The 54,329-nt window shown below is 63.8% G+C and carries 61 protein-coding genes and 1 pseudogene (2 of these 62 running past the window's edge); 34 read left to right on the forward strand and 28 right to left on the reverse strand.

The genetic code is table 11. The features are described from left to right. The 4 genes from ACFFJC_RS17290 to ACFFJC_RS17305 form a co-directional block, all read right to left on the reverse strand. Positions 1-227 carry the start of a PepSY domain-containing protein gene (locus ACFFJC_RS17290; RefSeq protein WP_004213137.1) on the reverse strand. The gene continues 508 nt to the left of window position 1, outside the view, so 227 of the gene's 735 nt are visible here — the first part of the coding sequence; it begins with the start codon at positions 225-227; its stop codon lies off the left edge, out of view. Beyond that, positions 224-928, reverse strand: coding sequence for a PepSY domain-containing protein (locus ACFFJC_RS17295; RefSeq protein ID WP_015449260.1), 705 nt, complete (start codon positions 926-928; stop codon positions 224-226). Before ACFFJC_RS17295 ends, ACFFJC_RS17290 begins: the two co-directional genes overlap by 4 nt. 10 nt (positions 929-938) lie before the next feature. Then, a complete protein-coding gene (locus tag ACFFJC_RS17300) occupies positions 939-3,641 on the reverse strand; it encodes a TonB-dependent receptor domain-containing protein (protein WP_379488694.1) in 2,703 nt (900 codons plus the stop codon). 738 nt (positions 3,642-4,379) lie between these two features. Then, positions 4,380-4,946, reverse strand: coding sequence for a TetR/AcrR family transcriptional regulator (locus tag ACFFJC_RS17305; RefSeq protein WP_015449258.1), 567 nt, complete (start codon positions 4,944-4,946; stop codon positions 4,380-4,382). Between the two features lie 69 nt (positions 4,947-5,015). On the opposite strand from ACFFJC_RS17305, the gene ACFFJC_RS17310 reads away from it, so the two are divergent. Next, the gene (locus ACFFJC_RS17310) at positions 5,016-5,846 is read left to right on the forward strand and encodes an SDR family oxidoreductase (RefSeq protein ID WP_037479754.1); all 831 of its coding nucleotides are present in this window, start codon (positions 5,016-5,018) and stop codon (positions 5,844-5,846) included. A 611-nt stretch (positions 5,847-6,457) separates the two neighbouring features. Continuing rightward, positions 6,458-6,760: pseudogene (locus tag ACFFJC_RS17315) on the forward strand (CorA family divalent cation transporter); the annotation flags it as partial. A 62-nt stretch (positions 6,761-6,822) separates the two neighbouring features. Here the strand turns inward: ACFFJC_RS17315 and ACFFJC_RS17320 are convergent. From ACFFJC_RS17320 to ACFFJC_RS17360, 9 genes are all read right to left on the reverse strand, one after another. Then, a complete protein-coding gene (locus ACFFJC_RS17320) occupies positions 6,823-7,230 on the reverse strand; it encodes a response regulator (RefSeq protein WP_016743851.1) in 408 nt (135 codons plus the stop codon). Between the two features lie 81 nt (positions 7,231-7,311). Next, complete coding sequence (locus ACFFJC_RS17325) at positions 7,312-7,935, reverse strand: response regulator transcription factor (protein WP_379488705.1); 624 nt, start codon at positions 7,933-7,935, stop codon at positions 7,312-7,314. Beyond that, positions 7,925-9,460, reverse strand: coding sequence for a PAS domain-containing sensor histidine kinase (locus ACFFJC_RS17330; RefSeq protein WP_379488695.1), 1,536 nt, complete (start codon positions 9,458-9,460; stop codon positions 7,925-7,927). The genes ACFFJC_RS17325 and ACFFJC_RS17330 overlap by 11 nt, the downstream gene beginning before the upstream one ends. A 59-nt stretch (positions 9,461-9,519) precedes the next feature. After that, the gene (locus ACFFJC_RS17335; protein WP_013039091.1) at positions 9,520-9,993 is read right to left on the reverse strand and encodes a DUF305 domain-containing protein; all 474 of its coding nucleotides are present in this window, start codon (positions 9,991-9,993) and stop codon (positions 9,520-9,522) included. 90 nt (positions 9,994-10,083) lie between these two features. After that, a complete protein-coding gene (locus ACFFJC_RS17340; protein WP_379488696.1) occupies positions 10,084-11,232 on the reverse strand; it encodes a copper resistance protein B in 1,149 nt (382 codons plus the stop codon). After that, entirely contained in the window at positions 11,232-13,157 is a 1,926-nt protein-coding gene (locus tag ACFFJC_RS17345) for a copper resistance system multicopper oxidase (RefSeq protein WP_007683365.1), read from the reverse strand. The genes ACFFJC_RS17340 and ACFFJC_RS17345 overlap by 1 nt, the downstream gene beginning before the upstream one ends. A gap of 66 nt (positions 13,158-13,223) precedes the next feature. Further along, positions 13,224-13,790 carry an RNA polymerase sigma factor gene (locus tag ACFFJC_RS17350; protein WP_007683367.1) on the reverse strand — a complete coding sequence of 189 codons (567 nt, stop codon included), beginning with the start codon at positions 13,788-13,790 and terminating at the stop codon, positions 13,224-13,226. Then, positions 13,787-14,227, reverse strand: a complete 441-nt coding sequence (locus ACFFJC_RS17355) for a periplasmic heavy metal sensor (protein WP_007683368.1) — start codon at positions 14,225-14,227, stop codon at positions 13,787-13,789. The genes ACFFJC_RS17350 and ACFFJC_RS17355 overlap by 4 nt, the downstream gene beginning before the upstream one ends. After that, positions 14,227-14,499, reverse strand: a complete 273-nt coding sequence (locus tag ACFFJC_RS17360) for a hypothetical protein (RefSeq protein ID WP_004212738.1) — start codon at positions 14,497-14,499, stop codon at positions 14,227-14,229. The genes ACFFJC_RS17355 and ACFFJC_RS17360 overlap by 1 nt, the downstream gene beginning before the upstream one ends. Positions 14,500-14,632: 133 nt before the next feature. Here ACFFJC_RS17360 and copC point away from each other — a divergent pair, with 133 nt between their 5' ends. The 4 genes from copC (at position 14,633) to cueR (ending at position 19,107) form a co-directional block, all read left to right on the forward strand. Further along, positions 14,633-15,010 carry a copper homeostasis periplasmic binding protein CopC gene (copC, locus tag ACFFJC_RS17365; RefSeq protein WP_007683372.1) on the forward strand — a complete coding sequence of 126 codons (378 nt, stop codon included), beginning with the start codon at positions 14,633-14,635 and terminating at the stop codon, positions 15,008-15,010. A 4-nt stretch (positions 15,011-15,014) separates the two neighbouring features. Further along, a complete protein-coding gene (copD, locus tag ACFFJC_RS17370) occupies positions 15,015-15,959 on the forward strand; it encodes a copper homeostasis membrane protein CopD (RefSeq protein WP_020820523.1) in 945 nt (314 codons plus the stop codon). 395 nt (positions 15,960-16,354) lie between these two features. After that, positions 16,355-18,712 carry a heavy metal translocating P-type ATPase gene (locus ACFFJC_RS17375; RefSeq protein WP_379488697.1) on the forward strand — a complete coding sequence of 786 codons (2,358 nt, stop codon included), beginning with the start codon at positions 16,355-16,357 and terminating at the stop codon, positions 18,710-18,712. Next, positions 18,709-19,107 carry a Cu(I)-responsive transcriptional regulator gene (gene cueR / locus ACFFJC_RS17380; protein WP_004212744.1) on the forward strand — a complete coding sequence of 133 codons (399 nt, stop codon included), beginning with the start codon at positions 18,709-18,711 and terminating at the stop codon, positions 19,105-19,107. The genes ACFFJC_RS17375 and cueR overlap by 4 nt, the downstream gene beginning before the upstream one ends. 26 nt (positions 19,108-19,133) lie before the next feature. Here cueR and ACFFJC_RS17385 read toward each other — a convergent pair whose 3' ends face one another. The 4 genes from ACFFJC_RS17385 to ACFFJC_RS17400 form a co-directional block, all read right to left on the reverse strand. Then, a complete protein-coding gene (locus ACFFJC_RS17385) occupies positions 19,134-19,769 on the reverse strand; it encodes a response regulator transcription factor (RefSeq protein ID WP_004212746.1) in 636 nt (211 codons plus the stop codon). Between the two features lie 562 nt (positions 19,770-20,331). Next, positions 20,332-21,240, reverse strand: coding sequence for a ribose-phosphate pyrophosphokinase (locus ACFFJC_RS17390; protein ID WP_004212748.1), 909 nt, complete (start codon positions 21,238-21,240; stop codon positions 20,332-20,334). Next, entirely contained in the window at positions 21,237-22,775 is a 1,539-nt protein-coding gene (locus ACFFJC_RS17395; RefSeq protein WP_004212749.1) for a thymidine phosphorylase family protein, read from the reverse strand. The genes ACFFJC_RS17390 and ACFFJC_RS17395 overlap by 4 nt, the downstream gene beginning before the upstream one ends. Then, complete coding sequence (locus tag ACFFJC_RS17400; RefSeq protein WP_031304554.1) at positions 22,772-24,220, reverse strand: MBL fold metallo-hydrolase RNA specificity domain-containing protein; 1,449 nt, start codon at positions 24,218-24,220, stop codon at positions 22,772-22,774. Before ACFFJC_RS17400 ends, ACFFJC_RS17395 begins: the two co-directional genes overlap by 4 nt. Positions 24,221-24,472: 252 nt before the next feature. Here ACFFJC_RS17400 and ACFFJC_RS17405 point away from each other — a divergent pair, with 252 nt between their 5' ends. Together ACFFJC_RS17405 and ACFFJC_RS17410 are read left to right on the forward strand one after the other, a co-directional pair. Next, entirely contained in the window at positions 24,473-24,736 is a 264-nt protein-coding gene (locus ACFFJC_RS17405) for a DUF2933 domain-containing protein (protein WP_004212752.1), read from the forward strand. After that, positions 24,733-25,413 (forward strand): methyltransferase family protein, encoded by a 681-nt coding sequence (locus ACFFJC_RS17410; RefSeq protein WP_004212753.1) that lies wholly within the window; start codon positions 24,733-24,735, stop codon positions 25,411-25,413. The genes ACFFJC_RS17405 and ACFFJC_RS17410 overlap by 4 nt, the downstream gene beginning before the upstream one ends. 109 nt (positions 25,414-25,522) lie before the next feature. On the opposite strand, the gene ACFFJC_RS17415 is transcribed toward ACFFJC_RS17410, so the two are convergent. After that, the gene (locus ACFFJC_RS17415) at positions 25,523-26,092 is read right to left on the reverse strand and encodes a hypothetical protein (RefSeq protein ID WP_379488698.1); all 570 of its coding nucleotides are present in this window, start codon (positions 26,090-26,092) and stop codon (positions 25,523-25,525) included. A 221-nt stretch (positions 26,093-26,313) separates the two neighbouring features. On the opposite strand from ACFFJC_RS17415, the gene ACFFJC_RS17420 reads away from it, so the two are divergent. The 24 genes from ACFFJC_RS17420 (at position 26,314) to ACFFJC_RS17540 (ending at position 47,479) form a co-directional block, all read left to right on the forward strand. After that, a complete protein-coding gene (locus tag ACFFJC_RS17420) occupies positions 26,314-27,075 on the forward strand; it encodes a helix-turn-helix transcriptional regulator (protein WP_004212755.1) in 762 nt (253 codons plus the stop codon). A 13-nt stretch (positions 27,076-27,088) separates the two neighbouring features. Further along, complete coding sequence (locus ACFFJC_RS17425; RefSeq protein ID WP_230588645.1) at positions 27,089-27,466, forward strand: autoinducer binding domain-containing protein; 378 nt, start codon at positions 27,089-27,091, stop codon at positions 27,464-27,466. 68 nt (positions 27,467-27,534) lie between these two features. Beyond that, complete coding sequence (locus ACFFJC_RS17435) at positions 27,535-28,770, forward strand: PQQ-binding-like beta-propeller repeat protein (protein ID WP_080727095.1); 1,236 nt, start codon at positions 27,535-27,537, stop codon at positions 28,768-28,770. Positions 28,771-29,118: 348 nt separating this feature from the next. Beyond that, positions 29,119-29,877 (forward strand): helix-turn-helix transcriptional regulator, encoded by a 759-nt coding sequence (locus ACFFJC_RS17440; protein WP_004212758.1) that lies wholly within the window; start codon positions 29,119-29,121, stop codon positions 29,875-29,877. Positions 29,878-30,251: 374 nt separating this feature from the next. Further along, on the forward strand, positions 30,252-30,614 hold the full coding sequence (locus tag ACFFJC_RS17445) for an ABC transporter permease (RefSeq protein ID WP_004212759.1): 363 nt from the start codon (positions 30,252-30,254) through the stop codon (positions 30,612-30,614). Then, positions 30,611-31,279, forward strand: coding sequence for a lytic transglycosylase domain-containing protein (locus ACFFJC_RS17450; RefSeq protein WP_004212760.1), 669 nt, complete (start codon positions 30,611-30,613; stop codon positions 31,277-31,279). The genes ACFFJC_RS17445 and ACFFJC_RS17450 overlap by 4 nt, the downstream gene beginning before the upstream one ends. Beyond that, positions 31,276-31,617 carry a TrbC/VirB2 family protein gene (locus ACFFJC_RS17455; protein ID WP_004212761.1) on the forward strand — a complete coding sequence of 114 codons (342 nt, stop codon included), beginning with the start codon at positions 31,276-31,278 and terminating at the stop codon, positions 31,615-31,617. Before ACFFJC_RS17450 ends, ACFFJC_RS17455 begins: the two co-directional genes overlap by 4 nt. A 7-nt stretch (positions 31,618-31,624) precedes the next feature. Then, positions 31,625-31,963, forward strand: coding sequence for a VirB3 family type IV secretion system protein (locus ACFFJC_RS17460; protein ID WP_004212763.1), 339 nt, complete (start codon positions 31,625-31,627; stop codon positions 31,961-31,963). Further along, positions 31,956-34,367, forward strand: coding sequence for a VirB4 family type IV secretion/conjugal transfer ATPase (locus ACFFJC_RS17465; RefSeq protein ID WP_037512064.1), 2,412 nt, complete (start codon positions 31,956-31,958; stop codon positions 34,365-34,367). Before ACFFJC_RS17460 ends, ACFFJC_RS17465 begins: the two co-directional genes overlap by 8 nt. 4 nt (positions 34,368-34,371) lie before the next feature. Further along, on the forward strand, positions 34,372-35,082 hold the full coding sequence (locus ACFFJC_RS17470) for a TrbJ/VirB5 family protein (protein ID WP_004212766.1): 711 nt from the start codon (positions 34,372-34,374) through the stop codon (positions 35,080-35,082). Beyond that, positions 35,079-35,324, forward strand: a complete 246-nt coding sequence (locus ACFFJC_RS17475) for an EexN family lipoprotein (protein ID WP_080604529.1) — start codon at positions 35,079-35,081, stop codon at positions 35,322-35,324. The genes ACFFJC_RS17470 and ACFFJC_RS17475 overlap by 4 nt, the downstream gene beginning before the upstream one ends. Continuing rightward, a complete protein-coding gene (locus ACFFJC_RS17480) occupies positions 35,324-36,268 on the forward strand; it encodes a TrbL/VirB6 family protein (protein ID WP_004212767.1) in 945 nt (314 codons plus the stop codon). The genes ACFFJC_RS17475 and ACFFJC_RS17480 overlap by 1 nt, the downstream gene beginning before the upstream one ends. Positions 36,269-36,288: 20 nt before the next feature. After that, positions 36,289-36,606, forward strand: coding sequence for a hypothetical protein (locus ACFFJC_RS17485; protein ID WP_004212769.1), 318 nt, complete (start codon positions 36,289-36,291; stop codon positions 36,604-36,606). A 2-nt stretch (positions 36,607-36,608) separates the two neighbouring features. Next, the gene (locus tag ACFFJC_RS17490; RefSeq protein WP_004212771.1) at positions 36,609-37,298 is read left to right on the forward strand and encodes a VirB8 family type IV secretion system protein; all 690 of its coding nucleotides are present in this window, start codon (positions 36,609-36,611) and stop codon (positions 37,296-37,298) included. A gap of 23 nt (positions 37,299-37,321) precedes the next feature. Beyond that, positions 37,322-38,152 carry a P-type conjugative transfer protein VirB9 gene (gene virB9, locus ACFFJC_RS17495; protein WP_037512078.1) on the forward strand — a complete coding sequence of 277 codons (831 nt, stop codon included), beginning with the start codon at positions 37,322-37,324 and terminating at the stop codon, positions 38,150-38,152. Positions 38,153-38,157: 5 nt separating this feature from the next. Beyond that, positions 38,158-39,396 carry a type IV secretion system protein VirB10 gene (gene virB10, locus ACFFJC_RS17500; protein WP_175311069.1) on the forward strand — a complete coding sequence of 413 codons (1,239 nt, stop codon included), beginning with the start codon at positions 38,158-38,160 and terminating at the stop codon, positions 39,394-39,396. Beyond that, the gene (gene virB11 / locus ACFFJC_RS17505; RefSeq protein WP_004212776.1) at positions 39,393-40,397 is read left to right on the forward strand and encodes a P-type DNA transfer ATPase VirB11; all 1,005 of its coding nucleotides are present in this window, start codon (positions 39,393-39,395) and stop codon (positions 40,395-40,397) included. The genes virB10 and virB11 overlap by 4 nt, the downstream gene beginning before the upstream one ends. Further along, positions 40,363-42,360 (forward strand): type IV secretory system conjugative DNA transfer family protein, encoded by a 1,998-nt coding sequence (locus ACFFJC_RS17510; protein ID WP_070157582.1) that lies wholly within the window; start codon positions 40,363-40,365, stop codon positions 42,358-42,360. The genes virB11 and ACFFJC_RS17510 overlap by 35 nt, the downstream gene beginning before the upstream one ends. Next, positions 42,350-43,279 (forward strand): LPD7 domain-containing protein, encoded by a 930-nt coding sequence (locus ACFFJC_RS17515; protein ID WP_004212779.1) that lies wholly within the window; start codon positions 42,350-42,352, stop codon positions 43,277-43,279. Before ACFFJC_RS17510 ends, ACFFJC_RS17515 begins: the two co-directional genes overlap by 11 nt. Positions 43,280-43,394: 115 nt before the next feature. Further along, positions 43,395-44,255, forward strand: a complete 861-nt coding sequence (locus ACFFJC_RS17520) for a type IV toxin-antitoxin system AbiEi family antitoxin domain-containing protein (RefSeq protein ID WP_379488699.1) — start codon at positions 43,395-43,397, stop codon at positions 44,253-44,255. Then, positions 44,252-45,178: a nucleotidyl transferase AbiEii/AbiGii toxin family protein gene (locus ACFFJC_RS17525; protein WP_004212782.1), complete on the forward strand. Its 927-nt coding sequence runs from the start codon at positions 44,252-44,254 to the stop codon at positions 45,176-45,178. The genes ACFFJC_RS17520 and ACFFJC_RS17525 overlap by 4 nt, the downstream gene beginning before the upstream one ends. A gap of 79 nt (positions 45,179-45,257) precedes the next feature. Further along, positions 45,258-45,917, forward strand: coding sequence for an SOS response-associated peptidase family protein (locus ACFFJC_RS17530; protein WP_004212783.1), 660 nt, complete (start codon positions 45,258-45,260; stop codon positions 45,915-45,917). Positions 45,918-45,965: 48 nt separating this feature from the next. Further along, entirely contained in the window at positions 45,966-46,610 is a 645-nt protein-coding gene (locus tag ACFFJC_RS17535) for an SOS response-associated peptidase (RefSeq protein ID WP_004212784.1), read from the forward strand. A 641-nt stretch (positions 46,611-47,251) separates the two neighbouring features. After that, positions 47,252-47,479, forward strand: coding sequence for a hypothetical protein (locus ACFFJC_RS17540; protein ID WP_004212785.1), 228 nt, complete (start codon positions 47,252-47,254; stop codon positions 47,477-47,479). A 21-nt stretch (positions 47,480-47,500) separates the two neighbouring features. Here the strand turns inward: ACFFJC_RS17540 and ACFFJC_RS17545 are convergent, their stop codons facing one another. The 8 genes from ACFFJC_RS17545 to ACFFJC_RS17580 all read right to left on the reverse strand — a co-directional run bounded on the left by ACFFJC_RS17545 (position 47,501) and on the right by ACFFJC_RS17580 (position 52,366). After that, complete coding sequence (locus tag ACFFJC_RS17545) at positions 47,501-48,637, reverse strand: relaxase/mobilization nuclease domain-containing protein (protein WP_379488700.1); 1,137 nt, start codon at positions 48,635-48,637, stop codon at positions 47,501-47,503. Next, complete coding sequence (locus ACFFJC_RS17550) at positions 48,634-49,164, reverse strand: CopG family ribbon-helix-helix protein (protein ID WP_379488701.1); 531 nt, start codon at positions 49,162-49,164, stop codon at positions 48,634-48,636. The genes ACFFJC_RS17545 and ACFFJC_RS17550 overlap by 4 nt, the downstream gene beginning before the upstream one ends. A 253-nt stretch (positions 49,165-49,417) precedes the next feature. Further along, positions 49,418-49,627, reverse strand: coding sequence for a hypothetical protein (locus ACFFJC_RS17555; protein WP_004212788.1), 210 nt, complete (start codon positions 49,625-49,627; stop codon positions 49,418-49,420). 62 nt (positions 49,628-49,689) lie between these two features. Continuing rightward, entirely contained in the window at positions 49,690-50,586 is an 897-nt protein-coding gene (locus tag ACFFJC_RS17560; RefSeq protein WP_004212789.1) for a ParB/RepB/Spo0J family partition protein, read from the reverse strand. Next, positions 50,586-51,350 carry a ParA family protein gene (locus tag ACFFJC_RS17565; protein WP_070158064.1) on the reverse strand — a complete coding sequence of 255 codons (765 nt, stop codon included), beginning with the start codon at positions 51,348-51,350 and terminating at the stop codon, positions 50,586-50,588. Before ACFFJC_RS17565 ends, ACFFJC_RS17560 begins: the two co-directional genes overlap by 1 nt. 27 nt (positions 51,351-51,377) lie before the next feature. Then, positions 51,378-51,554, reverse strand: coding sequence for a hypothetical protein (locus ACFFJC_RS17570; protein WP_171905938.1), 177 nt, complete (start codon positions 51,552-51,554; stop codon positions 51,378-51,380). A 2-nt stretch (positions 51,555-51,556) separates the two neighbouring features. Beyond that, a complete protein-coding gene (locus ACFFJC_RS17575) occupies positions 51,557-51,970 on the reverse strand; it encodes a hypothetical protein (protein WP_139139444.1) in 414 nt (137 codons plus the stop codon). 3 nt (positions 51,971-51,973) lie between these two features. Continuing rightward, positions 51,974-52,366: a DUF3768 domain-containing protein gene (locus tag ACFFJC_RS17580; RefSeq protein ID WP_175311070.1), complete on the reverse strand. Its 393-nt coding sequence runs from the start codon at positions 52,364-52,366 to the stop codon at positions 51,974-51,976. A 200-nt stretch (positions 52,367-52,566) separates the two neighbouring features. On the opposite strand from ACFFJC_RS17580, the gene ACFFJC_RS17585 reads away from it, so the two are divergent. Then, positions 52,567-52,971: a hypothetical protein gene (locus ACFFJC_RS17585; protein WP_004212798.1), complete on the forward strand. Its 405-nt coding sequence runs from the start codon at positions 52,567-52,569 to the stop codon at positions 52,969-52,971. 111 nt (positions 52,972-53,082) lie between these two features. On the opposite strand, the gene ACFFJC_RS17590 is transcribed toward ACFFJC_RS17585, so the two are convergent. Both ACFFJC_RS17590 and ACFFJC_RS17595 read right to left on the reverse strand, forming a co-directional pair. Further along, complete coding sequence (locus ACFFJC_RS17590; protein WP_246358239.1) at positions 53,083-53,667, reverse strand: hypothetical protein; 585 nt, start codon at positions 53,665-53,667, stop codon at positions 53,083-53,085. Next, on the reverse strand, positions 53,651-53,815 hold the full coding sequence (locus ACFFJC_RS17595) for a hypothetical protein (protein WP_004212805.1): 165 nt from the start codon (positions 53,813-53,815) through the stop codon (positions 53,651-53,653). Before ACFFJC_RS17595 ends, ACFFJC_RS17590 begins: the two co-directional genes overlap by 17 nt. Before the next feature lie 296 nt (positions 53,816-54,111). On the opposite strand from ACFFJC_RS17595, the gene ACFFJC_RS17600 reads away from it, so the two are divergent. Next, positions 54,112-54,329, forward strand: the 5' portion of a protein-coding gene (locus ACFFJC_RS17600; protein WP_070158247.1) for a thermonuclease family protein. Its footprint extends 196 nt past the window's final position; 218 of the gene's 414 nt are visible here — the first part of the coding sequence; its start codon is at positions 54,112-54,114; the stop codon falls past the right edge of the window.

The raw sequence follows: 54,329 nt of genomic DNA on the forward strand, positions 1-54,329 counted from the left end.
CCGAGCACGGGACCATCAAGAGCGAGCTTTGCCGGCGCAATATAGTCACCGGCAGGTAGGGCGTGCTGATGGCTGGCCTGCGCACTGTGTCCGCCGACCTTCTCCTGATCGAGCAAGGCCATCATCGAGCCGCTCAGAGCCCAAAGGAGAAACTGCACGCCCAGGATCAGGCCGACCCATTTGTGGATGCGCCGAAAAAAGAGCGGGGTGAACCGGATTTTCTTCATGCCTTCTTCTTCCTGCGCCGCGGGAACGACCAAAGCAGCAGCCAAGCCCCGGCCAGCGCCATGGCAAGGGCACTCCAGGTCGCCACGCGCAGCAGCGGATTGTTGACGTCGGAGCGATCGTCATAGTCCATGATGTGCAGCATCCACGCGAAATCGAACACGCGCCACAGCGCATGGCGGCGCGAGATCAGCTCACCGGTCTGCGGAGAGAGATACAGGGTTGGCCGGTTCCAGGCATCGAATTCGACCTGCCAATAGGGAGGCTTGCGCGCCTGCATTTCCAGTGGCGCCGTCGTCAGCAGCCGGGCTGCGACGATGTCCCCGGTGCCGCTGTAGATGCGCCGAGCGGCGGCGCGGATTTGTGCCTCGCTCAAATCGGGGATGGGCTGTCCCGAACCTGCATCGAAGAGTCTTGGACCACCCGAGGTTTGCGCGCGCCAGACGGGCTGATCCATGAACCGTTGCAGGCGGATCTCGGACGCGTCGGGAGCCGATTGAACAATCCGCGCCGGCGGGACGAAGCTCGCAAGGTCGATGGGGGCGACGACCGGTGGGCGGACCAGATCGTCGCCATGGATGATGTCGATATGGACGGCCACCATATAGAAGCCGGTCAGCGTCCAGAGCAGAACCTGGACGCCGACGATCAGGGCCAGCCACTTGTGCGTCCGGCGGATGACCAAAGGCCAGCGAATTGCCATGTGCTGCCCTTCAGAACGCGGTTCGGAAGCCGGCGTAGAAGCGCCGTCCGAGCAGATCATAGGTCATCGTGTCGGTGTTGGCATCGGTGAAGCTCTGGATATAGGGCGCCTTGCGGTCGAACAGATTATCGGCCCCGATCTGGAAACGTGTCTTCTCGTCGATCGCGAAGGCAAGCTGAAGATTGTGGTAGAAGACGTTCGGCGTGCGGTAGCCGATGTCGCCGGCCGATGCGTTGAAGTCGGTCGCCTTGCCGATCCATTGTGTCGACCAGGTCGCGCTGATGCCGTCCTTTTCCGCCGTCAGCACGCCATAACCACGCCATTTCGGATAGCCGCCATTGCCGCCCCCGATAAACCCGTCGAAATAGATCGGCGCGCCGCCGGGGAAGGGGTTTACGACATATTTGTTGAGATAGGTCATGTTGAGATCCAAGGAGATCTTCACCTCGCCCACCGCACCACTGTACACCAGACCCAGATCGAGACCATTCATCTCCTCGCGGCCGGTGTTGATGGGCTGGGCGGAGAGGTAAGTGACCTCGCCGGTCAGCGCGCTGCGCGTAAAGTCGCTGCAGAACGGGTGCGACAGGTTCTGGCTCGCATAGCAGACTGCGAGCTTGGTCGAGCCGGGAATGGCCCGGATCGCGTCCTTGATCTTGATGTCGAACCAGTCTGCCGTCAGCGACAACCCTGGGATGATGCCGCGCGGCGATATCACCGTACCAACGGTCCAGGTCGTGGAGCTTTCGGGCCGAAGGCTCTGGTTACCGCCCACTGTGGTGAGGATCGTGGTGCCGAGCTGCGTATAGTTGGCCGGCACACCGGACGCCTGACAATTGGCGATCAAGGTCACGTTGCCGCTGGAGGTGTAGCGCGAGCAGGGATCGGTCGTGGTCAGATTGCCTTCCGAGACGCCGCCGAAAAGCTCCGGCACGTTGGGAATGCGAAAGCCCGTCCCATAAGTGCCGCGCAGACGGATGCTGTCATTGACTACCCAGTCGGCACTGAGCTTGTAATTCCAGTCGCTCCCGAAGAGATTATAGTCTGAGTAGCGGACTGCGCCATCGAGCGTGAGCGCCTTGGCGAAAGCTGTGTTGGCAAGCACCGGCACCGATAGCTCGAGATAGGCTTCCTTGGCGGTGCTCGAGCCCGAAATAGGATCCTGCTGATTGACGTTCGCCACGCCGAGCACCGTCAACGGGTCGGGATCGCGCCAGCCTTTTTCGCGCCGATAGACCACGCCGGTGGCGAAGGACACCGCGCCGGCTGGAAGGGAGAAGAGATCGCCGTTGAGGTCAGCCGTGACCGTGCCGAGTTCGTTGCCTCCGCGATCGCGCGAGGTGAACAGAATATAATCCAGAACCTGAGGTGTCAGGTCTCCGAACCCAAGATAGTCACCGCAGGGGATGGCCGCGCCCGCCGTGCTGGAGCATTTGCTCCTGTCGAGCGTGTTCGCGACGCGCTCGAGATTGGCGATGTTGGTCGAGCCGTCGACGGCCGTGTTACGCCCGAAGCTGCCCGCGACTTCCCAGGCCCAGTCGTTCGCCAGCTTGCCGCGCAGCCCGAAGGTGCCTTGCCAGGTATCGGTCTCCTGGAAGAAGTGGCGCGCGCCGGGTTCGGCGAGGCGGCGCTGGGCCAGGACCAGGTTCTGGCCGGTCGGATTGGTCGGATTGCTGGCTGGTATCGAGAGATTGCGCAGCGTGCCGGGTGTCGCGATCTGATTCGACTTGCGGAACGTATAGAGGAACTCGCCGAACGCCTGGATACCGTCGGTCAGCGCATAGTCCGCGAAGAAGGCCGTGCTGACGCGCTCGACTGGGCTGACCGCATTGAGAAACGGGTTCGAGTTGAAGTTGTGCTTGGCGGGACTGTAAGGCTCGTAGAAGTTCCCGTTCCCTCCGGGTACCTGGTTGAAGTTGATCTGTTGGCCGTTGGGCAGCACCGCGCGTCCGCCGATCGTCGAGGCGCTGTTGACGCAGCTCAGCGAGCCCGGCGTCGTTTCAGCGAGCGAGCAGGGCGCACGCGAGGCCATGTTGACGGCGCTGGTCTTCTGGTAGGTGACTGCTGCCATGAACCCGCCACGATCGTTGCGAATGCCCCAAAGTAGGTCCGCGGTGAGATCGGAGCCGTCGCCGCGCTCGGTAATGCCTTGTCGGACGCTGAGACCCAGGCCTTCATAATCGGTGCGCGTGACAAGGTTGACCACGCCGGCCATGGCATCGGCCCCGTAGATAGCGGACGCGCCATCCTTGAGGACATCGGTGCGTGCCAGCGCCACGACCGGGATCATGTTGAGATCGGGTGAGGAATTGGCGCCGGTGCCGCCCGCGACGAGGCGTCGGCCGTTGAGGAGCACGAGTGTGCGCTTGATGCCGAGGCCGCGCAGATTGACCTGAGCAGTGCCATAACCGTTGTTGGTCCAGTAGGCCGATGTCTGGTTGCCCGCGAAGCCGACATTGGCCGGCAAACGCTGCAAGGCGGTTTCGATATTGACGATGCCGGTATTTTGGATCTGCTCGGCGGTGACCACGGTGGCCGGTCCAACCCCGGCCAGATCCTGCCGACGGATTCGTGAGCCGGTAACGACGATGTCGCTGTCATCCCCCAGGACTTGTGCTTTTGGCTGCGGTGTCGGATCGGCCTGAGCGAGAGCCGGCGCGGCGTAGCCCGCGACGATGGCGGCGCTGCCGAGCAGGGCCATCCTGATGGTCATGTGCAATCCCCCTGACGTTTTAGAACAGCCACAGACAACATCAGTTGTATATACAGGGCAACAGTATTTTTCCTGTTTTTCCAATACCTTATTCTCGTGAAATTTAGATATAGATATAGCTATAATACGCACGCCAGACGTCGAACCCTCATGACTGAAGAGATATTTTTGCGAGCGCTCATTTGCAAAGCTGCTGAGATAGGAGATAGAATATCATATCGTAATACAGCCTCGCACGCTTCGATTTGATGATCGGGACATTTGGCCGGCAAGAATGCGAAGCGGCATGATCACATGTTATTGGTGTCGGCGTGATATACCTAGGTATAGCGCTAGAGATGCTCCGGGAACATTAGTCCTTTGCTGAGCTTGCACGCGCCAGGGAAAGTAATACCGATGCGGACCGCATTTGATCCTCGTTTCCTGGATGTGTCGCGCCTTCTTCCGGATTGAGCCGCAGGTTCGCCTTTTGAGGCAGATGAAACGACTCCTGACGAAACGTCGTGCGACGAGTCCGGCGACCTGAGATCGTCGCGCAGCCACTGGGTCACTTGGCGATGATCCAATCCGGTTCGGCAGTGGCGGCGCAGTCCTCGAACGTCGATCGCATCCGCGGAGCCGACGGGCCGGCTTGTGCATGAGCCGCCCTGATTTTGCCGCTGGGCAGTACGGCAGGTTGCGAAAAATGCTTGCTGTGTCCCGGTCGGCGCGCGGGCGTGCAGCTCGCGCCTCGCACGATCACACGCGCAGCAGTCGCCCCACCGCCCGCATGATCGTCGCCCGGCGCGCCGCGTGCTCGGCAGCGTCGCGTGCAGCTCCGGTCATGCACCAGAGCTGGGTGAGGGCGGCGACAAGCCGGACGACATCCAGGGGCGTGAAGTCGGCGACGATCCGCCCCTCGGCCTGCGCCGCTGCGATCCCGTCCAGCTTCTCCCCGAGAAGGACCTCGCCGGCCGGGAGCATCAGAACATCCTGGCCACGCTCCAAATGATGCCAGGTCAGCAGCCTCCACAGGCGCGGGCGTTCGACCAGCAAGTCATAGGTGCGCCCCGCATAACCCTCAAGATCATTGGGATCGAAGCGATCGGCCTGCGCCGCGTCCATCACTTCCTGCGTCAGCGCGGCATCGAAGAGCGCCTCCTTGTCCCCGAAATAGGTGTAGAGCATCGGCTTGCTGATACCCGCCGCCTGCGCAATCCGGTCGATCCGCGCGCCCGCCAGCCCATGGGACGCGAACTCCTCGGTCGCTGCAGCCAGGAGCGTCTCGCGGCTCTGTGCGGCATTCCGCCGGGTTCGTTGCTTCATCACACCTCCAAGCATTGACGCATTCCAGGTTTCAAGTTACCTACCAGTTGGTAATATATGGAGTAACATATGTCCAATCACTGGTTTCTCACGGGCGCGTCCAGCGGCATCGGCCGCCATCTGGCCGAACTGATCCTGGCCGCTGGCGACGACCTTACCGCGACGGCCCGCAAGCCCGAAAGCCTCGATGATCTCGCGGCGAAATATCCGAGCCAGCTGCGCGTCGAAGCGCTCGACGTCACGGTCAAGGACGATATTGCTGCGGTCGTGGCCCGGGCGCAGGCGCGTCGACCCGTCGATATTCTGGTCAACAACGCCGGCGGCGGCGTGATCGGCGCCACCGAAGAGATGTCGGACGCCGAGGTCGAAGGCCAGATCGCGCTCAATCTCATGGCGCCCATCCACATCACCCGCGCCTTTGTCCCCGCCATGCGGCTGCGCGGGAGCGGCCGGATCATCCAGATCTCCAGCGCTAGTGGTCAGGGCTCGCTTCCGACGAGCAGTCTCTATCATGTGGCCAAATGGGGCCTGGAGGGCTTCAGCGAATGCCTCCGCCAGGAGCTTGAACCCTTCAACCTGTTCGTGACACTGATCGAGCCGGGCGGGGCGCGCACCAGCTTCAGCCACAATCTGCAATTCGCCAGCGAGATCGCCGCGTATCGCGATACGCCCGCCGGCCATATCCGCAAGATGTTCGAGACCGCCGGAAACGAGCTCTACACGCTCGACCCGCAAAAGATCGCGCAAGCGATCGTTGATGTCGCAACCAGCGACCATCCGCCGCTGCGCGTGACTCTGGGGGGTGACGCTTTCGGCGTTGTCCAGGCGGCGCTGCAATCGCGGCTCGCCTTTCTGCAGTCCCAGGAAGCGCTCGCGCGCTCGGTCGCTTTCGACAGTTGAGCTTTTCCGTCTTCCAGCTTTCGTCTCCGCGCGGTGCGACGCGCCTCACCGGGGCCCGGCAACCCTGTCGTCAGCGCCGTTATCCGATACTTAGGTATAGTCATCCGACACGATTGCAGAGGCGCCACACGGGCAATCGCTTGGTACCATCGCAAGAGAGGAAAACCCTCGCGGTCGCCAATCAAGGGTGCGCAGACCTTCGCAGTCTGCGTGCCCTTGATGTGGCAGCGCGCCGCCCAGCCACGCGCGTCATGAACGGGAGCGGCCTTCTGCGAAACCCAACGCTCCGCCGCATTTTCTATAAGCTCTCGCTCCAATTGCTGCGCGCCGCCTTCTTCTTCCTGCGATTGGGCTTGAAGAATGACGAGTGTTTGTGCGCGCGTCTCAATAGGCGAGGCACACGGCTTCCGGTCGCCGCCGCCGTTCTTTGTCACAATGGCAAACGGCTACGGCCGGCGACCCTGATCGATCCGGCGTGCGAGCACGTCGGCAAGGATGACTTCGTGTGGATCAAAATGTCCCAGCCCAGCGAAACAGAACTTGCCGACATCGCCGGGAATTACGGCCTTCACCCGCTTGCCATGGAAGGTGCCGACAACGGCCACCAGATTTCGAAGCTCGACGATCACATGCTCAGGGTTGAGAGCGCCATCACCGGCATCCGCGACATCCTGATCTCGGTGTTCGAGGCGAGTCACCTGCTCGAACAGCAGCGCCAAGGTGCGATCACCCGTTAGCTTGCCGCCCGGGCTGCGATCCTCGCGGTGCCTACCGCGATTGCCGGAATCTACGGCATGAATTTCGAGAATATGCCCGAACTGAAGACGCAATGGGGATATTTCGTCATCCTCGGCGTCATCGCTGCGGTCTGCATTGGGCTCTACATCCGGTTCAAACGTAGCCACTGGCTTTGACGGCGCAGATCGGCTTTCCACATCGCGCCGGGCTGAGGCTGCCGGGGGCCGGCCGCCACAATTCAATGCTTTCGAAGCGTCTCGATGCGGTGCCGGTCCAACGCTTCGAGCAAAGCCCTGCCGATCAGCGGCTTTGCGAGAACATGATCGAAGCCCGCCTCAGCGGCCCGCGAGGCCAGCAGCGTGTCATGAAAGCCTGAGATCATGATCGCGCGTCCCGACCATCCGATCTCGCGAAGGTGACGCAGCATCGCGAATCCGTCGATGTCGGGCATGCGATAGTCGAGGATGACGCAGTCTGCCTCCTTCGCGCGGGGGTCGGCCAACAGCGCGTGGCCGGTCGTATATCCCCACACGGCATAGCCGCGCGATCTCAGCAGCAGCTGGAGGCCACGCCGCACGCCGGGATCGTCGTCGGAGACGAGGATGGTGTATCTGCCATCATGCTGAGTGGAACGGACCGATGGCATTGCGAGAAGCGGACACCCGTGTGACGATTGCACCATCGATCGCATATCGCGCCTCGTCCCGTCGCTACGTAGAGGTCGCAGTCACTTCGGCTTGCGGCCCATGCCCGCGGCAAAGGCGATCCGCAGGGCTTCGGACAAATTGCGGACCTCGAGCTTGGCCATCAGGCTCGCGCGATGGACCTCGACCGTTCGCGATGAACAGCCCAGGTCATAGGCGATCGTCTTATTGGGCAGGCCGTTCGCCAGCCCTTCCAGCACTTCACGCTCCCGGGGCGTCAGTGCAGCGACCCGCACGCCGGCTTCAGAGGTTTCCAGAGTGCGAAGGTCGACATCGTCGAGACGCGCGAACGCGCGGCTGACGGCGCCGAGCAGGGCGGCTTTCTCGAAGGGCTTCTCGAGAAAGTCGACCGCGCCGCCTTTCATGGCCTGCACCGCAACCGACACGTCGCCATGGCCGGTCAGGACGATGACCGGCATATTGACCCCGCGTGCTGCCATGGCGGCCTGAATCTCGAGACCGTCTATCTCGGGCATGCGCACGTCGAGGATGACGCAGCCGACGGCCGCCGACTTCGCCTCCTTGAGAAACTCCACGCCCGAGGCATAGGTCACGACGTCGTAGCCCGCGGTCTTGAGCGCAAAGCTCGCCGCCTTGCGGATGCTCTCCTCGTCGTCGACCAGATGGATGACGCGTCTATCCCCCATGTTCCTCCTCCGCCCGCGCATGGATCAAGGTAAAATGAAAGCGCGCGCCGCCGCGGTCGGGGCGCTCCATCCAGATACGGCCCCCATGCGCTTCGATGATGGTCCGGCAGATCGAAAGGCCGAGGCCCATGCCGTCGGCCTTTGTCGACTTGAACGCCGTGAAGAGCTGCTCCCGGACCTCGTCGGCGATGCCGGGGCCGGTATCCTCCACGGTCACCTCGATCAGCCCGTCAGGGCGCAACCTGGTCGCTACCTTGAGGTCGCGAACAGGACACGCCGCCATCGCCTCGATGGCGTTGCGCATCAGGTTGACCAGCACCTGCTGGATCTGCACCCTGTCGACGAGAACCGGCGTCGCGGCGGGATCGACCGCGAAGAAGCTGCGGATGCCGCGCTCGCGTGCACCGACCAGCGCGAGCTCGCTCGCCTCGGCGACAACCTGCGGCAGATCGTGGAGGCTCTTGTCGACCTCGCCGCGGGCGACGAAATCGCGCAGGCGCCGGACGATATGGCCGGCCCGCAGCGTTTCCTGTGCCGCATCATCCATCACCGACCGTAGCGACACGAAGGGTTCGTCGTCCCGCTCGTCGAGCATGTCGCGGATCGTCTCGAGATAGAGCGCGACCGCGGCAAGCGGCTGGTTGAGCTCATGCGCGAGGGTCGAGGCCATCGTGCCCATCGCGCTCAGCCGGGAGACATGGACCAGCTCTGCCTGCAGTTCCTTGAGCCTGAGCTCATCCTGCTCCTTGGCGGTGAGATCCCGGATGAAGCCGGTGAACAACCGCTGCCCGTCTTCACCGGCCTCGCCAACCGACAGCTGCATCGGGAAGGTCGAGCCGTCGCGGCGCTGGCCGACCACGACGCGGCCGAGGCCGATGATCCGGCGCTCGCCGGTCTGGAGATAATGCGCGATATATTCGTCATGCCGGTCGCGATCGGGCTGGGGCATCAGGCAGGAGACGTTGCGGCCGACGAGCTCGGTTTCCGAATAGCCGAACAGGCGTTGGGCGGCCGCGCTGAACGACGTGATGTCGCCGGTCTCGTCGATGATGATCATCGCATCGGGGACGGTCGCCAGGATCGACTGGAGATGCTGCTCGCGGGTCTCGATTGACGCCCGGACCGCCGCCTCGTCGGTGACATCGCGACTGATGCAGGCAAAGCCTCGATGTGCGTCGCCTTCGAACAGGGCGCTGATCGTCAGGCGCGCGAGATACTCCGCTCCGTTCTCGCAGACCCGCCACGCTTCGCGCTCCAGCGTGCCTTCGTGAAGGGCGGCCGCCAGGTCTGCGCACGGGCGGCCGGCCGCAATCTCGTCGGGCGGGTAGAACAGGTCATGGGGCTGTCCCAGGACGCGATCGAGGGGCCAGCATTCGGCACGCTCGCCTTCTTCATTATAGCTCAGCACGATCCCGGCAGGATCGAGCAGCGTCAGGACGTGGCCGCCAGCCTGTCGCAGGAACAGCGGCGCAAGCCGCGCTACGTCGCTGGCAATCTCGTCCGGCCCGCGCCTCGTGTCGACCATCGTCCCGGCTCACGGGCCTGACCGGGCGCACGGATCCGGGCGTAGCCCGACCGAGCCGCTCAGCGCCGCGCGAGAATGGCCTTCATCTCGTCGATTTCCTGCCGCTGCGAGCGCTTGATCGATTCGCAGAGCCGGATGACTTCCGGATCGCTGAGCTTTGCTTCCTGGCACATCAGGATCGCCCCGGAATGGTGCGGGATCATCGAGCGCAGAAAGGCCGTGTCGCCGATCGTGGTCTGGGTGCGGATAAGCGCGAAGCTGCCGAAGAAGGCGACCAGCGAGGCGGCGATCAGCGCGATGTTGGCGGCCTTCGACGCAAACATGTGCCGCATGGCGAGGATCATCAGCACTACCATCGGTGCGACCATCATCAGCGTCATGTAGAGCATGTTGAGGTTGTTGTAGAAGCTGTCGAGCCCGTCGATCATGACGAACATCACCAGATACATGATGACGCCGCTGATGACGGTCTGAACGGCAAGGCTCCAATAGGCGCCCATCTTCCGGGTGTTCATGTGGGACGAATGGTCCATGGCGTATCTCCTTCGCTCGGCGCCGGCCGACCTTGGTATGAGTGTAACGCCCCGCTCTCCTGTTCGCCCCCGCCATCAGCCGTCCTGATGCTAAAACCAGAAGCGAACGCCGGCGACGAAGCTGGTCGCATGGACGTCCTCGCCGGCAAGCCTCGACAGCCGCGCCGTGTCGCCGGCTTTGCGCAGATAGGAGACGCCGATATAGGGTGCGAACTGGCGGCTGAACTCATAGCGCAGGCGCGCGCCGAGCTCTATGTTGACCAGCCCCGAACCGATGTCGTTCTCCGGAATATCCTGCGCGGCGAAATTGACCTCGGCGCGCGGCTGCAAGATCAGGCGCTGGGTGATGCGCTGGTCGTAATAGCCCTCGACCCGGCCCAGAAGGTCGCCCTTGGTCGAGAGGAACAGCGCGCCTTCGACCTCGAACATGCCGGGAGCCAGACCCTCGACGCCAACGGTCGCATAGGTGCGGTTGGGCCCGCGGCCGAAGTCCTGGCGGATACCGCCCTGAAGATTGAAATAGGGGTCGATGGCCCGGCTATAGAGCACCTGCACCTCCGCGCTGTCGATGCCGCGGCCGAACTCGCCTTCGCCCTCGCTCTTGAGCCAGAGCCGGTTGATATCGCCGCCGTAAAAGCCTTCGCCATCCCAGCGATAGCCATCGCGACCGCTATGCGCCTGATACTCGAACAGGTTGAGCAGCACCTGCCCGAAATTGTTGCCGCCGCTGTCCTTCATCATGATGTCGCGTGAGCGCGCCATCTCGGCGCCGGGAAAATCACGATCGGCGAAGTGGTCGCTGGGGGGAGGCGGCGGGGGCGCATTGCCGGCCGGAAGCGCCGTGCCGGTCATTTGCATGCCGGGCATGGCGGTCTGGCCATGCTGCGAATGGTCCATCCCGGGCATGTCCGGCATCGCGCCGTCCTGATGCTGGGAGTGGTCCATGCCCGGCATGTCCGGCATCGCGGGAGACGCGGGTTGCGGCTGACCGGCCGCATCTCCCTGCGGCGCAGGACTGGCCTGGTGCTGCGAATGGTCCATCGCCGAGGTGGCGTCTGGCGCTGGTGTCTGAGCGCGCGGCCTGGCGGCGGCCTTGTCCTTCTTCTTCTCCTGCGCCGGCGGCACCTCGCCCGGCGGCGCCATGCCGGGCATGCCGTGCATTGAATGATCCTGGGCAAAGGCGGGCGCGGCAGCGAAAAGGGCGATCGCGCTCACCAGCGGCGTGAGGATGCGGGTCATTACGCGTCTCCCTTCGGACGGACGCTCACGACCCGCATCATCCCGGCATGCATGTGGTAGAGGAGATGACAGTGGAAGGCCCAGTCGCCGACCGCGTCGGCGGTGAAGTCCCAGGTCACCTTGCCGCCGGGCTGGACGATTACCGTATGCTTGCGTGGCGCATGATCGCCATGCCCCGTCACCAGCTCGAAAAAATGCCCGTGAATATGGATCGGATGCCCCATCATCGTGTCGTTGATGAGATTGACGCGCACCCGCTCGCCTTCGATGAAGGGGATCGGCTCGTGATGGTCCGACATTTTTTCGCCGTCGAACGACCACATGAACCGCTCCATGTTGCCGGTGAGGTGAATGTCGATGCTGCGGCTCGGCGCGCGCACGTCCGGATTGCGATCGAGCGCCATCAGGTCCCTGTAGACAAGCACCTTGTGGCCGACGTCGGCGAGGCCCTGGCCGGGCTCGCCGGTGCGGTCGACGGGCATCGGCGAGATGGTCTGGACGCTCGGGTCGCGCTTCACCTGCGGCGCGTTCGAGAAGTCTCGCATCTTCATCGACCCCATCGCGTGCCCGCCATGGTCCATGCCCGCCATCTGGCCATCGGCGCCCATCGCGCCGTGGTCCATCCCGCTCATCGCGGAATGATCCATCCCCGAATGATCCATGCCTGCCATGGCGCTATTGTCCATGGTCGCCATCGCTGCCGCCGCGCCGGTCGCGAGGCGCGCGGACGCGTTCTTCTCGGCCGTCGGATCGACGCCCCGCATAGCGCCGCCCGACATGTCCATGCCTTCCATGCCCGGCATCGAGGACATGTCCATGCCCATGTCCTTCATGTCGGCGAGCGGCCGTTTGCGTAAGGGGGGAACCTCGCCGGCCATGCCGGCGCGCGGCGCGAGCGTGGCACGCGCCATGCCCGAGCGGTCGATCGCCTCGCCGACAAGGGTGTAGGCCTTGTCATCGCCTGGGCTGACAACGACGTCGTAGGTCTCGGCAACACCAACCTGGAACTCGTCGACGGTGACCGGCACCACATTCTGCCCGTCGGCCTGGACGATGGTCAGCGGCAGGCCGGGGATGCGGACGTTGAAGGTGGTCATCGCCGACGCATTGATGACCCGCAGCCGCACCCGTTCGCCCGGGGTGAAGAGCGCGGTCCAGTTGTCCATCGGACCATGGCCGTTGACGAGATAGGTGTAGGTGGATCCGGTCACATCGGAGATGTCGGCCGGGTCCATCCGCATCTGGCCCCAGTCGAGCCGGTCCTTGAGCGGCTGATCCTTGCCCGACAGGAGCCCGGCCAGGGTCTGGCGCTGGAAATTGAAATGGCCGGGGTTGACCTTGAGGCGCCGGAAGATCGCCTGCGGCGAGAGCGCGCTGTGATCGGCGAGCACGATGACATGCTCGCGGTCATAGGCGACCGGATCGGCACCGGCGGGATCGATGATGATCGGGCCGTAATGGCCTTCCTGTTCCTGCAGGCCTGAATGGCTGTGGTACCAGTAGGTGCCGCTTTGCACGACGGAGAACTGGTAGAGGTAGTTCGAGCCCGGCTTGATGCCCGGAAAAGACACGCCCGGCACACCGTCCATATTGGCCGGCAGGATCAGCCCGTGCCAGTGGATCGAGCTGTCCTCCTCCAGCTGATTGATGACGTTGAGCCGCACGCGCTGGCCCTCGCGCAGCCGGATCAGCGGGGCGGGGACCGTGCCGTTGAGGCCGATTGCCCGGAACTTGCGCCCGTCGATGGTCATCGACTGCCGGGCGATGGTGAGCGTAATGTCTTCGCCCGACACGGTCGGCAGCGTCGGTCGCATCCCCGGCGAGATCGTCTGCGCCCAGGCCGGCAGCCAGGCTGACAATGCTGCGCCGCCGCCGGCGAGGGCCGCGCCGCGGAGGAACTGGCGGCGGTCGAGAGCAGAAATCATTCGGTTGTCTCAGCTTTAAGAAAGAGGGCGTACCTATTGGGAATACGCAGCATGGCCTCATCCCCCTCAAACTTTCTTTAATATTTCCGAAAGGCGTGCCCTAGCTCGATAGAGGCGCGTTTCGACCGCCTTCTGGCTGATCCCGAGAATTTCGGCGGTTTCAGCTTCCGATTTCTCGTCGATCGTACGCAAAATAAGCGTGTCCTTGAGGGAAGACGGCAGGGCAGCAATCGCTTTCATTGCTTGCGCGAGCTGCTGTTCGGCCCCGATCGCCTGATCGGGCAGCGGTGCGTCGTCGGCGACGCCGTCCGCCTCGCCGAGCGGTAGGGCTAGGGCAAAGAAATTTCGAACCGCTCGCCGACGCCGCCAGTCATGGCATTTGTTGATGACAATCCGGGACATCCAGACCTGGAAGGGTCGGGTTACGTCATAGCGGTTGAGTGCGGCAAAGGCCGCGACGAAGCTCGCCTGGGTGACATCCAATGCCTCATCCATAGATCCGACATGGCTGCGCACGAGCCGGTGAACCCAACCTTGATGCCGGCGGACCAGCTCGCCATAGGCCGCTTGCCGGCCTCCAAGCGCCAGAGCCGCGAGCTCCCCGTCCGAGCAGTCGGGGAGGCACGCGGTCATTCGGATTTGGCCGTCAGCGCTTTCACCACGGCGTCGTCGAATTTGTCCGTCTGATCCGGGCGCAGCACGGCCCGCATCGCGAAGATATGCTCAAGTGTTTCTTTCTGCAGCGCGCCCATGGCCTGGTGCGAGCGATCCACCGCAGTTGCGACTTGCGGGCCATAGCCATGCTCCGCTTCGATCGCTTCCGCGAGACGCGCATTGTCGGCGCGCAATTCGGCCTCCAGCGCTTGACGCCGGATCGCGTAGTTCTTCTCGATTGTCTCGAGTCGGCTGTGTTGCGCTGAATTCAGCTTCAGATCGCGATGGAGCAGCTCGTGCAGCTCATTTTCGACCGGGCGCACTGGAACCACATAGACGCGGCCAATGACAACGCCAGCGATCGCCGCGGCGAAGGTCACCAGGACGAGGAGCAGGAGCCGGCGGCGGTCGCGCATCACTGCGAGCTCAGCAGCGTCGAGGGCGCAAGCGCGAGCCGAGCATCGAAGGGCGATAGCGGTTTGGCATCAGCAGACCGTGTCGGAACTGCCGAGCCGGCAATTCCGATGAACAGCGCGGTTGCGGCCGCGATGCCGAACGTCATAGCGCCAAGGCTTGGTATGGCCCGGATGCGCGCTATTTCCGCCATGACCCGGCTTTCCAGGCCGCCGAGCCTGGGATCGAGAGGCGCATCGCGCAACCGCGAGAGCAGGTGGTCAAGTTCATCCATGGTGCTTCTCCGTCTTCATCCTTCAATACGCACGATGGTCCAGGAACCCTTGCTGTAGATTGAAAAGAATAATTGCGAGGGGTGGGGGCTCGGGCTGCGTATTGTCTCATGGGATCTACAGGAGAATGTTCCAATGCGTTTCTTTTCGCCTCTCGCAGTTATCGCCGCCGTCGGCCTGAGTGTTTCTGCTCCGGCCTACGCGCATCCCAAGCTTGTGTCCTCGACGCCCGCCGCGAACGCCAGCGTCTCGGCGCCTTCGCGTATCACGCTCACCTTCAGTGAAGGTCTGATGCCGAAGCTGTCGGGCGCCGAGATCGTGATGACCGGCATGCCCGGCATGCCCAACCACCGCATGGCGGTAACCGGCTTCAAGACGTCCGTCGAAGGCGACAAGACGCTCGTGCTGACGCTCGCCAAGCCGCTCATGGCGGGCAGCTATCAGGTCGCCTGGCACGTCGTCTCGACCGACACGCACCGCATCCAGGGCAATCTCGCCTTTACCGTCAAGTGACGCCATGAACGACGTGGCACTCGTCGCCGTCCGCTGGGCGCTCTACGTCGATCTCGGCCTGTTGTTCGGCCTGCCGCTGTTCGCGCTCTATGCGCCCGGCGGCGGCCGGATGGTACAGCGGCATCTGCCGATGGTAGCAATGGTGGCCGGTCTCGCCTGTCTCGCCCTCCTGCTGTCGGCGCTGGGGTTCGCGTTGCAGGCAGCGGCCATGACCGGGCTGCCGCTCACCCAGCCTGATCTTTCCATGGTCGCAGAGCTGTTCAACGGCACGTCCATGGGAACGGCGCTGAAGGCGCGCCTCGTCGCGCTCCTCGTTCTTCTGCTCTCCATCCCCTTCTATCGCCGGCAATCCCGTCCTGCCTTCATCGCCTCCACTCTGGCAGGCGCGGTCGCACTCGCGACCCTCGCCTGGAGCGGGCATGGCGCGGCCGGCGAAGGCGAGGCGGGCTGGCTGCAACTGGGGGCCGATCTCATCCATCTGCTCGCCGCGGGCGCCTGGGTCGGCGCGCTTGCCGCATTCCTTGCGCTGGTTCTTACCAGGCTCGCAACCGATGATCTCGCCACTGAAGACATGGACCGGGTCATGCTCGCCGAGGAAGCGCTGCGGGGCTTCTCCCTCGTCGGCACGATCATCGTCGCCCTGCTGATCCTGACCGGGACGGTGAACGGCTGGTTCCTGGTCGGCCCGGGCAACATCGCGTCTCTCGGGCAGTCGACCTACGGCCTGCTGCTCATCGCCAAGCTGCTGCTCTTCGCCGGCATGCTGGGCCTGGCCGCGCTCAACCGTTATCGCCTGACCCCGGCACTTGCGCAGGCGATCGAGGAAGAGGACGCGCCACGGGCGCAGGCGCTGCTGCGCGCGAGCCTCGTCGTCGAAGGCGGTCTTGCGATCGTCATTCTCGGGCTGGTCGCCTGGCTGGGGACACTGTCGCCACCCATGTCGATGTAGTTTATCGTTTCGAACGCCTCGCGTTGGGAGAAGCCAATGCAATCGTACACCCCGCCGCGCGGGACTGGATCGACGAAAGACTATGATCGCGCGATCCGCCTGTGGGCGCGGGAGAAGCGGTGGCGTGCCGCCATGCTTGCCATGCTGCGCCCGGATTGGCGCCTGGTAATCGCCGATTATGGCCGCCAGCACGGGTCTCATGCGGCTCGCCTTCCGCCTGACCGTGCAGCGGGCTCGATGGCATCGACGATACCCAGCCCAATGCCGACGGCGTGCTCCCCGGCCTGATGGCGGCCAAGCGAACGGGCCCGCCGATTTGGCCACTTAGGCGATTACGTATTGACCCTGACACGGTGTCAGACCCTAGATCGTCAGGCGTCGAAAGGAGCGAGGCGATGAACGAGACACATGGAGCGGCGCATGGCGGCGGTTGCTGCGGCGGCCACGGCACCGCTAAAGCGGCGACCGGCGTCAAGGACCCGGTCTGCGGCATGACCGTCGACCCGGCGACCACGGCGCATCACGCCGAGCATAGCGGTGAAAGCTATCATTTCTGCAGCGCGGGCTGCCGGACCAAATTCATCGCCGATCCCGAGCGCTATCTCGGCCCGCCGACGCCGCCGGTCGCGGCGCCCGAAGGCACGATCTGGACCTGCCCGATGCATCCCGAGATCCGCCAGGACCATCCCGGGTCCTGTCCGATCTGCGGCATGGCGCTCGAACCCGCGACCGTGACCGCCGACAGCGGCCCCAGCCACGAGCTAGTCGATTTCACGCGGCGCTTCTGGGTCGGCCTCGTGCTGGCTCTCCCGGTGCTGATCCTCGAGATGGGCGCGCATGTCTTTCCCGCGATCCATCGCCTCGTGCCGATGTCTATCTCGGTATGGATCCAGTTCGTGCTGGCGACACCCGTCGTGCTGTGGGCGGGCTGGCCGTTCTTCGAGCGTGGCTGGGCCTCGCTCAAGACCCGCAACTTCAACATGTTCACCCTGATCGCGATGGGGACCGGGGTCGCCTGGATCTACAGCGTCATCGCGACGCTCGCGCCTCAGCTGTTCCCGCCGGCCTTCCGCGGCGAGGACGGCATGGTTGCCGTCTATTTCGAGGCGGCCGCGGTGATCACCGTCCTCGTGCTGCTCGGCCAGATGCTCGAACTGCGCGCGCGGGAACGCACCTCGGGCGCGATCAAGGCGCTGCTCAACCTTGCACCAAAGACCGCGCGCCGGATCGGTTCTGATGGGAACGAAGAGGAAATCAGCCTTGATCTGGTTGCGGTGGGCGACCGCCTGCGGGTGCGGCCGGGCGAGAAGGTGCCGGTCGACGGCGTAGTCGAGGACGGCCGCTCCTCGCTCGACGAGTCGATGGTCACCGGCGAATCCATGCCCGTCACCAAGGCAAAGGCCGACACAGTGATCGGCGGCACGCTCAACCAGACCGGTGCGCTGGTGATCGTCGCCGACAAGGTCGGCCGCGATACCATGCTCGCACGCATCGTCCAGATGGTCGCTGAGGCGCAGCGCTCGCGCGCGCCGATCCAGCGCATGGCCGATCAGGTGTCGGGCTGGTTTGTGCCCGTGATCATCGCGGTCGCGGCCGTCGCGTTCATCGCCTGGGGCATCTGGGGTCCCGAGCCGCGCTTCGCCTATGGGCTGGTGGCGGCGGTCGCCGTGCTGATCATCGCCTGTCCCTGCGCACTGGGGCTGGCAACGCCGATGTCGATCATGGTCGGGGTCGGCCGCGGCGCCGGGCTCGGTGTCCTCATCAAAAATGCCGAAGCACTCGAGCATATGGAGAAGGTCGACACTCTCGTCGTCGACAAGACAGGCACGCTGACCGAAGGCCGGCCTGCCGTCACCCAGGTCGTGCCGGCGCCCGGCTTCGACGAAGCCGAGCTGCTGCGTCTTGCCGCCTCGGTCGAGCGGGCGTCCGAGCATCCGCTCGCGTTGGCAATCGTCGAGGCCGCGAAGGATCGCGGCATCGTCACGAGCGACGTCATCGACTTCGACTCGCCGACCGGGCGCGGCGCGCTCGGCACGGTCGAAGGGCGGCGCATCGTCCTCGGCAATGCGCAGTTCCTTGCCGACAAAGGGGTTGCGACCGATGCGCTCGCCAGCCAGGCCGACGCGCTGCGCCGGGATGGCGCCACCGCGATCTTCATCGGGGTCGACGGCACAGTCGGCGGCGCCTTCGCGATCGCCGATCCGGTGAAGGCCACGACACCAGAAGCGCTCGCCGCGCTCAAGGCGGAGGGCATTCGCGTGGTCATGCTGACCGGCGACAACCGCACGACCGCGGAAGCGGTCGCCCGACGCCTGGGCATCGACGAGGTCGAAGCCGAGGTGCTGCCCGATCAGAAGAGCGCCGTGGTCGCCAGGTTCAAGCGCGAGGGGCGGGTCGTCGCCATGGCCGGCGACGGTGTCAACGACGCCCCCGCGTTGGCCGCCGCCGACGTCGGCATCGCCATGGGTTCCGGCACCGACGTCGCGATCGAGAGCGCTGGCGTCACGCTGCTCAAGGGCGACCTGACTGGCATCGTCCGGGCGCGGCGGCTCAGCCAAGCGACCATGTCGAACATCCGCCAGAATCTCGTCTTCGCCTTCATCTACAATGTCGCGGGCGTGCCCGTAGCGGCGGGTGCGCTCTATCCGCTGTTCGGTATTCTGCTCTCGCCCATTATCGCGGCGGCGGCGATGGCGCTCTCTTCGGTGAGCGTGGTCACCAACGCGCTGCGCCTCAACCGGAAAGCACTGTGAACATCGGCGAGACGTCACGGCAGAGCGGCGTCTCTGAGCGGATGATCCGCCATTATGAAAAGATCGGCCTCATCCCGGCGCCGGCGCGTCGGGGTGCTGGCTATCGTGACTATGGCGAGCGCGACCTCCATCGCCTCCGGTTTATCGCCAATGCCCGCGATCTCGGCTTCCCGATCGAGGAGATCCGCACGTTGCTCAGCCTTTGGGCCAATACCGGCCGTGCCAGCGCGGAGGTGAAGCGGCTTGCCCTTGCCCGCGCCGATGAGTTTCAGCGCAAAGCCGAGGCGTTGACGGCGCTGCGCGACACGCTAATCGACCTGGCCGAGCGCTGCCAAGGCGACGAGCGGCCGGATTGTCCGATCATCGCCGAACTGGCCGCGGCCCGATCCGCATAGCATCCGGCATCGCACGGCCGAGAATTTTAGGGGTGCCCGTTTTCGGTCGATTCGTGCAGGTCGACGGCGAAAGCGATCCGCAACAGGTCGGGCAGGCTTTGCGCGTTGAGTTTGATCATCAGACTGGCCCGATGCAGCTCGACCGTGTGCGACGTGACGCCGAGTTCATCTGCGATAAGGCTATTTGGATAGCCTCGCGAAATTCCTCTCAGAACGGCCCGTTCGCGCTGCGTCAGTCTCGCGGCTTTCGAAAGAGCGTCGGCCTGTTCGGAGGCACGACGGGCTATACTCTCAAGCCAGCTGAAGCCGCGGTCGATCGCGCCGAGCAATGCGGCCTTCTCGACCGGTTTGGCGAGAAAGTCGGCAGCGCCCGCCTTCATCGCCTGTACGGCGAGCGTAGGATCGCCATTGCCCGTCAGCACCACGACGGGCATGTCGATACCGCGTCGCGTCAGCTCCGCCTGAACCTGCAGGCCGTCCATGTCGGGCATGTGCATGTCGAGAACCACGCAGCCTTTCTCGGCGTCCTCTGCGCTCAACAGAAACTCCGGCCCCGAAGCGTAGGCTTCTACGGCAAACCCTGCGGTCCGCAACGTGAAACTTAGTGCTTTTCGTATTGTCTCTTCGTCATCGACGATATGCACGACGCGCTTGTTCCCCATAGCCCCCGAGATCGATCAATACGCAGTGCCGCGAGGGCAGCGCTTCAAGGGATACTTCTCTGCACGTTGGACTATGGTCCCAGGTCAAGAGTAAAAATTTGGCGAGGCAAAACGGCGAAGGACAGCGAAACTGTGAGGGTTCGGCTACTCCGCTCACACCAATGCCGCGGTCGCTGCGGCTCATTGCCGGGTCTCTGCTCCGGACGATGCATGCGAGTTGCCCGCGCCGCCCTCGGCGCGATCGAGCCATCGCTACGCTTCCATCACATCGTCGACCGGCAGCGGGTTACTGGCGCCCGGCGGGCGAGGGGGGCGGGTTGGCCCTTGACGGCTGCGCGATCGGACGCCCAGGATAGCAGGGTGGCGCGCTTTACTTCGGGCTCAAGCTTCAGGTGCCCAGCAACGTCGAGGGGATCGATGAACGAGCGTGTGTGCGACACGACATATCCTCCTTCCCTGCCGCGATTTTCTCCGAAAGGGAGATCTCAGGAGATTGGTTCGGACTCGTTTAGGGTCAATGGATGAGGACGCGCACAGCGTTTGCCGGGCGTTCATTTCCGTCTTAGAACTGACGCGCAGCACGCCATTCAATCCGGTGGCGAACGGCCTCCGCGATCGCTGGCATGACGTCTATATCATTCGACGCATGTGCAACCGCGTTCGTGCTGACGATCCTTTCGACAAGCCCACCCAGAACCTGCGCTGCATCGCCGGCAAAAAGCGGATGCACGACCACGCAATCCGGTCGCGCGAACCCCATGCCGACCAGTTGGCGCGCCGCCTCGGTGAGGGTCCGACCGGATGAGGCGATATCGTCGACCAGCACCGGCTGGCGATCGAGAAACGCTGGGGCATTCGGAATCGAGATGGTGACGTGACGGTCGCCGGATCGGATTTTCTCGCACACGAGAAACGGAGCATCGGCATCGGCCGCCACCTGCGAGACCCACTGTTCGCTTTCCAGGTCCGGACCGATGATCAGCGGGCGAGCGACATTGCGCTTGATCCACGAGGCCAAAAACGGCGCGGCATGAACAACCTGGGTTGGGATGCGGTAGATTTCCGACAATTCATGGTAGCGATGGAGATGCGGATCGACCGTCACCAGCCAGTCGAGATGGCGAGACAGGATCGCAGCAAAGGTTCGCGACGTCACCGCCTCGCCGGCATGGAAGCGTATGTCCTGGCGCATGTAAGCGAGGTAAGGGGCGACGAGCCCGATCCTGCGAGCGCCAAGATCGCGCGCGGTGTCGGCTGCGAACAGCAGCGGCAACAGCTTGGCGTCCGGATGATCGAGACTGGACAGCAGGATGACTTCGCGGTCGCTGACGTCGTTTCCGACCCTGAGATAGGTTTCCCCGTCAGGAAACTGACGATGCTCGATCGTGCCGACCTCTGCATCGAGCGCGGCGGATAGCGGCTGTGCCAGGGCCTCGCTGCCAGGCAGCGCGAACAGGACGGGACGGTTCATAGCGCTTCAATCCCGAAGATCGGCCCGTCGCTCACGGCATAGGCCGCCGCATAGTCGAGCTCGCCCGGGCTCTCGGCATGAATGCTACACAAGGGAGCCCCGGCATCCACCATCTGGTTCAGCCGACACTGCAGTGCGACGCCAGCGGCCTTGGCCACCGGCGCGCCGGCGAGCTTCGCGACCGTCGCGAGCTTGCGATTGTCGATACTCACCAGGCGGCCGCTATAGGGAGCGATCATATCCTGCTGAAACCGGGCGACCGGCGGAGCCCGCATGCCGCCCTGCGCTTCGCAGATACGTTGGAACTTGGCCCAGGCCCCGCCGCTTTCGAGACACGCCCGCGCACGCGCATAGCCTTCGCCGGCCGGGGCCGCGTCAGCGAGCTCAAGCAGTCCTCCCGCCAGCTCGCAGGCCCGGTGGGCGAGATCCTCGGCGCCCGGCTGCCCCTGGAGGACGGCAAGGATATCCTGCGCCTCGAGCGCCGGGCCGATGCCCCGTCCGATCGGCTCCGCGCCGGGGCCGCGCATCACGCGCGTGCGAAGCCCGAAGGCTTGGGCGACCGAGCTCAGCGCGCGCTCGAGCGTATCGGCGGCATCGGTTCCGCGTACCTTGGCGGTCGGCCCGACCGGGATATCGATGACCAGATGGGTCGCACCGGCCGCAATTTTCTTGGACAGCACCGAGGCGACCATCTGCCCTACGGCATCGATATCGAGCACTCGTTCAACGCCGATGATCACATCGTCGGCCGGGCTGAGATTGACGGCGCCGCCCCAGGCGATGCAGCCGCCTTCGCGCTCGACCACCTTGCGGATGGCGGAAACGTCGAGGTCGACAGGTGCAAGCACCTCCATCGTGTCCGCCGTGCCGGCCGGCGAGGTGATCGCCCGCGACGATGTCTTGGGCATGATCAGGCCCTCCGCGGCCATGATCGAGACGATGATCGGCGTGGTGCGATTGCCCGGCAATCCACCGACGCTATGCTTGTCGACGATGACCGCTCCGGACCACTGCAATCGCTCGCCGACATCGACCATCGCCCTGGTCAGGCTGATCGTTTCGTCCGTATCGAGCGGGACCGCTGAGCATGCCGTGATGAACGCCGAGAGATGGACATCGCTATAGCGTCGCTCGGCGATGTCGGTCATGATCGCTGAAAAAGCCCCTTCACTGAGACGATTGCCATAGATGCGCCGACGCACTTCGGCGAGCGAGGCGAGAGGCTGGGCGTGCGCGATCTCGACCGGATCGCCCTCGCTGACGCCGAGCCGCCGCCATGCGGATTCGGACAGGCCGATCTCGCCGGGCGCTGGAGCCTCCGCGGAACTGTGCAGCAGCGAGACGACGATTTCCCGCCCGCCGGCGTGCAGCGCGACCTGCGCGCGCGACGCGAGACCTTCCGAGCGGCAGACGGGACAGTCTTGGCGCATGACCGCGATCAGATCACCTCCGGCAGCCGACAGGCCGAGGCGGTGTGCCCGCAGCGTCGTCGCGACAGGCTCTACTTCGGCGTCCTCGATGATCCCGGGCTTCACGCGAGCATGCCCCAGCTACCCAGCGCCGGTACGCTGCATGCCCAGCCCAGATCCTCCGAGACACGCTTCGCCAGGACCTGGGCGCCGGTCGGCTCGCCATGCGTGACATAGACATGGCGCGGGGGCTCTTGCAGCGACCCGAGCCAGCGCATGAGCTCGTCGCTGTCGGCATGCGCCGAAAGCATCGTCAGGTTGGCGACATCGGCTTCGACCGGGATATACTCGCCGTGGATCTTGATCGTCCGGGCGCCCCCGATCATGGCGGCGCCGCGGGTGCCCGCCGCCTGGAAGCCTGAGAAGAGGATGAGGTTCTTCCCATCCGGCGCGAAGCGCTTGAGATGGTGGAGCACGCGGCCGCCCGTTGCCATTCCACTGGCCGAGATGATGACCTTGGGAGCGGGGTTGGCGGTGAGTTCCTTGGATTCCTCCACTTCGCGCACATAGTGCGCGACGCTGCACGCCGCTTCGCACTCGGCGCGGGCCAGGCGATGCTCGTCCATGAAATCGCACATCAGCCCGCTCGCGTTGATCGCCATCGGGCTGTCGAGGAAGATCGGGATGTCGCGGAGGCGTCCCTGCGCGCGCAGACGCGAGAAATGATAGAGAAGCGACTGAACCCGTCCCACGGCGAAGGCCGGAATCACCACCGTCCCGCCTCTCTCGACGCATCGTTCGACATGATCTCCAAGCGTCTTTGTCGGATCGACCTGCTCGTGGCGCCGATCGCCATAGGTCGATTCCACTAGGACATAGTCGGCGCGCGCGGGCGGCTCGGGATCCTTCATCACCGCATCGCCGTAACGGCCGATGTCGCCTGAGAAGAGGATTGTCCGCCCCTTCCAGTCGATCTCGATCGACGCCGCGCCGAGGATGTGGCCGGCGCGATGGTAGCGCACCCTGATGCCGTCCGTGACTGCATGCCACGCTCCGAACTCGATCGGGCGGAAGAGCTGCAATGCCAGACGCGCGTCGGCCTGGGTGTAGAGGGGCAGCGCCGGCTGGTGCCTGGAGAAGCCGTGCTGGTTGGCGAACTCCGCATCCTTTTCCTGCAGATGGCCGCTGTCGGGAAGAAGGAGCTCGCACAGGGCCGCGGTCGCCCGCGTGGCAAGGACGGTCCCGTCCCAGCCCAGGCGCGCCATGCGCGGTAGTGCGCCCGAGTGATCGAGATGGGCGTGGGTCAGCAGCACCTGGCCGACATCCGCGACTTCGGGTGGGATCGATGCCCAATTAAGGCGGCGCAGATCCCTGGGTCCCTGAAACAGGCCGGAATCGACCACGATCTGAGTTTCACCATCGTCCACCAGATAACGCGACCCTGTGACCGTTCCCGATGCGCCGAGAAAGGCAACGCCGAGACCATCGGCCGGGCGCTTGGCCAGATCGATCCTTGCTTCACGCTCGAAGATGGTCACGCGGGAATGGTGCCGTTTCTTTCTCTTTTGCATGGACGCGGGCCTGCCTCTCACGATTATGTTCGTGAGCGCAGCATTGGTTCGCGGACGCCGCACGCCTATACGCAAAATCCGCAGCACGACTGCTGCTCCCCGACAGCTGCGTCGCCCGAACGCCGATGGCCGATCCCATCGATCGCCTTACCCATGCCTGCGCGATGCCCGGGGGACTTCGGTCTCTACTTATACCTTGCTCCTTGGACTCGAGCCTATGCTGCCCGGACGTTGACCAGAAGAGGACGGCATATGGGCGAACATGACCATCGCATGCGCAAGCGCGGCAAGATCGTTCTGATCGGCTTCCTGCTCGTCGCTAGCTTCTTCCTCCTCACCGAGTATACCGCGCACTTCCTGGGTGTGCTGCCCTATCTCATCCTGCTCGCCTGCCCGCTCATGCACCTGTTCATGCACCGCGGCCATGGTGGGCATCAGCATGGCCATGAGCCCGGTCAGGCACCCGCCGGCTTACCGGCCAATCCCAACGGCCGCATCGAAGGAGAGTCGCGATGACGCACGCCGACTATGGCTATGGTCTGTGGGGGCTCGCGCTGGTTAACGCCGCCGTTTTCATCCTCTTTGCGTTCAGCTTCTTCAAGCCGGCAACTAAACGAGACTGGCGCAGTTTGGGGGCGTTCAGCGCTTTCATCATAGCGCTCTTCGCGGAAATGTATGGCTTCCCGCTCACGATCTTCGTGCTTTCGGGGTGGCTCCAGTCGTATTTCCCCGCTGTCGACTGGTGGAGCCACGATGCTGGACATCTCCTGGAGATGATGTTCGGCTGGCGAGTTAATCCCCATTACGGTCCATTCCACATCGCCAGCTTTGTGCTGATCGGCGTGGGTTACTGGCTGATCTCGGTTGCATGGACGGCCCTTCACTTGAGTCAGCGCAAACACCAATTGGCCCTTACTGGGATTTATGCCCGGATCCGGCACCCGCAATATGTCGGCTTCATTCTCGTCATGCTCGGCTTTTTGCTACAATGGCCGACCCTTTTGACCCTTGCTATGTTTCCGGTGCTCGTCGTGATGTATATTCGGCTGGCTCGGCATGAGGAAAAGGAGGCGCTAGCCAGCTTCGGCGAGGTTTACCGCGATTATATGGCTCGCGTGCCCGGCTTCATTCCGAATCTGACAATCCATTCGCGTCGAAGAAGGCCATGGCGATCCTTTGACGGGAATGGCTGATGTAATTGCCGGCAAGGTCAATGCTGACGTTCTGACTGGCCTTATTATTCGGACATCGTTACCCGACCTCACAGCACACTACTGCAGCAACCCCGGTTCGACTGCGCAATCATCTTGGGAGGGCAAGTTCGCCTTGCACGGGCAGATTCGGTGTGGAGCTGATGCCCGGCACTAGACGCAGAGCATCGCCGATCAAGGTATAGACGGCGTGGCGCTGGCCGCCACGGTTCCGATGGTCGACGCGATAGCCATGATAATGTCGGCGGAGCAGGCCTGCATTCACCAGTTCGGAAACGGCGCGACTGAGATTACTCTTGCCGGCTGTGCGAATGCGTGCCCGCATTTCCTCCGCGATCACGCCGCGCCTTTTCTCCAGATCGCCGGGGAGCAGTCCGTTTCTAGCGAGGTCGCTCTCGACCCGCTCGGCCAGCGTAATGCTGCGCGGACCACGCTGGGCCATCGGGGTCAATGCGTCGCATAGCCAATCGCGCAGGGAAACGAGCCCATCGTTCCGCCTGACCCAGGGACCGGCGCTTCCATCTGGCCCCGCCACCTGGGCGATCAGGTTGAGCAGCATGAAGGCATAACGGGGCCGGCTCGATACGGTCGCCAGCGTCTCGAGCACGGCCGCGACATCACAGCCAATGGAGGGTTCAAGAGGCTTGCCTGCATGAAACATAACATGATGGAATCAAGCACAAAGCAGGATCAATGTGAATCCCAAATCGGCGGCCGCAGACGGGTTGTCAGCTATGACACTTTGCCGGCGGATAAAGTGTCATAGGCGATCCATTCTAATCGTAGATTGTTGCGAATCGTTCTCAACTCATCCTGATAATCATGGCGCTCGCCGCTTAGGTCTGGACGAGCCGTCTCCTCGCGGACGAGCTTCCGTCGCCTATGGCGAACAGGATAAAAGACTGCGGCCGCCTTGATGATCTCACGCGCTTTGCGGCGGACTGTCAGCGTGCTGAAACCCTTGGCGATTTACATGGCACGATCGATGCCGCCGTGCGCGATCTTGGCTTCCGCTGGTTCACGCTGCTTCACAATATCGACCTTCGGCGCGGAGGCGAGCAAAGCCTGTTCCTCACAACCTATCCATCGGCCTGGCTCGAGGAAGTTCTCGAAGAACGCCATTATCTCGAAGATCCGATCCATGCGGCCTGCGCTCGCACCCCGTCAGGGCTCGCCTGGGACCGGATCGGCGACGTGCTGGAGCTCACGCCGCGCCAGCGAAGCATCCTCGACCGCGCCAGGGACCATGACCTTGCGTCCGGCTACAGTTTGCCAATCCGGACCCCGGGGGAACCCGAGGCGATCTTTACCGCCGCCCGATCGCGCGACGAGCCGCTCAGCGCAGAGGAGGTTCTGACCGCCCGTCTGCTCGGCTCGGTCGCTTATGATCGGGCGCGCGAGCTGCTTGGCGAAAGGGCAGGGCCATTGGCCTGCGTCCCTCTCAGCCCTCGCCAGGTCGAATGCATCGCGCTCGTCGCGCAAGGCAAAAGCGACTGGGAGATCGGCCAGATCCTCGGCCTCAGCCGCGACACCGTGCACGAATATGTTGAATCGGCCCGCAGGCGTTATGGCGTGCGACGACGCACGCAGCTGGTGCTGCGCGCGGTTCGCGATGGTCATCTCAACATGGAAGCGCTGCTCTGATCTCGCCGGCCATATGATGATCGGGCTTGGGCAAGTTCAGGATTTCTGCGCTGTCGCTGGCGCGATCAAGGACGCTACGGCCTTGTCTGACCTGATGGCCGAAATCACGAAGGCCATGGGCTTTCGGCACTATGCCCTGGTCCATCATGTCGACCTGAAGCCTGCGGTTCGCTCGGTCCACATCGTCGACTATCCGCAAGACTGGGTGGAGCGCTTCCAGGCGAGACGCCTCTATGCGAGCGACCCGATCCACCGCGCCAGCCATCGCACCAATGTGGGCTTTGCCTGGTCGGCGGTTCAGTCGATCATCTCTCTGACGGCCGCCGATCGCTCGATCCTGGCAGAAGCCTACGAGGCCTCACCTCAAGATTTGTTCGCCAGACAACGCTAAGCTGGAAATACTGAGAACATCCTAGGCGACGAGCCGAAGTCTGCCGTTCGGACATTGGCAATCCCAACATTACTGGCGAGCCGCCCGAAGGACAGACCTACACTCGCGGCACGCCGAACGTCTGGGCCTCACCAGCGGTCGATGAACAGCTCGGGCTGATCTACCTGCCGACGGGCAACAGCACGCCGGACTTCTGGGGTGGCGAGCGGACTGCGATCGAGGACGCGCGTTCGTCCTCCGTCGTTGCTCTCGATCTCAAGACGGGTCGTGAACGGTGGGCCTTCCAGACCACGCATCATGATCTTTGGGACTATGACGTCCCCGCTCAGCCTACGCTTTACGATATTCCGAACGGAAAGGGCGGCACCACGCCTGCGCTGATCCAGGTCACCAAGCGCGGCCAGATCTTCGTCCTCGATCGGCGTACCGGCCGACCGGTAGCGCCGGTCGAGGAGCGTCGCGTGCCCAAGGGTTCGATCCCCGGCGAGCGCTATTCGCCGACCCAGCCTTATTCGACTGGCATGCCTGTCATTGGTGCTGATCCTCTGAGCGAGCGCCGGATGTGGGGCGTGAGCATGTTCGACCAGCTCTGGTGTCGCGTTGCTTTCCGCAAGCTGCGCTATGAAGGTGACATGACACCGCCGTCGCTCGAAGGCACGCTGCAGTGGCCGGGCTTCTACGGCGGCATGAATTGGGGGTCGGCCAGCGTCAATCGCACCAACGACTATCTGATCGTGAATGACATCCGCCTTGCGCAAATCCTGCGTCTTGTTCCCAGAGCGGAAACCGACCGCATCCTGGGTGAGCCGAAGGTCGAAGGTGGTGCGGGACACGACGGGATCAACCCGCAAGCCGGTGCGCCCTACGGTGCGCTTCTCACCGGGTTTATGTCGCCGCTTGGCGTGCCGTGTCAGAATCCTCCGTTCGGGACCATGACCGCGATCGATCTCAAGACGCGCGCGATCGTCTGGCAAAAGCCCTTGGGCACGACCCAGGACACAGGTCCGCTTGGCATCAAGACGCATCTGCGTATCCCGATCGGAACGCCGACGCTGTCGGGCGCACTGACCACCGGATCGGGCCTGATCTTCTACACCGGGACCACCGACTATTACCTGCGGGCGATCGACGTGCGCACCGGCAAGGAGCTGCTGGCGAAGCGGATGCCCGTTGGTGGACAGGCAACGCCGATGACCTTCGTCTCTCCAAAGACGAAGAAGCAATATGTCGTTGTGACGGCGGGCGGCGCGCGGCAATCGCTTGACCGCGGTGACCTTGTCATCGCCTACAAGCTGCCGGACTGAGGCACTTGAAGGTCTGCGGCGGCAAAAGCCATTGCCGCCGCAGACCTAACATATTGATTTATTTAACATAATTCTTATTATCGAACCGGTTGAGGGTCAACGGCTGGGGATGGTGAAACCTGCCGGGATCTCCAAGGCTGGTGGCCCAACGCAGGCTTCCAGCGCGGTGGCTGAGCCAGCAGAAAAATACGCCGCGTGTTGCTTGTTTGTTTCAGAAAGGGAGAGCCTATTTCCGGATCGCCTGACTGACACCACAATATCTCAGGCAGCACGCATCTGATCGCAAATATCAGTAAACTCACCGATTTTGGGCTAGACGTCGTCTATCCGTCCGTCGAGCCTGAATTCATGCAGGGCACGCGCGACATCGGCCGCTTGGCGACTATCGGCGCCTTCGAGCAGAGTTCAAAACTGGCGACAACGCTCGACCAACTTTCAAACCTCGTGGACGCAATTGTCAGGGACTTTGGTTTCCGCTGGTTTGCCCTCCTGCATAATGTCGATCTGGTACAACGCAGCAAGAATGCGCTGATGCTGACGACATATCCTGTCAAATGGCTCGACGAAGTGATCGAGACCAGGCTCTACCTCGATGATCCGGTCCACGCTGCCGTGGGCAAAACGCCGTCCGGGCTGAACTGGAACCAGATCGGGGAATTCATCGATCCCAGCACCCGCCAGATTGCTACATTGGCAAAGGGGCGCGATCACGGGCTGCGCCAGGGCTTCACTATGCCGATCCGCATGGCTGATGAGCCCGACGCGCTTTTCTCTGTTGCACGCGCAAACGATGACGAAATTTCGGGAGAGGATGCTCTTGCCGCCCGCTTGATCGGCACGATCGCTTTTGATCGCGGTCGCGCGATCCTCGGAGAGGAGCGTCTGAGCTATGAACCGGTGCCGCTCAGCCCCCGACAGATCGACTGCATCGCGCTCGTCGGACAGGGTAAAAGCGATTGGGAGGCAGCCCAGATACTCGGGCTCAGCCGCGACACTGTGCATGAATATGTCGAGGGCGCACGGCGGCGCTATGGTGTGCGGCGGCGGACCCAGCTTGTGCTGCGCGCGGTGCGAGACGGGCATCTCAATATCGACGCAATGCTGTAACCAGTAGCGTCGCAACCCGAACACTACCCCCTCGTCATCACCGAGAAGCCGCGAGCGATGCTCGACTGATCGAGCAGTAACTGTCCTCTATCATCGCGTCCCCCACATCTGAATGATTACGCCGACGAAGGCCCCTCACCCTCGTCGGAATGCTCAATTCTGCTGTCGATAAAGTCAGGTCCAACTGGGCATGCGTCGTGCGCGGCCTTGTGGCTTTCCTACAGTCCGTCGGATGAACCAGAGCCAGGTGCCACCTCGTTCCCCCTAAGTGGGGGGATTGCGTCAAACGGCGCTAAACGGCTCAAAAGTAGCGCGACTTTCATTCAAATAAGCCGCTGTCCTTGCCCTGCACTGACAGCGGCATGGAGGCAAGCATGCTGCATAGGCGTCACGCCATCATCGCATCCGCCATGGCACTGTGCATGCCCGCAACACCAGCGCAGGCCAATGATCTGGGCTGCCAGGTGTTGCTTTGCCTCTCAAACCCCGGCGGGGCGACGCAATATGGTGCTTGCGTCCCGCCAATGGTGAAGCTCTGGGAACGACTTGCCCTGGGCGGTTCATTCCCCGGCTGCTCTGGCGGGGGCGTTGCCAAGACCAAGGTCTATGATCGCAACTCGGCGACGCGACGCCGCGTGGTCATGACCTTCGCCGACGGCCGCCAGACGACCTACTCGCTCGCCAATATAGAGCGCTTGCCCCAAGCCGCCATCGAACCGGGAACGACGCCCCGATGATGCTCGAGCTTGCAGCCGTGGTCGCGCTCGCGCGGCAATGCGCGCCCACGGTCGCGGCAGAAACTCTCGTCTCGCTGGTTTACACCGAAAGTCATTTCGATCCCTATGCCATCGGCGTGAACGCCAAGGGCGTCGCGGCGCCGAAGGTGTCCGATCGCGCGTCGGCCATCGCGTCCGCCCGGTCGCTGATCGCGCGCGGCTACAATATCGATCTCGGCCTTGGCCAGATCAACAGCGCGAATCTCAAGCCGTTGAACCTGTCGATCGAGGACGCTTTCGAACCGTGCCGAAACCTCGCCGCATCGGCACGCGTGCTCGCCGAGAATTACACCAGTGTGGCGAAGTCCAGCCGCTCCACCGAGGATGCGATCGCCACGGCCATGTCCATGTATAATACCGGCAACCGCTGGAAGGGTTTTGCCAATGGCTATGTCGGCAAGGTCTACGCCTCGTCGAGCAGCATCATACCGCAAATCCGGCAACGTGCAGGCATTGCCATGGCAGACGCGCCGATAGCGAAAGCGGCACAGAGCCCGGCTCCTACCCCCTCGCCAGTAGCGGATCCACCCGATCAAAGCTGGAACACCTCGGCCGTCGCGCAAACTGCGACGCTGATGGTGTTCGGCTCGTCTCAAACCGCCCCATTGAAAGGACAGCCCGAATGATCGCCACACCGCCCTTGCCTGCTGCTGCGCACTCCGCGTCTGCGCGATCATTCTCCCAGTATTTCACGCTGCTTTTAGCGGCGGTTCTCGTCTCGCTTGTGCTGACAGACCCGGCCTATGCGCAGGCTGCCGACGGCATCACCTCCATGGCGGACAACATCAAGACCTGGCTGACCGGCACGTTTGCGAAGACGATCGCGGTGATCGCGGTGGTCATCGTGGGCTTCATGTTCTTCACTGGCCGCGCCAGCCTCGGTCTTCTCGTCACCGTCATCGTCGGCATCTTCATCGTGTTCAGCGCGCAGTGGATCGTCGACACCATCACCGGCGGTGCGTGAGGCCATCATGGTCAACGACGACAAGCTGCGTGAAGAAACGCTCTTCCTGGCAGTGACGCGGCCGACGATGTGGATGGGCGTTCCGATCGAAGCGTCGCTGCCTATCGCACTCGCATCCTGCCTGACCCTCATCATAAGCGGCAATCCGCTCTACGCTTTGGCACTCGCAGGCGCGTTTCTTGCGATCGCCCGCCTGATCGTCCGCCACGACGCCAATGCCTTCCGGCTGCTGTGGCTTTGGACGATGACGAAGGCGCGATGCCGCAACCGCGGTTGGTGGGGTGGCAGTTCCTACTCTCCCCTCCCCACTCAGGGCGCACGCCGAAAGGGCTTTCTGCATGGCTAGTCGTGCCTTCTCGCGCGATGCGGCGCGTACTCCGTGGCGCATCCTCAAGAACGAGGCGGATCCTGCGCGCTATCTGCCTTATGCGCGGCACGTCGATGCGCAGGTGATCGCGCTCGACGGGCGCGACCTGATGATGATGTTCAGGCTGGACGGCATCGCCTTCGAGACAGCCGATCCCGCTCAGCTGAACGACTGGCATGAGAAGCTCAACGGGACGTTGCGCAACATCGCCGACGATCGTCTCGCGATCTGGACGCATATCGTGCGCCGCCCGGTCACCGACTATCCCGAGGGCGAGTTTCGCTCTACGTTCGCCGCCGATCTCGATGCCAAATATCGCGCGCGGGTCACCGCTAAGCGCATGTTCGTCAACGAGCTCTATCTGACGCTGGTGATGCGCCCGTCCGTTGGCTCGGCCGACCGCACAGGGGTCTTGCTGCGTCGCCTGTCCAGTGCCCGCAAAGAGGGAACCGAGGTCGACGAGGACGAGCTCGTTCGTTTCGAGGACAAGGCGCGCGATATAGAGAAGCTGCTCGCGCGTTGCAGGCCACAGCGACTGGGTTTGTACGAACATCGCGGCCTCATGTTCTCGCAGCCGCTCGAGGTGCTGGAACTCGTCATGATGGGGCGCGCGACGCGCGTCCCGCTTGTTCGTGGTCATCTGGGATCGGCGATCTACGGCGAAAGGGTGATCTTCGGCCGCGAGACGGTCGAGGTTCGCGCCCATGCCGATAGCCGCTTCGTCGGCCTGTTCGGTATCCGCGAATATCCGGCCATGACGCGACCGGGGCAGGTCAACGCGCTTCTCTCGCAGGATTTCGCGTTCGTCGTCACCCAGTCCTTCGCGTTCATGGGCAAGGCGCGTGCGTCCGAGCGACTGCGCAGGCGCCAGAACCAGATGGCATCGACCGAAGATGCGGCAGCGAGCCAGGCGCTCGAGCTCGCCGATGCCGCCGATGATCTGCAGAGCAATCGGTTCGTGCTGGGCGAGCATCACTTCTCGCTCGCCGTGTTCAGCGAAGACCAGAAGCGGCTCGCCGAAAATCTCTCGACGGCGCGCGCCGCGCTGGCCGATGCCGGCCTGGTTTCAGCACGCGAGGGACCAGCGCTGGAGGCCGCCTTCTGGTCGCAGTTGCCGGGAAATTTTGCCTGGCGCGCCCGACCTGCCGCCATCACGTCGCGCAACTTCGCCGCCCTGTCACCCTTCCACACCTTCCCTGCCGGTCGGGCCGATGGCAATCATTGGGGCGCTGCGATCGCACTGATGAAGACCGCAGCCCAGTCGCCCTATTATTTCAATTTCCACGTCAACGATCTCGGCCACACGCTGATCATCGGCCCGTCGGGTGGCGGTAAGACCGTGGTGCAGAATTTCCTGATGGCGCAGCTCGAGAAGACCGGCGCCCAGCAGATCTTTATCGACAAGGACCGGGGCGCGGAAATCTATGTACGCGCATCGGGCGGCACCTATCTTGCCCTGCGCAATGGCGTGCCGACCGGCTTCGCGCCCCTGCGTGCGCTCGATCAGTCACCGGGCAACATCACGTTCCTTGGTCGACTGATACGCCAACTGGTCACGCCCGTTGGTGGCCAGCTCGGTGTCATGCAGGAGCGCATGATCGACGATGGCATCCTATCGATCGGCCGATTGCCCCCCGAAGAGCGATCGATCCTCGCCTTGCGGCAATTGCTGGGGCAGCGCGATCCCGAGGGCATCGGCGCGCGTCTCGAGAAATGGGCGCGCGGCGGCGCGTTGGGCTGGGTGTTCGACAATAACGCAGACGAACTGACGCTCGAAGCGCGGTTCATCGGCTTCGACATGACTGATTTCCTCGACAATGCCGAGATCCGCACGCCGCTCATGATGTATATGTTCCACCGCATCGACGCGCTGCTCGACGGCCGCAGACTGGTGATCGACATCGACGAATTCTGGAAAGCGCTCGGCGATGAAGCCTTCCGCGCGTTCGCGCAGGATGGTCTGAAAACCTACCGTAAGCAGAACGCCTTTCTGGTGTTCGGCACGCAAAGCCCGGCCGACGCGCTGCGCTCCGACATTTCCCACAGCATCATGGAACAGGTCGCGACCAAGATCCTGCTGCCCAACCCCTATGGCCGGGAGTCCGACTATATCGATGGCCTCGGCCTCACCCGCGCCGAGTTCAAGCTGATCCGCAGCGATCTGATCCCCGAGAGCCGGCGCTTCCTCATCAAACAAGGCCATGACTCGATCGTCGTCGAGCTTGATCTCGCCGGTCTTGGTGACGAGCTTGCGGTGCTCTCCGGCACCACGGCGACGGTTGGAATTCTTGACGCAGTGCGCCGCGAACATGGTGACGATCCGGCGCGTTGGTTGCCCATTTTTCACGAGCAGCGGGCGACCGCGAACAGAAGGAAAGGATAGAAAGATGAGAGCTTTTTCGATCCTCGCGATTGGCGGTTTGCTGGCGCTGAGCACCCCGGCCAGCGCTCAGGGCATCCCCGTCTACGATTCCAACACCTTCCTCCAGACCCTTTCGACCGTGAAGAACACGCTCGCGATGATCGAGCAGGGCAAGGCGCAGATCGCGCAGGCGACCGATATGTTCGACAGCGTCAACAAGCTGACCAACGTCAACAAGATTGCCAGTTCGCTCAGCACCGACGCTGTCCGGCATCTTCTGCCGAGCGAGGCTCGCGACATTCAGCGATTGATGTCGTCGGATATGAGCGGCTTGGGCAGTCTTGCCAGCTCGGCCAACCGCATCCGTTCGGCCAACCGGGTCGATCTCCCCGATTTACGGCCGGATGCGACCGCTTACGAGCGCTCCGGCCGTGACACCATTTTGCGCAATGGGGATCTGGCATCGCGGGATGCGGCTATTGCCGAGGCAGCCTATGGTGTGACCGCTCAGCGTACGGCCGGTCTGGAGGAGCTGCGCACTTCGCTCGATTCAGCGTCCGACGCCAAGGATGTGATGGATATCCAGGCCCGCGTCGGTGTCGAGAATGCGCATATCCAGAATGATTCCGTCCAGCTTCAAGCGCTAGCGATGCGACAGCGAGCCGAACAAGACATTCGGTCGCAACAGGAAAGCGAAAGAATTCTGGCGTCAAAGCTCGGGAGCCTCAAGCCATGAAGCCCCTTGCATCCGTCTTGGTAGTCTTGTCGCTGCCTATGCTGCTCCTCGCGTGCCAGCAGCCTCCAAGGGGAAAGGAATATTTGAAGTCGCATCCTGAAGAACTCGCCGAAGTGCTGAAAAGTTGCGCAGATGGGACCCATCCCGACCCTCAGGAGTGCTCGAACGCTCAAAGCGTGAGAACCTTGGACTTGAAGCTACGTTCGCTATCGCCTCGTCCAGGAAAATCGGACGTTCGGTAATGGAGGACGGTCTCTTCACGACGCTCTATGTTAGCATCGACGGCAAGCTCGATCTGTTCCTCAACGAGCGCCTGACCAACGTCATCGAGGTCGTGCGCGGCCCGCTGGCGCTCGGGCTAGTCATCTATATCGCCCTGTTCGGCTACATGGTCATGCGCGGGATCGTGAGCGAGCCATGGGGCGAACTCTTCTACCGAATGGTGAAGCTCTGCCTGCTATACCTCGCGGCCACGACCGTGGCGTATTCGGAATGGATTACAAACCCCCTCTTCCACGGGATGCCCGACGCTATTTCGCAAGCCCTCGCGGGGCGTACAGTGACCAGTGTCGGAAACGTCTTTGATGATTATTATGGTCAGGCTGATGCGATCATTGCGCGGATTGAGACCGAAGCCGCGACATACAGTGACATTAATCCATATAAACTTGTACTCTATACCCTAAGTCTAGGCCTGAAGGCTTTGGCCGGTCTATCGGCTGCGATTGGGTTTTCCATCACCGTATTCGCCAAGGTTGCGCTTGCGATCATCGTTGCGCTTGGGCCGATATTTATCGCCCTATCTCTATTCGAAACAACACGCCGCTTCTTCCATGGATGGCTGGGGCAGGCTTTTAACTACATCGTTCTGATGGCAGTGATCATCGCAATTACGGCGCTGATTACCGATCTCGGCGCACTCGCCATAACCTCCTCAGAAGGTGTGGCCGATGCGGCACTCGGCGCAATCATGTTCGCCGTCTATATCTTCCTCGGCACGATCTTCTTTTTCCAGGCGCCGTCGATCGCGACCGGCATAGCCGGCGGCGCGGCCGCAGGTGTCGGCGCATTCGCGGGTTCGGCGTGGAGCACCATGGCCGCGCCCTTCCAGCAGCGCCGAATCTCCCGAAACAGCCGCAATCTCGAACGTGCCGCGCAACGCGGCGGCACGGTGAGCCGCGCATGATGATCATGAGGAATACGCCAATGTCCAAACCGCTGACGACACGCATCCTCCAGGGCGTCGCGCTCCTCGCCGCTGTCGCACCGATGGCCACACATGGCGCGTCGGGACCCAAGAAGCTGCCAATCTGCAACGGCAGGCATCTACGCGACGCCAATGTCTACGGCAGCGTGCTGCCCGGCTCGCCTGTCCCAGCGGTCGTCGCGCCCCCTGCCCCGCCCCCGGTGCCGCAGGTCAAACCGCCGGCCGGTGGATCGCCGCCACCGCCGGTCCCAGCCTCCGCGCCGCCGCCCGACAAGATTTCGTCGCGAGATCAGACCACCACTTATGGGAGCTGTTGATCATGCGGCGTCAAAGCGAGGGCGTGCCAGCAAGCGACGCCGAACTCTATTTCGGCCATGCACGCTCATGGGACCAGGATCGTCAGCGCAAGTCGCTGCGCTCGGAACGGATCGCCTGGGGCGTCGCCGTCCTCGCATTGCTGGCATGCACGGCCGAGGCACTGGCGCTGGCAGGCCTCGCGCCGCTCAAGACGGTCATGCCCTATATCATCCGGGTCAACCAGACGACGGGCGCGGTCGATGTGCAGACGGCCCTCACCCAGCAGCCGATGCGCTACGACGAAGCCGTCACTAAATTCTTCCTCGCACAATATGTCCGGGCACGCGAGAGCTGGCTGCCGGCGGCGGCCGAAGAGAATTTCCGGGCGGTGGCGATCCTGTCCGAGCCGGGTGAACAGCAGCGCTGGGGCCGGTTTTTCAACGACGACAACCCGTCGAGTCCGCAGGTGACATGGGGCAAGGGAGCGACGGTCCAGGCCCGTGTTCGCAACATCAGCTTCATCAACGACCGCGTCGCCAATGTCCGGTTCACCCGCACGGTCCAGACCGACACGAACATCCAGAACAGCGACTGGATCGCGACCATCACCTTCCGCTACACCAATGCCCCGATGGCGGAGGGCGATCGCTATCGCAATCCGCTCGGCTTCCAGGTCGAGAATTATCGAGCCGATCCGGAGGTGGTCCGGTGAAGCGGCTCCTGACCCTTGCAGCAATGTGCCTCCTCGGTGCCCAGCCCGCTCTGGCCGAGGACACACCTCGCGGCGGACCGGCCGACCCGCGGGTCAAATTCGTCGATTATCAGGAGACGCAGGTCTACCGGATTGTCGGCACCTTCCGCACGGCGACCCAGATCGTGCTCGGCGACGGCGAGACGATCGAGCATGTGGCCCTTGGCGACACCGTGTCATGGGAAGTGGCCGTTGCCGGACATATCCTCTTTCTCAAGCCGCGCGAGCGCGCTGGCCCCACCAACCTCATCGTCACCACCAACCACGGCGGAGAACTGCGCAACTATGCGTTCGAGCTGACCACCCGGCGCGGCGCGATCAGCAGCGCAAGTTCGGATGCCTTCTTCCAGGTGCGCTTCCGCTATCCCCGCGATGAGGCGGAACGCGCAGCCCGGATGCAAGCCGCGCAGGAAGCCCAGCGCGTCGCTGCGATGCAGGCAAGCGCAGTGCGCGGCGCACTCGACCACGGCGTCATCGAAGGTCCGCGCAATCTCAACTACAAGGTCCAGGGCTCAAGCGCGCTGCAGCCCTCCGAGATCTCGGACAACGGCAAGTTCACGGTGCTCCGCTTCCCGGGCAATCATGAAATTCCCGCCATCTACATGGTGCGCCCGGATGGGTCGGAAACGCTCGTCCCGTTCGACGTCCGCGATGAATTCGTGGTCGTTCACCTCGTGGCGACCCAGCTCCGGCTGCGGCGCAATCGCGAGGTGCTGTGCATCTATAACCAGGCGCCGACACCCTATGGTCTCGACGCCGGCACCAACACGGCATCGTCGCATGTCGACCGCACCGTACAGGACCCGAAGGAGTGAGCGCGATGGACGAAACCGCGTCGGACGATCGCCGCCCGATCACTGGAGATCCTACGCCCGAGCGCGACGAGATCCTGCGCGACCGGGGTATCGATCCCATCGGCGGCATGACGCCGGCGAAGCGCAACACCGCGCTAATCTTCGCCGGCACCGCGATGGTGCTCGGTATCTTGTGGGTCAATTCAGGCCCGAGCGGGAAACCGGCGGCCAACCTGATGGCGAAGCCCGAAGCCACCGCCAAGCGCACGGACCTGTCGGCACGCGAAACTGTCGCCTATGACGCGGTCGCGGCGCGACCCAAGCCTCTTGGCGCCCCGCAGTCCGATTCCAATGCGCCGGTCCTCAACCCCGGGCCGGATGGCCAGGTGGTCGGATCCGACGGGCAGATCGTGCCGGCGATGCAGCCTGGCGCTACGCCTGCGCCTTCGGCGCAGAACAATCGTCAGAACATCGCCGAACAGGCCCGGCGCTCGACACTGATTGCCTATGGCGGGCGATCCCAGGGGCTCGCGACGTCGGCACCGGACGGTACTGGCAGTGGCAGGCCGGGTTCTCTTATGGCGCCCGGGGAGGATGTCGACGGCCAGCCACAGCGCGGCGCGCCCAATGCACTGGATGCGCTTCGGCAAAGTTCGCCAATCGGCGAGGCACGCGCCTCGATGCTGCCTAATCGCAACTATCTCGTCACCGCCGGCACCTTGATCCCGTGCGTTCTTCAGACAGCGATGAATTCCGCCCAGCCCGGCTACACATCGTGCCTTATCCCGCGCGATGTCTATTCCGAGAATGGGCGCGTCGTCCTCATGGAAAAGGGCACCAAGGTCGTCGGCGAATATCATGGCGGGATCCAGCAAGGTCAGAACCGCCTGTTCGTGCTGTGGACCCGCGCGGTCACACCGCAAGGGGTGCGCATCGACCTCGCATCGCCAGGTTCGGACGCATTGGGCCGGGCCGGGATCGCAGGCTCGGTCGATACCTTCTTCTGGGCACGGTTCGGCAGCGCGCTCCTGCTCTCGCTGGTCGACGATGGCGCCTATATCGCCGGCCAGGCGGTCGCCAATGGCAACAATAATTTCAACAACACCACGCGGGCGCCGAGCGAAGGCGCGAGCATCGCCCTTCAGAACAGCATCAACATCCGACCCGTGCTCAAGAAGAACCAGGGCGAGGAAGTCGGCATCTTCGTCGCCAAGGATTTCAATTTCGCGGACGTCTACAATCTCGAGCTGCGGCGCGAGAAATGAGCGACACGGCGGTCCTCCGGCATTTTCTCAATCCGATCATGCCGCTGCTGGAGCCTGCCGAGGTGACCGAGCTCGTCATCAACCGGCCGGGTGAGGTCGGCATCGAGGATCATCGCGGCTGGCATTGGCATGATGTCGCCGAACTCGACAGCGAGTGGCTGGCGACGCTGGCTGTCGCGGCGGCCAGCTTCACGCGCCAGGACATCAATGCCGAGACGCCGATCTGCTCGACGATCCTGCCCGGCGGCGAACGCTGCCAGATCGTGATCCCCTCGGTCACTCCAACGGGATCGCCCTCCTTCACCATCCGCAAGCCATCGCGGGTGAACCTTGCAGTCGACCAGCTTGCCCAGGCCGGCCTGTTCGCCGGCACGCGCGCCGCAGCGCGGGGTCTGACCGACGTCGACGCGAAGATGGTCGCGATGCGGGACGCCGGCGACTGGCCGGCTTTCTTCAGAACCGCGGTGGCGGCGCGCAAGAATATCCTGGTGAGCGGCGCGACCGGATCGGGGAAGACCACCTTTGCCAAGGCGCTGATCCAGCTCATCCCGCGCGACGAGCGTCTGCTGACGATCGAGGACACACGCGAGCTTGTCGTCGACCACCGCAATGTCGTCCACATGGTCTATTCGAGCGAGCGACAGGGGCTGGCCAAGGTCGGACCCAAGCAGCTTCTCGAGAGCGCATTGCGCATGCGCCCCGATCGCATCCTGCTGCAGGAACTGCGTGACGGCACCGCCTTCTTCTACCTGCGCAATGTCAACTCAGGTCACCCAGGTTCGATCACGACGGTCCACGCTGGGTCCGCGATGGGCGCGTTCGAGCAGCTGACCCTGCTCGTCAAGGAATCCGAAGGCGGCCGCGATCTGGCGCGCGACGACATTCGCGGGCTGCTGCGCATGCTGGTCGATGTCGTCGTCCAGACCCGCAAGCGAGACGGAAAATTCGAAGTCGAGGAGGTGCATTTTGACCCGGCTGTCGCAAGCCAGTCCTCTCACTAAGGTCGCGCTTGTCGGCGGCGCTCTGTTGGGAGCGGCGCTCGCATGCGCGCTTTGCGCGATATTGGTGGCGCTGATCGGGCTGAAGCAGATCGGACCGAACATGCAGGTGACGGCACTGCCGTCGTGGCTGTGGTATTATCGCGCCGACCCGCTTCTCCATCTTTGGCTGCAGCGCGGCGCGATGGTGAGCGGTGCGATCGCCTTCATCATCCTGCTCGTCATTCTCAAGCGCGGTCGATCCCTGCACGGTGAGGCGCGCTTTGCGCGCGAAAGCGAGATCAGGCGCGAGCAGCTCCGCGCAAAGTCGGGCATCATCGTCGGCCAGAAAGGCGGTCGCTATCTGGTGTTCGGCGGGACCGAGCATGTCCTGCTCGAAGCCCCGACCCGGGCCGGCAAGGGTGTCGGTGTCGTCATTCCCAATCTGCTCAGCTGGGCAGACTCCGTGGTCGTGCTCGATGTGAAGCGCGAGAATTGGGAGATCACCGCCGGCTTTCGGGCGCGGCACGGTCAGACGGTCCACCTGTTCGATCCTCTCGACCCCGAAGGCCGCACCGCGCGCTACAATCCGCTGAGCTATATTGATCGGCTCGACGACATAGACGTCGTCAACGAACTCCAGAAGATCGGCGGGATGCTGTTCCCGTCGCCTGAGAAGGCGGATCCGTTCTGGGCCGAGGCAGCGCGCGCCGCCTTTGTCGGCGTCGGGGCGCTTGTCGCCGCCAATCCTGCCTTGCCCTTCACGATCGGCGAGATCTACCGCCGCATGACGACTGGCGACCCGAAGGTCGAATTGCCCAAGGTGGTCGAAGAGGCGCAGCAGCGCGGGCAGCGGCTGAGCCAGGCCTGTGTGTCGGCCCTGAGCGATTTCACCTCCGCGTCCGACAATACTTTTTCCGGGATCAAGCAGACGATCACGTCCAAACTGAACCTGTGGCTCAACCCGTTCGTCGATGCCGCGACCTCGGAGACCGATTTTGATCTGCGGCAGGTTCGCCGGGAGCGCATGTCGATCTATCTTGGGGTGTCGCCGGACAATATCGACCGCATCGCGCCGGTCTATAATCTCTTCCTCCAGCAGCTGATCGACCTCAACACGCGAGAGTTGCCGGCGACGGGCGGGAACGTGCCAGTGCTGGTCTTGCTCGATGAGTTCGCCCGGCTCGGCAAGGCCCCCGTCATAGCGTCGGCTTTCTCCTATGTGGCAGGCTATGGCCTGCGCCTGCTGCCCGTGATCCAGAGCCGTTCGCAGCCACGCGCGCTCTACGGCCCAGACGTCACCGATGAGATCATCGCAAACTGCGGCCTTGAAGTGGTCTTCACGCCAAAGGAGCTGAAGGTCGCCAATGAACTGTCCGAGCGGCTCGGTTTTTTCACGATGAACGTGAAATCGAAGAGCCGCACGATCCACGGGATGCTCGCCAATCGCAGCATTTCGGAGAGCGACCAGCGCCGCGCGCTGATGATGCCGCAGGAACTGATGCAGATGCCCAAGGGCGATCTGCTGCTTCTGCGGGGCGGCATTCCGCCAGTCCGCGGCCGCAAGATCGAATTTTTCCGGTCGCGCCGGTTCACCGATCGGATTTGCGACCCGCCAAAGGTTGCGCCCCGCCTCGTTCGCCTGCCGACGCCCAAACCCGTGGCGGCGGCGATCATCGGCGCGGGCTCGGATGTGCTCGCCCAAGCGATCGAAGCCAAGCGCGCCGCTCTGCACCCATCTGCCCCGCCTGCTGAAAAGGAGCCTGTCGTGACCAGAATGTTGAGCGCCGACGAACTGTCGGGCACGGTCGAGATAACCGACGACATGCTCGTGCTTGGCGAATTGGAGGAATTGCCGGCGCCGGGCGACGAAGAAGCCGCGCTGGCCTTCGTCATGGCGATGGCGGCGCGCGCGGCGGTCGAACCCGAGGAGGATCAGGAGATGGCGGATACATTAGCAGACGGCAGGCAGCATCATGGCCGCTGAGAGCAAGGCGAGCGCGCCGCGGCGCCGAACAAACGGCATCGCGATCGACGACAAGACGGTGAGCAAGGCGGTCGGCACCAAAGATCGGTCGGACCCTGTCGAACCCGAGATTGCGATTGCCCCGACACCTCCCGTCAAGGCGGATGCCAGGCAGGCGCCTACGGCCCCGTCGGTCGTAGCGGGCGATCTGCCCGAGGCAGTGCGCAAACGCTATTATGCCGACAAGGCGAAATGGTCGGGCGATCCGGCCTATTTCACCTCGGCCGACGCGAAGGATCCCGCGTTTCGCGATCAGGGACGGCGGCTGCTGACGGCCAATGAGAGCCAGGAAGTCGTCAAGGACATGGTGGCGATCGCGCAGCATCGTGGATGGGACCGCATCCATATCACCGGATCCGAGACCTTTCGTCGGGCGGCCTGGCTCGAGGCTTCGCGAAACGGCCTCGAAGTCCGGGGCTATAAGCCCAATGAGCGCGACCTGCAGGAGCTTGATCGCGTGCGCGGCGAGGCGAGCAAGAACAGCATCGCGCCGATAACGTCGCGGGATGCCGCCGAGAGCAGAGACCCCGCGCCGGCCCGCCGGTCGTCGACGCAGGGTCAGGCGGATCGCGCGCCGCCGCGCGGATCGGACCGGAGCCTGCCGAACGATCGCGCGATCGACAGCCAGTTGCGGGTCATGGAAGCGGTCGTGCAGCGCACCCTGTTCGACAATCCCGAGGCGATCATGCGGGTCATGGGGGTCGCCCGGGCGCAGCTTCAGGCGCATGTCGCAGCGGGGCGCACCATAAAGCCTGCCGAAGTCCGGGATCGGGGTCCGTCGGTGCAGCGAAGCGTGGAGCCTGCCGCGGCGCCCGCGCGCGGCGCGACAGTACGGCCTGGCCGCGAGCATAAACCGCCGGAACGCAATCGGGCCCGCTGACGCTGCGTATCGATTGGTTCATCAATCGCGCATTCTGTTCGTTTGAAGCGAACGAAATCGCGATATTATAAACTGATCCTTGTCAGCGGTTCAGAAATACGGCAATTTGTCCGGTATGGACGGACAAAAGCGCCAGACTCTGAACCAGCTTCTCACGGCGTTGCCGCCGGGTCTGCTCGTGGATTCGGCGTGGTTGCAGGCGCAGGGCGTCGCCCGCACATCGGTCCATGATTATGTTCGGCGCGGGTGGCTCGAGCGCGTCGCGCCCCGGGTCTATCGGCGCACGACGACACAAGGTGCCGCAGCATCGCTGCGATGGGACATGGCCGTGATGTCGGCGCAGCGGACCGCAGCCGGCGAACTCTATGTGGGCGGCATAACCGCTCTCGAGCTCCACGGTCTCGGGCATTTCGCCCGGCTCGGCGGGGAACGGACGGTCCATCTCTACGACCCGGACCATGCAGCCCCTTCCTGGCTCGCGACCTTGTCCACCAACGCCCAGCTCGTGATGCACCGACGCACGCTGTTCGAGGCGTCGGACCTCGGCATCGACTGGCACCGCCTCGATCTCGGCACTACGCGGCTCGGCGATGTGGCGGCCTCGCCACAGGCCAGCGAAGCCTGGGATCATTTCCTCCGCGTCGCCAGCGCCGAGCGTGCGACGATCGAGCTGATGGACGATGTGCCTGCGAGCCTTACCTTCGACCATGCCGACAAGATCTTCGAGAACCTCACGACCCTTCGTCCCCGGCTGGTGACGGACCTGCTGAAAAGCTGCACGAGTATCAGGGCCAAGCGACTGTTCCTGTTCTTCGCCGATCGTCACGCGCATGGCTGGGCGAAGCGGATCGATCGCGACGTCGTCGATCTGGGCCGGGGCAAACGCCAGCTCGTACCCGGTGGCCGACTGGACACACGGTATCAGATCACGGTGCCCGAAGCCTTCGGCCCCAAAACCGAAAGTGAAGACCAATGACGGCGCAGATCTATGCGGACCAGGTACGCCTGCTGGTCCGCGCCATCCCGGAAATCGCGCAGGAGGAGATCTTCGCGCTCAAGGGCGGAACGGCGATCAACCTGTTCGTGCGGGATCTCCCACGCCTGTCGGTCGACATCGACCTTGTCTACCTGCCGGTTGCCGATCGCGAGAGCTCATTGCAGGCCGTGAGAGACGGGCTCGAACGGGTCGCGGGCCGTCTCGAACGGGGTGGCCGCATGGCGGTCGAGCGTCGCCTGCTTCCCGACGGCAAGCGTCTTGTCGTCCAAGCCGACGGTGTGACGATCAAGATCGAGGTCTCGCCGGTCTTGCGCGGAACGGTATTTTCGCCTGCCGTGCGATCGGTCAGCCGCGCGGTCGAAGACCGTTTCGGTTTTGCCGAGATGCAGCTGGTGTCCGAGGCAGATCTCTATGCGGGCAAGATCGCGGCCGCGCTCGACCGCCAGCACCCGCGCGATCTGTTCGACATTCATTTTCTCTTCGCCAATGAAGGGATCAGCGATGACCTCTTCAAGGCGTTCCTCATCTACCTCGTCAGTCATCCGCGCCCTGCCCATGAGTTGCTATGTCCGCACCGGCTCGACATCCGCGATCAATATGGTGCGGAGTTTCTCGGCATGACCGTCACGGACCTGCCGCTCGAGGCGCTGCTCGACGCGCGCGAGCGCCTGATCAGCGAACTTGGCGAACGGGCGCGACAGCCCGCCAACAGGCGCTTCCTCATGTCGTTTCACGAACTCGCGCCCGATTGGTCGGCGGTCGGGCTCGATCCGGAGATTGCCGAACTGCCTGCGCTGCGGTGGAAGGCGATCAATCTCGAGCGTCTACAGCGCGAGAACCCGGACAAATTCGCTGGCCAGCTCCGCGCTCTTGGCGACTGCATCGGCGAGGAGACGGCGTAAGCCTCGCCCGTTTTGTTCCATCTATGTTCCGTGATAAGCTCTCGCATCGATTCGTTTTGTGAGATGCGAGAGGTGAGCCATGTCACGGCTCTACACAGTCATCAGTACAGCTGCCGACATCGCCGCGCATTTCAATGCCGAGGCGAAGGCTGATCTTGTCGTCCCTTCGGAGACTGTCGAGGCACTGCCAGGCCTGGTCATCTTCGAAAAGGGCGGCCGTCGGATCCTGCGCGAAATGGACTGGGGCTTTCCGCGGCTCACCCGTGAGATGCGCGAACGGGACGAGCCGCCAGGCCGGATCGGTCTCGTCGCCGACCTGACCAATCCGCTGTGGGACAGCATGGTCGTCCACCCGCAATATCGCTGCCTCATTCCGCTCACCCATTTCGCCAATCCGCACGGCGATGCGAGAGCCAAGACGCGCAGCTGGTTTTCGATCGTCGACCGGCCCCTTCTTGCCTGGGCGGGCTTCTGTCGCAACGTGCCGGACTATGGGCCGGTCTATGCCGGCATGACGATGGACGCGAACAGCGCGGTCATGCCGTATAATGATCGCATGCCCGTGCTGCTGGAGTCACAGGATTATGCGCGCTGGCTGGGCGGCAGCATTCAGGATGTCATCGGCTTCCAGTTTCGCCCGCCCATCGCGGCCGAGCGGATGCAGGTACTCGATAGTGACGATCTCTGGCGCAGCGGCGATCTGCCGGTTGCGCTGCGCCCGCAAATGGCATTGCTCTGAGCGTGGCAGTGAGCAAGAACCCGTACAGTCGCCTCGCCGAGGGTAGCCATGTGTAATCTCTATACCGTGCGCAAAAGCGCTGCCGAGGTCGCCGCCCATTTCGGTGTTGCCGCACCGGCGTCGTTCAACACGCCCGAGGAGACCCTGCCGGGATATCCGGGAATGGTGGTGCGCGAGGCCGATGGCGAGAGGGTACTTGAATCGATGGTCTGGGGCTTTCCCCGACCTATGAAGAGCAAGAAGACCGGTGTCCCGATCAAGCCGAAGCCGGTCAACAATATCGCTGATCTCACCAACTTCATGTGGCGGGGGATCGCGCCCAAGCCTCAGTGGCGTTGCCTCATTCCGCTGACGGGATTTGCCGAGGCAGAAGGCGAGAAGGGATCGATGACCCGGACCTGGTTTCGCGTGAAGGATGCCCCGATCTTCGCTTGGGCGGGGATGTGGCGGCACAGCGATGAATGGGGTGCAGTCTATTCGGGACTGATGACCGATGCGAACGCAGCGATCGCACCGGTCCACAACCGAATGCCCGTCCTGCTACAGGAGGACGAATATGATCGATGGCTGCACGGCTCGCTCGCCGATGTTGAAGCGTTCCGGGATCGGGTGTTCCCGGACAAGTTGATCGAGATGGACAGGACCACCGAGCTGTGGTCGCGCCGCGCGGCAAAATCGGCGGAGACGAACTAGCCAGCGCCAGTCAGGCGCGAAGACCCCTGCGCGCCATTTCCGACCTCGCCATGCGTCCGAGCGGCGCTGTGTCGCTGGTCCCAAATATGTCCTCGAGATCGAGAAGATCTTCGTCGCCAAGCGCCCCGATCGACTGCTCGATCTCGCGAAGGGTGGAGATAGCGCGGGTGTCGCGTCGAGCCCGCCATCGAGAGTGAAGGCGTTTCATGGCGCGAGAGTAGCAAGGATGCGCGCGCCCAGCAGCGTATCGCGTTCCCTTTCCCCTGTTGAAAATTCGAATTGGCGACGTCCTAAGTCGCCTTCGTGATTGCAAATTCGACCCGATCTGGCCTAATTGACCTTGCCCGTGGAGACATGGGTGGAGGCGTCGAAACCTTCAAAAGCGAGAGCCGGTCCCAGCTATGGAGACCGGGTGGCGGACGCGTATGTCCAAGGCCACCCGGCCCAAAGGCGGCCGCGCCTGTCTCGTTTCAGGTTTCGAACACCCGGTTCCAACGCCGGCACGCCTCATAATTCAGGGCGTGCCGCCGGCTGTCCGGAGAAGATGGCTTCGGGGTGGCGCGGGCGCTCGACAAAGGGAACTGGAGCGTGATCAACGACCTGAGCTTTGGTGGACGTCTGTCCGTCTCTCCAGCTTTTTGATGGAGCCTGAAGACAAGGATCCGGTCGTCAGCGCGATCGGCGGGACCCTCGGGATCATCGGCGCTCTACTGGCGCGCGCTGGCGTCGCATCCCTGGAGGAATTTGCAGGCGCTCTGAGCGTCTATGCGCGCGTCACGCGCGAGACCGATCCCGATCAGGCCGAAATCCTGGACCAATGGGTGTCGATGCTACGTACCCTCGCGGCCCGCAGCGCCCCGCCCAACTAGCGGCGCGGCGCAACCGATCGCTCAGCGTTCCCGGTCACGCGGCTTGTGCGGCTCCCGGTCTGGCTTGTCCGCAGCCTTGGATCCCATCTCTGGCGTGCGCTCCCCCTGCCCGGCTGCGCGCTGCGCCATCATGATCTCACGCGCACGGGCAAGGCGCCGGGACACGGCCGGCGGCATGGCGGCCACGAAGCTGGTCACATCCTGCGCCAGTGCCAGATCCTCCTCCTTGCCGGTTGCCGCGAGCGCTGCGGCAGCCTCACGGTAGGTCGCACGAATGAACTTCTGACGGCCGAGCGCTGCGACATCCTCGGGCCGGCGCTCGGGCTCGGCCGCGTTCGCGAAGGTTTCAGCGCGCTCTTCGGTCAGGCGGTGAATGTCGAGGCCCTTGCCCTCTCCTGCGCCAAGGCCGTCGGTCCGCGCGTCGAGATGCCGGGCCGACGAGCGGCTGCGTTTCTGGACATGGCCGCGCGCCCGGCGCGGCGTGGCTTCGGCAGCCACGCCGCGTTCGCGCAGCTCATGCGCAAAGCTTTCACGCCAATGATGCAGGTCGGCCTTGCGCGGATTGAACCGGGTGCCGTCCTCGCCCTGGGTGGCGACGGTCAGATGCACATGTGGATGGTCGGTATCGGTGTGGAGCGCGACCATATAGGCGAACTGCCCCTCGAACTCGACGCGGGCAAAAGCCTGGACCGCGTCATGGATGGTGGCCGCATCGGTCGTGCCACCCGGCATCGACAGCACCATCGACATGGATGTCGGCCGATCGCGCCCGGTCGGGTTCATCGCATCGTCGAGCATCGCCCAGTCACCCGCGATTGCCTTGAGCCGCTTCTCGTCCGTGATGATCTCGCCTTCGCTGCTGCGCACCTCAAGTTTGCCGTGCCGCGAGATATAGCCGAAATGCTCGGCGAGATGCGCAGGCCCCCGCTGCTTGCCCGAGATCTTGACCATGACCTCGGGTGCCTTGCGCACGATACGCTCGAGCTTGGCGCGCGCCTGCGCGGGCGTGAGCATCGCCGAGCCATCGCTTGCCGCCCCGCCCCGGCTGCCCCGGATCCGCAGCGTTGCCCCTTTCAGCGTGCGCTTACCCCCGCTCGGCGGTCGCCAGGCCTCCATCAGGCTCGGTAGCGGCAGGATGTCTTCGTCACCGCCGCTCATGCCGGCGTATCCCAGTAGCTCGCGTCGCCCTTGAGCGCCTGGCCCAGCGCCGCAAGCTTCTCGGCGACGTCATCCCTGAAGGACGCAACGCGAGCGGCCTCCCGTGCGAGGTCGAGGCCGGAATCGACCATCGTCGCGGCGTGCAGAGCGTGGACCGCCTGATTGAGGTTGATGCCGATGCGGTTGAGCTCGCGCCAGGACTGCGCGATCGCCGCGCGATCGGGACGCGGTGGCGGTGCCTTGCCGAAGAGACGCCGGCGCAAAAGGGCAACGATCCATTCGGTGCGCTTGAGGCCACGCGCCTCCGCCGCCGCATCGAGCAAGGCCAGGTCGCTCGGGGTCAGGCGAACCTCGACCCGGCCCGTCGTGCGCTCGCGAGGCGCCGGCACCACGACATCGTCCGCGTTCGTGCGCAGCGCCTCGTCGACCAGCCCACGCAGCAGTGCCGAGCGGCCGCCGCGGGAGGCTGCCATCGCATCGAAGCGCGCCGCGAGATCATCGGGCAGGCGGAGGCCGAAAAAAGCCATGCGCCATCCTATTGTTAAACATCCCCGGCGACAAGCCTATCCGGCCCTCACCTTAATTGACCCCTTCCATAGTCTGCTCAAGCAGACTCGCAGCCTCTCTGGAAGAAGCGCCTCACCGGCTGCGCAAGCAAGCCCGAAATGATCGTTGAAAAGAAAATGGCGGCATCCCTGAAGGAGGGATGCCGCCATCATTCGATCTGAAAATTCAAGCTTACTGACGCGGAGTGAGTGGTGCTGTTGGCCGGGGCCAGCGCTACCCATCATTGTCCGGGTGCGGCGGGTTGGCCTCGTCGATCAAGCGCTGGATGGCCGCGATCGGCGTATCATCCTCGAGCCGGATCATCGCGCCGCAGGAACAGGCAGCGGCTTTCTGCAAGCGCATCTGCCGGTACGGAACACTCAGTTCGGCTCCACATTTCGGGCAATCCACCTGTGCGCAGATATCGTCCAGTTCGCCGGTCATCATGCCTCCTTGCGCGAAGCGACTCATCGCAGGTTGAGAAACAGCCTACTCCAGTCCAGCGCTCATTCGAACGACAGATCGCGCGAGGCGACCTCACCCTCATCGCCGTCATCGAACACCACCCGAACGCGCTCGGGCAATATGAGCCGGGCGGATCGGGCGCCGACCATCACCTTGACGGGGCTGGGCGCCACGATCGGACGCGCGTGCCCTGCCCGGCCCGTCGGCTTGGCTGGCGATGGTGCGGCGGGCACGGCTGCCGGCGCGGTGGGCGCAGGCGCGGAACCGGCATCGACCGCACCCTTGAGCGAGGCAATGAACCGGCTACCTTCGGCAAGCGTGACGCCACGCTCGCCCAGTCCTGCGACGAACCCGCGCACCTCGACCGGATGCTTGCGGGCGGCGCGGTGGAGATCGTAGAGGACGCGGATGGGGGCCTTGTCGATCGCCTCGCGCAGATAAGGCTCCATCTCGCCATAGGCTGCGTAGAGCGAGACGAACTGCTTGGACCGGCCGAGCGCCTTGGCGATCTCGGCCTGGGTCTTGCCCTGCGCCAGCATGCGCTCGACGCCAAGCGCGAGTTCACGCGACGAGAGGCTGGCGCGCTGATCATTCTCGACGATCTGATCGGCGAGGACGTCACCGCCCTCCCCCGCTTCGCTGACGATCGCCGGAATGGTCGTCTTGCCCGCCGCGAGCGATGCGCGGTAGCGCCGTTCGCCCATGCGGATGACATGTTTGCCGTCCGCATTCCTGGGGCGAACGATGATCGGCTGCAGCACGCCGCGCACCTCGATCGACGCTGCAAGCTCGGCGAGTTCCACTTCGTCGAAGTGCGTGCGCGGATTGCCGGGGTCGGGCATCACCCAGTCGAGCGGCAAGTCCTCGACGCGCCGTGCGCTCTCATGCGCGCCCACGAGCATTCCGAACTCTTCGGCGCGCTGATCGAATTTGCCCATCAGGCGCTCTCCTTCGCCCGCGCATCGACGCGCCGTTCTACTTCGGCGAGGATCGAGCGGATCTCGTCCGAAGCCGCCTTGGCGCCGCTCCCCGTTTCATGCCAGACCGCATGATGGTTCTCGGCCGAATGCTTGTAGGTCGGGCGCGCCTTCACGAAGGCGGGGAACATGAGCGCCGGGCCGACCGCCTGGGTGAGCTTGACCGCATTGTCCATGTCCCGCTTGTCGAAGGCATTGACCATCGAGGGCAGCAGCCCGAGGAAATTGACCTTGCGCCCGCCGCGCGCGCCCTCGGCCTTCTTGAGCGCAGTCAGCAGCATCTTGGCGCATTCCAGCGAATCCTCGGCGACCTGAACCGGCGCGATGACTTCGTCCGCGACCGCCATCGCGCTCAAGGTGAGCTCGTCCCATTTGGGTCCGGTGTCGATCACACAATAATCGAAGTGGTGAGGCAGCTCGCGGAAGCGAACGATGAAGTCGTGCACGTCCTGCGCAGCCTTGACCATCTGGAGACGCGGATCGGCCGCGAACACGGTGATGCCGGCCGCGTCGTCCAGCACCAGTTTTGCGTCGGGATCGAACAGGTCGGCGGAAAACCAGCCGGTCCGTTCCTTCGCGAGCCGGCGGGTCGACGACCCCTGCGGATCGAGATCGATGAACGCGACCCGCCGCCCCGCCTGCTCGGCCAGATACCAGGCGAGATGGGTCGCAAAGAAGGTCTTGCCGACGCCGCCCTTGAGCAGGCTGATGACGATGGTCTTCACATCATGTTTCCCTGCCAGGCGCCGCGCTCAGAAATCGTCGCCACCGTTGCGAAGGTTGCGCTCATAATGGTCGCGCGCCGACCAGTCCCCACCGCCTTTGCCGAACCGGGGGCCGACATCGCGAAACAGATAGACGGTGAAGGCGAAGCACGCGAAACCGAAGAGGATCGCGTGATCGGGATGCTGGGAAAAATACTCCGCCATGATCAGTCTCCTGTAGCAGCCGCGGGCCGGGGCTGCCGGCCGCGTTGGTCGCGAAGTTCCGCATCGGGGACATCAAGACCATAGGTTTGCTTCAGCGCGTTCATGACGAGCGCGCGGATGGTGATATTATCGTGGTCGAGCGCGAGCCTTGCGATCGCGGCGTGCATCTGCGGGGTCACCCGCAGCTGCAGAAAGGCCGAGCGCCGTTCCTCGCTCCCCTGCCCCTCCGTCACCATATGCTCTCTCTCCTCTCGCGCTGCCCCGATGATCTGCGCCCACCGTATTGAATTCAATACGCCCGCGATGAGGCGTCTCCCCGGCACGACCGGCGCAGCGCGCACCAAAGTCTGCTCGAGCAGACTTTGCCCGGCACCGCCTTCATGAGGAGGGCTGGCCCCGCCGCGCGAGGCCAGCATGGCTCAATACTCTTGCGCGAGAAGAATGGTCAGCACGCGCGTGGTGACATTCTCGTCGGTCGGATCGGGCGAGCCGAACTCCAGCGCGCGGTCATAATAGTCGATCTTCCAGTAGAGCACCGCGTCGCGGAAGGTGAACCGGCCGAAATCGCGCTCGCCATGCGGATCCACGTCGGGACCGAAGCTGTCATAGTCGCGGATGGTGCGCAGCAATTGCGCCCGGGCCTGAAAGTTGCGGAACAGGCTGACGTCGCCGATCAGGCTCTGAACGCCGATGGTCATGACCACGCGGTTATGGCCTGGCCGGGTGAGCGAGTGGCGCAGCGCGTCATTGAGCTGGGCGATGGTTGCAGTGCGATCGGGCTGCGAAGAGGTATGGCTCTGATGCTCGGGCATGCGATCTGTCCTGTGCGTTCGAAACCCCGCCGATCGGGGTCTTTCAACACTGGCCGGCGCGCCGGGGCAAAGCGGGCTCGCGCACCTGTAGGGTCGCAACGGCAGTGGAGAAGCCCGGCCACGGGCTTGCGCGGGACAGCGCCTCGGCGAGACCCGGACATGGTGATGACACCCGAGCTTTGGGCGGCACACAGGAACAGGTGATTTCGCTGGACGGGCATCAGAATGCTGGACCGGACGGTGACGCGGACTATCATTGCCCGATGACCGCTGCTCTTCACATCCTCTGGCCTGTCGCGCTGCGCAGCATCGGCGCGATGCAGCGGCACAAAGTCCTGGTGCGCAGCCAATGCCGGCGGTGCGGGGCGCTGATGCGTGTCGACCTGGACGACATGGTCGCGCGCCATGGCAGCAGCGGTTCGCTCATCGACGTACAGGAGCGCTGCCGCATGGTCGCCTGTGACGGTGCGGCCTTCTATCTGGCCTCGCCCGGCTATGGCGGTCCATGGCGAACATTGCTGGGCGATCCCGGCCTCGCCGAGGGCCTCGCCAATGGCGTCGCGCCGGTCACGGCCGAGACGCTGCTTGGGCCGACCGCCCGCTAGAGCAATCGCCTTTCCAGCAAGGGATCGTTACCCGGCAGGGCCGAGACCCGGCACGGGGCTCGGGGCGTCAGCCTAGAGCCCGGTCCGGCGCAGCCGGTGCCCCGACCTCCCTTAATCCAGCGGACCGAACAATCTGGTCAGGATCAGATCGAGCGTCGCGACCTTCTCGAATTGTCCCTTGGCGATCACCCGGTGCATCGGTCTTTCGTTCTTCTTGCCCTGCGCCGTTCCCTTGGCATGGCGTGCGACCGGAAAGCCGCGAATATCGGGCAACGGCACATCAGGCGCATTGCCGAACCAGAGATAGGACAGGAGATCGAGGTTGGGTGAAACCACGATCCAGATGATGCAGCCGCTCGGCTTCTCCATGAGCTTGAGGTTTGCGGTCACGCGCGGCGCGCGCCCGCCCAAGGTCACCGTCTTGAACTGAATATGCCGGGTGATCGCCTTGTAGCTCATCACCAGATCATAGCCGCCGGCATCGAACTCCGAGCGCAGCACCTCCACCCCGGTAATCCCGCGCTGCCACAGACGCCGCAGCGCCTCGCCTACAAAGACATGCTCGACAATGCGCTCGCGCAGGGTCGAGTGCAGATAATGGGCGCTGGTCTGGCTCGGCAGGTCTTCCAATGGCAACGGATCTCGAAAGGCGGCGGGGGCGGCAGCCCCCGCCTGATTGTCAGGCGAAGGGATCATATTCGTTGAGCACGGCGACGTCGCCATCGAAGTCGTCGGCGGTGATGACGGCGAACTGCGTTCCGATTGCGATGACCATCGTGGCGGCCATCAGGGTCTTCGAGAGAGTGAGTGCGCTTTTGCGGGCGGTCCCAAGATCGGTGAACATATCGAGGCTCCTTGTGGTGCCGGCGGGTTCATCCCCGCTCGACTGGCGCCCGAAGCGTCGCTCCCGTGGCCGCGATCACCTTTTGGCGGCACGGCAAAAGGCCGTAGCGTGAGCGTACGGACCCTTTACGGGTTGATCGAATAGGTCCGCGGGAGCGACCAAGGATTGCGCCTCAAAGAGCGGGGGGATTCCGTCGGCCGGCATGAGACGTCCCGCCACCGACCCCGCCGCCCAGTTTGCACGCCGCGCCGGTTGCCCCTTTGTTCGTGATGGTCAGGACGGCTAGAGCGGGGCCGATGACCCTCTCCTACCGACACGCCCTCGCCGCCCTGTTGTTCGTTTGCTCCCTGTCGAGCGCGGCAGCGCTCCCCGCCGCGACCGGCAAAATCAGCTCTGTGACCGACGGCGACACCTTTCGCCTGATGAGTGGCGAGCGGATCCGGATCGCCGATATCGATGCGCCTGAGAGCCGCGCCGACCAGGCCAAATGCGCTGCCGAGCTCGCGCGCGGCAA

Origin of the sequence: Novosphingobium soli, assembly GCF_042432915.1 — a bacterium.
In the GTDB taxonomy this organism is placed as follows: domain Bacteria; phylum Pseudomonadota; class Alphaproteobacteria; order Sphingomonadales; family Sphingomonadaceae; genus Novosphingobium; species Novosphingobium soli.

Bases quoted from the DNA above. Each gene is read 5' to 3' on its own strand.
- ACFFJC_RS17295 (WP_015449260.1), bottom strand. From the start codon at position 928: ATGGCAATTCGCTGGCCTTTGGTCATCCGCCGGACGCACAAGTGGCTG.
- ACFFJC_RS17300 (WP_379488694.1), bottom strand. From the start codon at position 3,641: ATGACCATCAGGATGGCCCTGCTCGGCAGCGCCGCCATCGTCGCGGGC.
- ACFFJC_RS17305 (WP_015449258.1), bottom strand. From the start codon at position 4,946: ATGAAGCAACGAACCCGGCGGAATGCCGCACAGAGCCGCGAGACGCTC.
- ACFFJC_RS17310 (WP_037479754.1), top strand. From the start codon at position 5,016: ATGTCCAATCACTGGTTTCTCACGGGCGCGTCCAGCGGCATCGGCCGC.
- ACFFJC_RS17320 (WP_016743851.1), bottom strand. From the start codon at position 7,230: ATGCCATCGGTCCGTTCCACTCAGCATGATGGCAGATACACCATCCTC.
- ACFFJC_RS17325 (WP_379488705.1), bottom strand. From the start codon at position 7,935: ATGGGGGATAGACGCGTCATCCATCTGGTCGACGACGAGGAGAGCATC.
- ACFFJC_RS17330 (WP_379488695.1), bottom strand. From the start codon at position 9,460: ATGGTCGACACGAGGCGCGGGCCGGACGAGATTGCCAGCGACGTAGCG.
- ACFFJC_RS17335 (WP_013039091.1), bottom strand. From the start codon at position 9,993: ATGGACCATTCGTCCCACATGAACACCCGGAAGATGGGCGCCTATTGG.
- ACFFJC_RS17340 (WP_379488696.1), bottom strand. From the start codon at position 11,232: ATGACCCGCATCCTCACGCCGCTGGTGAGCGCGATCGCCCTTTTCGCT.
- ACFFJC_RS17345 (WP_007683365.1), bottom strand. From the start codon at position 13,157: ATGATTTCTGCTCTCGACCGCCGCCAGTTCCTCCGCGGCGCGGCCCTC.
- ACFFJC_RS17350 (WP_007683367.1), bottom strand. From the start codon at position 13,790: ATGACCGCGTGCCTCCCCGACTGCTCGGACGGGGAGCTCGCGGCTCTG.
- ACFFJC_RS17355 (WP_007683368.1), bottom strand. From the start codon at position 14,227: ATGCGCGACCGCCGCCGGCTCCTGCTCCTCGTCCTGGTGACCTTCGCC.
- ACFFJC_RS17360 (WP_004212738.1), bottom strand. From the start codon at position 14,499: ATGGATGAACTTGACCACCTGCTCTCGCGGTTGCGCGATGCGCCTCTC.
- copC (WP_007683372.1), top strand. From the start codon at position 14,633: ATGCGTTTCTTTTCGCCTCTCGCAGTTATCGCCGCCGTCGGCCTGAGT.
- copD (WP_020820523.1), top strand. From the start codon at position 15,015: ATGAACGACGTGGCACTCGTCGCCGTCCGCTGGGCGCTCTACGTCGAT.
- ACFFJC_RS17375 (WP_379488697.1), top strand. From the start codon at position 16,355: ATGAACGAGACACATGGAGCGGCGCATGGCGGCGGTTGCTGCGGCGGC.
- ACFFJC_RS17385 (WP_004212746.1), bottom strand. From the start codon at position 19,769: ATGGGGAACAAGCGCGTCGTGCATATCGTCGATGACGAAGAGACAATA.
- ACFFJC_RS17390 (WP_004212748.1), bottom strand. From the start codon at position 21,240: ATGAACCGTCCCGTCCTGTTCGCGCTGCCTGGCAGCGAGGCCCTGGCA.
- ACFFJC_RS17400 (WP_031304554.1), bottom strand. From the start codon at position 24,220: ATGCAAAAGAGAAAGAAACGGCACCATTCCCGCGTGACCATCTTCGAG.
- ACFFJC_RS17405 (WP_004212752.1), top strand. From the start codon at position 24,473: ATGGGCGAACATGACCATCGCATGCGCAAGCGCGGCAAGATCGTTCTG.
- ACFFJC_RS17410 (WP_004212753.1), top strand. From the start codon at position 24,733: ATGACGCACGCCGACTATGGCTATGGTCTGTGGGGGCTCGCGCTGGTT.
- ACFFJC_RS17415 (WP_379488698.1), bottom strand. From the start codon at position 26,092: ATGTTTCATGCAGGCAAGCCTCTTGAACCCTCCATTGGCTGTGATGTC.
- ACFFJC_RS17420 (WP_004212755.1), top strand. From the start codon at position 26,314: ATGGCGAACAGGATAAAAGACTGCGGCCGCCTTGATGATCTCACGCGC.
- ACFFJC_RS17425 (WP_230588645.1), top strand. From the start codon at position 27,089: ATGATGATCGGGCTTGGGCAAGTTCAGGATTTCTGCGCTGTCGCTGGC.
- ACFFJC_RS17440 (WP_004212758.1), top strand. From the start codon at position 29,119: ATGCAGGGCACGCGCGACATCGGCCGCTTGGCGACTATCGGCGCCTTC.
- ACFFJC_RS17445 (WP_004212759.1), top strand. From the start codon at position 30,252: ATGCTGCATAGGCGTCACGCCATCATCGCATCCGCCATGGCACTGTGC.
- ACFFJC_RS17450 (WP_004212760.1), top strand. From the start codon at position 30,611: ATGATGCTCGAGCTTGCAGCCGTGGTCGCGCTCGCGCGGCAATGCGCG.
- ACFFJC_RS17455 (WP_004212761.1), top strand. From the start codon at position 31,276: ATGATCGCCACACCGCCCTTGCCTGCTGCTGCGCACTCCGCGTCTGCG.
- ACFFJC_RS17460 (WP_004212763.1), top strand. From the start codon at position 31,625: ATGGTCAACGACGACAAGCTGCGTGAAGAAACGCTCTTCCTGGCAGTG.
- ACFFJC_RS17465 (WP_037512064.1), top strand. From the start codon at position 31,956: ATGGCTAGTCGTGCCTTCTCGCGCGATGCGGCGCGTACTCCGTGGCGC.
- ACFFJC_RS17470 (WP_004212766.1), top strand. From the start codon at position 34,372: ATGAGAGCTTTTTCGATCCTCGCGATTGGCGGTTTGCTGGCGCTGAGC.
- ACFFJC_RS17475 (WP_080604529.1), top strand. From the start codon at position 35,079: ATGAAGCCCCTTGCATCCGTCTTGGTAGTCTTGTCGCTGCCTATGCTG.
- ACFFJC_RS17480 (WP_004212767.1), top strand. From the start codon at position 35,324: ATGGAGGACGGTCTCTTCACGACGCTCTATGTTAGCATCGACGGCAAG.
- ACFFJC_RS17485 (WP_004212769.1), top strand. From the start codon at position 36,289: ATGTCCAAACCGCTGACGACACGCATCCTCCAGGGCGTCGCGCTCCTC.
- ACFFJC_RS17490 (WP_004212771.1), top strand. From the start codon at position 36,609: ATGCGGCGTCAAAGCGAGGGCGTGCCAGCAAGCGACGCCGAACTCTAT.
- virB9 (WP_037512078.1), top strand. From the start codon at position 37,322: ATGTGCCTCCTCGGTGCCCAGCCCGCTCTGGCCGAGGACACACCTCGC.
- virB10 (WP_175311069.1), top strand. From the start codon at position 38,158: ATGGACGAAACCGCGTCGGACGATCGCCGCCCGATCACTGGAGATCCT.
- virB11 (WP_004212776.1), top strand. From the start codon at position 39,393: ATGAGCGACACGGCGGTCCTCCGGCATTTTCTCAATCCGATCATGCCG.
- ACFFJC_RS17515 (WP_004212779.1), top strand. From the start codon at position 42,350: ATGGCCGCTGAGAGCAAGGCGAGCGCGCCGCGGCGCCGAACAAACGGC.
- ACFFJC_RS17520 (WP_379488699.1), top strand. From the start codon at position 43,395: ATGGACGGACAAAAGCGCCAGACTCTGAACCAGCTTCTCACGGCGTTG.
- ACFFJC_RS17525 (WP_004212782.1), top strand. From the start codon at position 44,252: ATGACGGCGCAGATCTATGCGGACCAGGTACGCCTGCTGGTCCGCGCC.
- ACFFJC_RS17530 (WP_004212783.1), top strand. From the start codon at position 45,258: ATGTCACGGCTCTACACAGTCATCAGTACAGCTGCCGACATCGCCGCG.
- ACFFJC_RS17535 (WP_004212784.1), top strand. From the start codon at position 45,966: ATGTGTAATCTCTATACCGTGCGCAAAAGCGCTGCCGAGGTCGCCGCC.
- ACFFJC_RS17540 (WP_004212785.1), top strand. From the start codon at position 47,252: ATGGAGCCTGAAGACAAGGATCCGGTCGTCAGCGCGATCGGCGGGACC.
- ACFFJC_RS17545 (WP_379488700.1), bottom strand. From the start codon at position 48,637: ATGAGCGGCGGTGACGAAGACATCCTGCCGCTACCGAGCCTGATGGAG.
- ACFFJC_RS17550 (WP_379488701.1), bottom strand. From the start codon at position 49,164: ATGGCTTTTTTCGGCCTCCGCCTGCCCGATGATCTCGCGGCGCGCTTC.
- ACFFJC_RS17555 (WP_004212788.1), bottom strand. From the start codon at position 49,627: ATGACCGGCGAACTGGACGATATCTGCGCACAGGTGGATTGCCCGAAA.
- ACFFJC_RS17560 (WP_004212789.1), bottom strand. From the start codon at position 50,586: ATGGGCAAATTCGATCAGCGCGCCGAAGAGTTCGGAATGCTCGTGGGC.
- ACFFJC_RS17570 (WP_171905938.1), bottom strand. From the start codon at position 51,554: ATGGCGGAGTATTTTTCCCAGCATCCCGATCACGCGATCCTCTTCGGT.
- ACFFJC_RS17575 (WP_139139444.1), bottom strand. From the start codon at position 51,970: ATGCTGGCCTCGCGCGGCGGGGCCAGCCCTCCTCATGAAGGCGGTGCC.
- ACFFJC_RS17580 (WP_175311070.1), bottom strand. From the start codon at position 52,366: ATGCCCGAGCATCAGAGCCATACCTCTTCGCAGCCCGATCGCACTGCA.
- ACFFJC_RS17590 (WP_246358239.1), bottom strand. From the start codon at position 53,667: ATGATCCCTTCGCCTGACAATCAGGCGGGGGCTGCCGCCCCCGCCGCC.
- ACFFJC_RS17595 (WP_004212805.1), bottom strand. From the start codon at position 53,815: ATGTTCACCGATCTTGGGACCGCCCGCAAAAGCGCACTCACTCTCTCG.